We start from the raw sequence: 40,486 nt of genomic DNA, 5'->3' as shown, positions 1-40,486 counted from the left end.
GCGATCATGGACAAAAAAACAGGGTCCGGCAAGTGCCGGACCCTGTTTGGGTGTTTTTAGGCCCGAAGATCGGACAGGCAGACCTTATTTCAGGGCAGCGCAAGCACGTTTGATACGTGCGCAAGCTTCGGTCAAAGCAGAATCCGAGGTCGCATAGGAAATGCGGAAATACGGTGCCAGACCAAATGCCGAACCCTGAACTGCCGCAACGCCTTCTGCTTCGAGAAGGTAGGTCACGAAGTCGGTATCGGTTTCGATTTTCTTGCCATCCGGGGTGGTTTTGCCAATCGCGCCCGCGCAGGACGGATAGACATAAAACGCACCTTCCGGGGTTTTGCACGACAGGCCTTCGCAGTCGTTCAGCGCTGCGACGACAAGGTCACGCCGCTTTTTGAAGACTTCGGCACGCTCTGCCAGGAAGTCCTGCGGACCGCTAAGTGCTTCGATTGATGCGGCCTGACTGATCGAGGAGGTATGGGTGCTGCTTTGCGACTGAACCTTGTTGATCGCCTTGATCAGGTCTTTCGGTCCTGCGGCATAACCCAGACGCCAGCCGGTCATCGCATAGGATTTCGACACACCGTTACAGGTGAGCGTACGGTCTTTGAGCTTCGGCTCGACCTGGGCGATGGTGGTGAATTCGAAACCGTCATAGACAAGGTGCTCATACATGTCGTCAGACATGACATAGACGTTTTCGTGTTTCAGAAGCACGTCAGCAATCGCGCGGAGTTCTTCACGCGAATAGGCCGAACCGGTCGGGTTGGACGGGGAGTTCAGAACAACCCATTTGGTTTTCGGCGTGATCGCGGCTTCAAGTTCAGCGGCCGTGATCTTGAAGTCGTTTGCTTCCTGACACTCGACAATGACCGGGGTGCCTTCGGCCATCAGGGTCATGTCCGGATAGGAAACCCAGTACGGTGCCGGGATGATGACTTCGTCGCCCGGGTTAAGCGTTGCGAAGAACGCATTGAACAGGGTCTGTTTGCCACCGCAACCGACAGTGATTTCGTCGATGGTGTATTCCAGTTCGTTTTCACGCTTGAACTTTTCGACAATCGCCTTGCGCAGCTCGGGCGTGCCAGCGACCGGAGTGTATTTGGTCTTGCCAGCATCGAGCGCAGCTTTTGCGGCTTCTTTGATGTTGTCGGGGGTATCGAAATCCGGCTCACCTGCGCCAAGCCCGATCACATCAACGCCAGCAGCCTTAAGCTCGGCAGCCTTGGTGGTGACAGCAATGGTGGGGGAGGGTTTGATACGGCTCAAACGGTCGGCAATGAACGCCATTGGTCTGTTTCCCTGGAATTTATGAGAATTGAAAAGAATCGTGTTCTTTCGGTTCGGACCCTACGCCTGCGCTTGTTCCAATTCAAGGCTGTTTAGGGCCTTTTGCGGGTTCTTTGGGATGATTTTATCCAATTTTGTCGCCTTTAAGAAGTGCGGTTCGAAGTCCGAGCGGAAAGAACTGATGAGCAAACGTATCAAGTCACCCGATGTTCCCGGTGTTTCTTCCTGACGTCTCCTGACATTCCCTGACAGGAACTGTCAGGGGCAGGGCTTGCGGTTGGGTTTATGTGGCCTATAACTAGAGGCAAGATGAAAACAGGATTTGCCCGATGAATGCGCTACCGGAATTTTTGACCAAACGTCGCCCGCCTGTTGAAGGATCACGGGAATTCAAACTGGTGACGGAATATGAGCCTGCCGGCGACCAGCCGCAGGCGATTGCCGAACTTATGGCGGGCATCAATGATGATGAGCGCGATCAGGTTCTGCTGGGCGTGACCGGGTCGGGCAAGACGTTCACCATGGCAAACATCATTGCCAAAACGCAGCGCCCGGCATTGGTTCTGGCGCCGAACAAGACGCTGGCCGCCCAGCTTTATGCCGAGATGAAGCATTTCTTTCCGGATAATGCGGTCGAGTATTTCGTTTCCTATTACGACTATTACCAGCCGGAAGCCTATATCCCGCGGTCCGACACCTATATCGAAAAAGACAGCTCGATCAATGAGCAGATCGACCGGATGCGCCATGCTGCCACGCGTGCGATCCTTGAGCGCAACGACTGCATCATCGTGGCATCGGTATCGTGCATTTACGGTATCGGGGCGGTGGAAACCTATCTTGAGATGACCCAGCGCATTTCGGTCGGCGACGAGGTTGATCGTAACGACATCATGAAGCGTCTGGTGGAGTTGCAGTATACCCGTAATGACGCGGCCTTTTCGCGCGGCACTTTCCGGGTGCGTGGCGACGTTCTGGAAATCTTCCCGGCCCACGCCGAAGACCGGGCATGGCGCGTGTCGATGTTTGGTGACGAGGTCGAGGAACTGGCAGAATTTGACCCGCTGACCGGGCACAAGTTTGCCAGCATGGACTCGGTCACGGTCTATGCAAATTCCCACCATGTCACCCCGCGCCCGACACTGGTACAGGCGATGTCCGGCATCAAGCAGGAGCTTAAAGACCGTCTGGCGCAGTTCCAGGCCGAGGGCAAGTTGCTGGCGGCCGAGCGGATCGAGCAGCGCACGACCTTTGATCTGGAAATGATGGAAACCGTCGGGCACTGCAAGGGGATTGAAAACTATTCCCGCTGGCTTTCGGGCCGTAATCCGGGGGAGCCGCCGCCGACCCTGTTTGAATATTTGCCCGAAAACGCATTGCTGTTTGTCGATGAAAGCCACGTTGCCGTGCCGCAGATCGGCGGCATGTATCGCGGGGACTATAATCGCAAATTTACGCTCGCCGAGCACGGCTTCCGCCTGCCAAGTTGCGTTGATAACCGACCGCTGAAGTTCGAGGAATGGGAAGCAATGCGCCCGCAAAGCGTGTTTGTTTCCGCGACCCCCGGGAATTGGGAGATGGAGCGCACGGGCGGTGTGTTTACCGAACAGGTTATTCGCCCCACGGGCCTGATTGACCCGGTCTGTATCGTGCGTCCGGTCGAAACCCAGGTCGATGACTTGCTGGGCGAGGCCAAGGAATGTGCCGCCAAAGGCCAGCGTGTTCTGGTCACGACCCTGACCAAGCGCATGGCAGAAGATTTGACCGAATACCTGCATGAGCACGGTATTCGGGTACGCTATCTGCATTCCGATATTGATACGCTGGAACGCATCGAGATCATCCGTGATCTGCGGCTTGGTGTGTTTGACGTTTTGGTCGGGATTAACCTTCTGCGAGAAGGCCTTGATATCCCGGAATGTGCGCTGGTTGCGATCCTTGATGCCGATAAGGAAGGCTTCCTGCGTTCCAAGACGTCACTGGTTCAGACGATTGGCCGCGCGGCGCGCAACGTTGACGGGCGCGTGTTGCTTTATGCCGACAAGATGACCGACAGCCTCGAATATGCGATTGGCGAAACCAATCGCCGGCGTGAAAAGCAGATGGCCTATAACGAGGAACATGGCATCACGCCGGAAACCGTGCGCTCGCGGATCAATGATGTTCTCGAAAGTGTCGCCGAACAGGATTACGTCACCGTTGATACCGGGGTATCTGGTGACATGATGGTTGGTCACAACCTGCGCGCCCATATCGAGGATCTTGAAAAACGCATGCGTGACGCGGCCGGGAACCTTGAGTTCGAGGAAGCCGCAAGGCTGCGTGACGAGATCAAGCGTCTTGAGGATCAGGAACTTGGTCTGGCAGAAGCCGGGCCAATGGCGCGGACGATTGGAACCGCCGGGCCGGGATCAAAATCGGCCAACAAACCGAAATACAAAGGTCGGCGTCGCAAGGGGCCATAAGACAGCTAGCCAAACGAAAAGCCGGTGTTTGATGACACCGGCTTTTGTTTTTTGACGATGGAGTAAGGGTTACATAAACAGCCGTTCGTTTTCCATGCCCTTGTAGATGTCGGCAACATATTCGCCGTAACCGTTATAGATCCGGGTCGGCACGCTTTCGCCGTTATTGAGCAGCCTCTCATGCGCCTGCGACCAGCGCGGGTGGGGAACTTCCGGGTTAACATTGGCCCAGAAACCATATTCGTCGCTGTTGATTTCTTCCCAAAAGCTTTTCGGGCGCTTGTCGGTAAAGGTAAAGCGGACGATAGATTTGATGTTTTTAAAACCGTATTTCCAAGGCGTCACCAGACGCAGCGGTGCACCGTTCTGCTTGGGTATTTCTTCGCCATAAATGCCCGTAGCAATCATGGTCAGTTCATTGGTGGCCTCGGCCATGGTAAGGCCTTCGATATAGGGCCACGGATACCAGAACTGACGCAGGCCCGGCATGGTGTCCTTTTGGCTGGCGGTTTCCATTTCGACATATTTCGCGCCTGACAGCGGCTTGGCGAAATCAACCAGTGCCTTCATCGGGAAACCGGACCAGGGCACGGTCATCGCCCAGGCTTCGACACAGCGGAAGCGATAGACGCGCTCTTCAAGCGGCATCTTGCGCACAAGGTCTTCGAAGTCGATTTCAATCGGCTTTTCAACCAGCCCGTCGATCACCACGGTCCATGGGCGGATGCGCATGGCCTGGGCTGCCTGCGAGATCGATTTGTGCGATCCGAATTCATAGAAGTTGTTATAGGTCAGCGCCTTGGACTTCTCGGTCATTTCGCGTTCGACCGTATAGGCCGGGTTGCGATCCACCGGATACAGATCCGCGGTCGAACCCGATCCCTGTGCCATTGCAGAGCCCAGCGGGAAGCTTGATGCTGTTGCGCCGATCGATCCAGCGGCGATTCCCTTAAGGAATTGGCGGCGGTTTTTGTATATCGACTCTGGCGTGGCGTCTTTCTCGGGGATTTCCCACCCCTTTTTGCGGCGTATCAGCATGGTGTCCTCCGTTGATCCTTAGCATACTGTCCTTGGAAAACCTGCTTCGGGCAAGTCACGCCTCGGTGAGCGGGCGGTGAAAGGACTTGGAATCACGTATGTTCATTTGTCTATACGGGATAAAACGGCGATCCGATCCTTGATCGCAGTGATGGGTAAGCCTATGACAGTGGAAAGCTTTTGAGCGGAATCAACGCGATATTCCGCCTCAAGATATCAGGACAATGTAATTAGGGTGCAAAAATGGGTGCAATAATCGACAGGGCCAAGGCCGCAATTGATCGGGTCAACGCGCTTGGTGATCTGAAGGGCAAAATATTCACCGAGTTTGACGAAGATCGTATTTTGCGCGCTGCCAAGACGGCAGAAGACCTTGTTGCTGCCAACCCAGATTTGCCGCTTGCCGGGAAGCTGGTGTCGATTAAGGATCTTTACGATGAGGCTGGCATCCGGACGACGGCCGCATCAGAACTTCTTAAGACCGCAGCCCCCGCACGAGAGGACAGCGAGGTTGTGCGCCTGATCAAAGAAGCCGGGGCTGTGCCATTTGGCCGCACCAGCATGAGCGAATTTGCCTATTCCGGCGTCGGGTTGAACCCGCATTACGGCACGCCCGGCAATGTCTTTGATCCGGAAGGTATTCCCGGTGGATCGTCATCCGGTGCCGGGGTAAGTGCAGGCCTTGGTCTGGTGGATATTGCGATGGGGACGGATACGGGGGGCTCGATCCGAATTCCATCCGCGATCAATGGCCTTTACGGTTATAAGCCAAGTCGCCTTTCTGTGCCCAGAGCAGGTGTTTTGCCGCTGGCCGATGGCTTTGATACTCCCGGGCCTTTGGCGCGCGATCTTGAAACCGCAATTTCGGTGTTTGAGGTCATGAGTGGCCAAAGCGTTCCCCAGGCCGAGGATAAAAAACTTCGGATCGGAGTTCCGGTCAACGCCTTTACCAATGACATTTCTGAACGTGTGAAGGCCGACTTTGAGATGATTTGCGATACACTTCGCAATGCAGGCCATGAGCTGGTCGAGATTGACATGGGCTTTGTTGCCGAAAATGCGCTGGTCACCCGTGATCTGGTGTCGAGCGAAGCAAACGCCATCTATGCAAAGGACTTTGCAGCCCTTGAGACCTGCGGAGACCCCTATGTCCTTTCAAGACTGAAATTTGCCGATAGCCTGACAAAGGACGACGTCATCGCAGCCTATGCCAAACGCACAGATGTGATTTCCCGTTTCGGGGCTGCGGTTGCGGAGGTGGATGTCATGATTGCGCCGACCCTGGCAAGAATGGCCCCCAAGATTGCCGAGGTCGAGGCGGATATCGAAACGCTGAACCCGCTCATGCTGCGTAATACGGGCATGCTTAATCTGCTTGATGCCTGTGCGATTTCGATCCCGGTTGGTGTTGCCGGTGAAACGGCACCCGCGGCACTTATGATTGCTGCCACGCACGGACGCGACAAAGCCGTTTTGAACGCTGCACGCCTGATTGATCCGCTATTTGACTGATCGTCCCAATCGGACGGGAAAACGGCCCGGACACGATCCGGGCCATTTTTGTTTAGAGATCCAGCGTTAGGCGACCGTTGCTTTGCATGCGGGAGACGCAAATACACATCTGATCATTCTGGGCTTTCTGGCTGTCGCTGAGATAGGCGTCGCGATGCGACAGATCGCCATCATGTTCAAGGACGACCGATGTGCAAATTCCGCAATTGCCCTTTTTGCAGTCGTAAAGCGGGTCAATGCCTTCATCGATCAGGACATCCAGCACCGATTTGCCAACCGGGACTTCGAAGGTCTGGCCGCTTTGCGCCAGGTGAACCTCGAAACTGGTGTCGTCAAGCTGGGCGGCAGGGGTGGTAAAGCGTTCATAATGAACATTTTCCGACGCCCAGCGATTGCGACGTACGGTATCAAGTACAGCATCAATCAGACCGCCCGGACCGCAGACATAGACGTGCTTGCCGGCCTCAGCCGTGCCAAGGATGGTGGCAAGCGGCATGCTGCGTTTTGCATCGCCGCCATCAAAGTAAAGCGCGCAACGCCCGTTGGCGGCATCAAGCGCCTCTGTCATCAGGGCCATGTCTGTGTGGTTGCGGCTGGCATAATGCAGGACAAAATCCTTGCCTGCCTGTTGTAATGCGGTTGCCATGGCAAGGATTGGCGTGATGCCAATGCCGCCGGCAATCAGGATGGTTTTGGCCGCACTTTCAACAAGCGGGAAGTCATTTTGCGGCAGATCGATTTCGATGACATCGCCGGTTTTGACCTTTTGATGCATATACATGGACCCGCCTTCGCCGCCTTCCTCACGTAGCACGGCAATCCGGTAAAGGTTGGCCTGCCCCGGGTTGATGATGGAGTAGGACCGTTTGACTGGCTGGCCGGATTTATCGGTGACGGTGAGTTTGATATGCGCACCCGGTTCGGCGGGCGGCAGGCTTGTGCCGTCGGTGGCAACAAGATCAAAACCGCGTATGCGGTCGGTCAGGTCGTGGACCTGTTGAACGGTAACTTCAGGCATGGCGATTTTCCTTCCCGGGTCCTCAGATTCGCTCTGAGTGTGTTTGTCTGTGGGTTTGACTGGATCCAGATTAGACCAATTGGATCCAATTTTGTCAAACCCGATGGGATTGGAAAATGCGGGTCGGTGTGGATTATGCGGTATCTTCGCGTTCGATGACGGTGAAGTTGTCAGGCATATCCTGTGTCGGGCCAAGGATTTGCGTATAGCGCAGTGCCGCATTTGCATGTTCGCGCATCAGGGCTTCGGCGCGCGCGCCCTGGCCATTGTCGATGGCATCGAAAATGATGTGATGCTGCATGTGGCTGAAATTGAATCGGCGGAATTCGCCGGTCATGTCGTCGCGGTTAAAGGCGATGGATGATACAGACGCAAATGGCAGGTGGTCGTTGCGCGACAGGGCATCTTCGATGGCGACATTGCGGCTCGACTCGATGATGGTGTTATGAAAGCGCATGTTGAAATCGTGATAGGTTTCCATGTCCTCGTCGGTGAGGAATCCCTTGGAAAACAGGGCATCACCCGTGGCCAGGCATTCGATCAGGTGGCTGCGGGCCGGAAGGGAAATGCCGCGTTCACTGGCAAGGCGGGCGGCAAGTCCTTCGAGGACGCCACGCACTTCGATGGCATCGGCAATTTCGGTCGGGGTGATGGCGCGCACGGTATATCCGCGACGATCCCCTTTGCGCAGCAGACCTTCTTGTTCAAGTGTGCGAAAGGCAATCCGGACCGGTGTGCGTGATACGCCAAGTCGTTCAGCAATCGGGATTTCTGCCACCCGCTCGCCGGGTGGAAGTTCCCCGTTGGCGATCATTTTTCGCAACGTAATCAGGACGCGCTGGCCGTGTTTGCTCATGCCGGTTTCCGTTCTTGTGACTGTCGGGGGATCATAGTTTAGTTCGGATTATGAAAAAAGCATCTTGCCAAATTGGATCCAATTTGATTACGGTTAGAACCATAACAAAAACTTGGGTGGATTGAATTCCACTTGAACGTAAGCGTTTTAAATGACGCCAAGGGAGAGAACGATGTTCCTGCGTAACTTCTGGTACGTCGCAGGCTGGGACGGCGAAATTGGCCGCACCCCCGTCGCGCGTACGATCTGTAATGAAAATATTGTTTTGTATCGCCGTGCCGACCGGTCATTGGTCGCGCTTGAAGACAGCTGCCCGCATCGTCTGTTGCCGCTAAGTCAGGGCTATGTCGAAGGCGACCGTCTTGTGTGTGGCTATCACGGACTGGAATTTGATGGTGATGGTGCCTGTGTTCACATGCCCAACCAGCAAAGCATCCATCCCGAGGCCTGTGTCCAGGCCTATCCGGTGGTCGAGAAAGACCGGTTTGTCTGGGTCTGGATCGGCGACAAGGAAAAGGCTGACGAGGCGCTTGTGCCGGAAATTCCGCATGCGTCCGAAGAAGGCTGGGTCTTTGATGGCGGTACCTATGATGTGAAGTGCGGGTACGAGCTTCTGGTCGATAACCTGATGGATCTGAGCCACGAGACTTATGTGCATCCATCCAGCATCGGTCAGCTTGAGATCACCGAAAGTCTGCCCCAGACGCGATCCGATGACGAAAGCGTCACGGTCGAACGGTGGATGGAAAACATCGTGCCGCCGCCGTTCTGGGCCAATAACCTGAAATCCAAGGAAGTCTGCGACCGCTGGCAGATCTGTACCTTTACCCTGCCATCCAACGTGATGATTGATGTTGGTGTTGCACTGGCCGGGACCGGTGCGCAGCAGGGGGACCGGTCGAAAGGTGTGACCGGCATTGTCGTGAACTGCATGACCCCGGAAACAGAAACCACGTGTCGCTATTACTGGGGCATGGTGCGCAACTTTGACATCGATGATAACGGGCTGACCCAGAATATCAAAGATGCGCAGGCCAAGGTGTTCTATGAGGATCTTGAAGTTGTCGAAGGTCAGCAGGCCAACATGCTGCGCCATCCGGAACGCAAGCTTTTGAACTTCAATATTGATGCGGGCGGTGTGCGTGCACGGCGTCTGATTGATCGGGCACTTGCTTCTGCTGCGGAATAATCAACGCAAACCAAAGCCGGATCCGAACCGGTTGAAGAACGCTACTAAATGAGAGAGACGCTCAGCGCTGTGAAATACCGCACCAAAACCGTGCCAAGCGGGCGGGGGTGCTGAGCGCATTTTCAGGGAAAACGTCTGAGGTTGAAAATGTTAAAACGCCTGTTTGTATCGGCAGCAGTTGCTGCTGGCTGTTTGGCAAGTGCGCTTTCCGCGCAGGCCGAACCGGAATTCACTTTTGTGCTTGAACATGTTCTGGGGCCTAAGGCAACAGCACAAGCCAAGTTCCTTGAGCCCTGGGCCAAGCGGATCGAGGAACAATCTGACGGTCGCATCAAGATCGAGATTTATCCGGCGATGGCGCTGGGCGGCAAGCCGACCGAACTTTACAGCCATATCCGTGATGGCGCGGTGGATCTGGGGTGGAGCGCACTTGGCTATACGCCCGGTGTCTATCCGCGCAGCGAAGTATTTGAACTGCCGTTCGTTCATACCGGCAGTGCGGCCATCACCAACATGGCCATTCAGGATATCTATGAAGAGCACCTGTCGCAGGACTTTGACGATATCAAGCCGTTGCTGATCCATGTCCATACGGGACAGGCAATTTTCACCACCGAGAAAAAGATCGAAAGCCTTGCTGATGTCGAAGGCATGAAGCTGCGTGCACCGTCTCGTACCGGGGCATGGATGCTCGAAAGCTGGGGTGCACAGCCGGTCAGCATGCCGGTTCCCGATTTGCCGCAGGCCTTGTCGCTTGGTGTTGTTGACGGTGCGCTGATCCCGCACGAGGTCGCCATTCCGTTCAAGATCCCGGATATGACCCAGTATGCCATCGAAGGTGATCAGGGTGTTCGGTTCGGAACGCTGGTCTTTATGTTCGCCATGAACAAGGATCGTTACGATGCCCTGCCGGATGATCTGAAAAAGGTCATCGATGATAATTCCGGTCAGAGTATCGCGCGCGAAATCGGCGAGGAATGGGATGCGATTGAACCGCGCGGTGAGGAGATCTTTGCCAAATCCGGTGAGTTGGTCACGCTTTCAGCCGATGAAACCGCAAAGTTTGCCGCAAAAGCCGACGAAGTGATTGATCGCTGGATCGCGGAAATGAACGACAAGGGTGTTGATGGTGCCGCCATCGTGGCCGCCGCACGTGCAGCGATTGCCAAACACAGCCAGTGAGATGTTTCAGCCCGGTGACCGGGTTGCTCCTTTCCCGGTCGCAGGCATCGTGCGTCGCAAGGGTGTGGTGTTCTTGTGACGCACATATATAAAAACGGCCCGGAATGTTCCGGGCCGTTTTGCGTTGGGACGCGAAAAGTCGGTGTTTAGCCTTCAAGCAGGGAGCGCAGCATCCAGGCGGTTTTTTCATGGACCTGAATACGGGCCGTCAGAAGGTCTGCGGTGGCGTCATCGTCCGAGCTATCGCAAATCGGATAGAGCGAACGCGCGGTCTTGATCACGGTTTCATGGCCTTCGACCAGTTGCGCAATCATGTCCTTGGCGGCGGGAACACCTTTTTCTTCCTTGATCGCGGTGAGTTCACCATAGGCCGAGAAGCTGGCCGGGGCATAGGCACCCAGCGAACGGATACGTTCGGCGATTTCATCAATCGCGGTGGCCAGTTCGGTATATTGTTCCTCGAACATGGTGTGCAGGGTCTGGAACATCGGACCCGTCACGTTCCAGTGGAAGTTATGGGTTTTCAGATAAAGCGCATAGCTGTCTGCCAGAACACGGCCAAGGCCGTCGGCGATTGCAGTGCGGTTTGACTCGTTGATGCCAATATCAATCTGCATGGTTATCTCCTTTCCGGGGTGGGGAGCCCCTCTTGCTCCTTGGTTCTGAAAACAGTATCGAACACAGGAAAAATTTATGCCAATCAATCGTTTAATTCTTTGTGATAGGACAATTCTATTACCAAAAATGTGGTTATTTGGCTAACCGGCACGCACGTCTATTTTGCGGTTTTCCGAGACCGGGCGATAACTGCGTCGGCCTGTTTGCCACCAAGTTCTTGCATGTGGGAATACTGTCGGGTGAAGAAGCCGGTTCCTTGTGACAGGGATCGCAGTTCTGTCACCATATCGATGGTTTCAGAGGTGGGTATGCGCACCTCGATCTCATCCCAGCCCTGCCAGCCTTCCTTGGCGATAAAGCCCAAGATCTGCCCGCGTCTGGAACTGACCAGCCGCTGTGCTTTTGAAGTGAAATCAGATGGGATCGACACCGTGCAGGTATCAATCGGTTCCAGCAATGTCGGGCCGGCAGATTTAAGCGCCTCGCTGATCGCGATCCGTCCAGCCATCTGGAAGGCTTGATCGGAGCTGTCCACAGCATGAAAAGAGCCGTCGGTGAGCGTAACAGCGATATCCACCACAGGAAAGCCGAACGGACCCGAGCGCAAACCATCACGAACGCCCTTTTCAACGGCCGGGATATATTGGCGGGGAATGGCACCGCCGACGATTTGTTCGCTGAATTCGAAACCTTCGCCACGGCCAAGCGGGCGAATGTCGATTGCTACATCTCCAAACTGGCCGTGACCGCCGGTCTGCTTTTTATAGCGTCCACGTGCGCTGGCCGGTTTGCGTATGGTTTCCTGATAGCCTGTCTGGACGGGTGCTGTTGAGATATCCAGATGGTAGGTCTCGGCAAGGTGTGCCAGCGCGCATTGCAAATGAATGTCGCCCTGACCCGATAACAGAAGTTGTCCGGTTGCCTGATGATGGCCAAAACCAAGCGCGCGATCCTGTTCGCAAAGATGACGCAGGGCTTCGTTCAGTTTCACATCGTCGCCGGGGTTTGCAACCTTAAGCCCTGTTTCATAAAGCGGGGGCAGGGGATCGGGCCAGAGATTTTCCATTTCACCATCCGGGCCGATCAGCATGCCGGTGCGCAAGCGTTCCACCCTTGGCAGACCGACAATCGCGCCAGTCAAAGCCTGATCAATCTTTTCATGTTTGTCGCCCAAGACGGTGCAGATTCCAGACAGCTTGTGGCCACCCAAAGTATCACCGTTTGACAAGCTGCCCGACAGAATGCGGGCAAAACAAAACCGTCCGGCATGGGAAAGGTGAACGGTTTTGAAAACTTGCAGGATCGTCTGGTTTTGGTCGGGTTCGACGCCAAGACGGTGGGCGCAGACATCTGAGCAAGGCGCTTCATGACGCAGTGCTTTTAGCAGTCGGATGATCCCGCGGTCATGTTCGGCAGACCCGAAAAACACCGGTACGATCAGGTCCTGTGCCAAATCGCGTTCAAGATTGTCATAGATGGTGGCCGTGACGGGTGTCTGGTCTTCAAGAACCTGTTCAAGCAATGCGTCATCAAAGTCCGCCAATGCTTCGAGCAATCCTTCGCGGGCCTCGTGTTCGCGATCCTTGATGTCTGATGGAAGCGCGGTGAGTTGTGATGGCTGTCCTTCGAGATAGGCATAGGCGCGTTCCGATACGATATCGACAAAGCCGGTAATGTGTTCGTCACTGGCATCAGCATCACGAATGGGGATTTCGCGCATGACAAGCGGCCGCTCTGAAATGGCCTGTAGCGCATCAAGACAACTGCGCAGGCGCACACCGGCATGGTCGGTCTTGTTGATGAAAATCAGGTGCGGAATACGGTTTCGGTCCAGAAACTTAAGGATCGGGGCCACTGTCATCACCCGGGCAGGATCCGGGTCGACGACCACGATGGCGACATCACAGATCATTGCGGCTTCACGGGCATCCTGGGCGAAATCGACAGAACCCGGACAATCAATGAAGTGCCATTCTTCGCCAAGGTAGGTGGCGTGTGCGGAGGTAAGTTCGGTGCTCATGCCGCGGGCGCGGGCTTCGCGTCCGGCGTCACCAACGGTGTTGTGATCGCGCACAGACCCCTTGCGATGCAGGGTGCCGGTCGCAAGAAGCAGGCTTTCAAGCAGGGATGTCTTGCCGCTGGAATTGGGGCCGATCAGGGCGGCAACCCGCGGGGCATGCGGCTTGGTCGATGAAGCGCTTTCAGGTGTGCTTGCAGGCATTGGCATCTCCTTGACGAGGAAGACCGATCCCCCAGCCATCGGTCAGCACAAAAAGGCCCCAACCATCATGATCCGCAACCATGACCTGTTCTGGCAGCATTATCGGGGCCAGCATCCTATGGTGTGCTTCAGCCTGTCATGTTTGATGCGTTCGCGCGACCGCGACAAAGAAAAAAATGTCTTCCTGGCCGAGACACCCCTGATTAGATCATGATCCATGCCAATGAAATCAAGGGGTTGGTTCCGGCTTGCCTTTATTGGAACACAATTCGCCCCGAAATGGCCCAATGTGACCTGTTTTCCCGCCTTGATTTCAGGGCATATTCACAACTGTCAGTCGAGGACGCGGTCAGCAGTCTCTGTCCCCCCTCACGTTGCTGGCCAGATTGATTTCAGGTTGTTCCCCCACCTGAAATACCCCGGCTGACCTGGTCTCCCCAAGACCATAATGACCCCGAATAGATTGGGGCGGGTTTTATCCCGCCCCACTTTTTTGTCCAGGTCCGGGGCGTTTGATGCATTGAACAGAAACCTTGCCCCAATTGCCCCAATTTGCCCCCAAAAGGTCACCAAACACCGATTTTTGAGCCGCATTTCAAAGGCATATTCCCAACTGTCGGATACGAAAACATCGATGCCGTGCACTCCCTCACGTGCATCGAGGCCCGGATCGGCGCCTGTCCTCCCCCAAGGCGTCGTGCACCCCGCGGGCAAGGCAGCGTATCCGACCGGTCTCCCCAAGACCATCTGTCCCCAAAGCCCGGGCGAGCATCCAGCTCCCCGGGCTTTTAATTTGTCCGCAAGCCGGGAAGAATTGGGTTTGATCAATCGCGTGACGTGATCGGGCTGTCGGATTTTTGTTGAAGTACTCTTGGCGCAGATTTCAGAGGTGGAAGGGAAAAGATTTTTGTCGATTTCTCACGGCCGCGCACGGTGACGTCGCCGCGTTCTTCCCATTTCGGGATGTCGTCGTGATTGCCGCAGGCACGCATGGTGTCCTCGGTTGCAAGGATATAGGTGCCAAACTCCTTGTTGAGCGATTCGAGCCGGGAGGCAATATTGACGTTGTCGCCATGGACCGTGAATGTCAAGCGACTTTCCGACCCGATGGCGCCAATGACGATTTCACCGGAATTAATCCCGCAGCGAGTCTTGAGCGGACTGCCATGGCTGTAAATGCGGCGTTCCGAGAGGTCCTGAATGGCAAGGGCGGTGCGCACGGCGTTGAGCGCGTGATCGGTGTCTGGCGTGACGGCGTTGAAGGTGATCAGCATGGCGTCGCCTTCGAACTGCGTGATGACACCGCCAAAACGCGAAATCAATGCGCTGGTTTCGGTGAAATACTCGTTGAGCATTGTCGCCAGTTCTTTTGGCGAAAGTTTCTCGGAAATCGATGAAAAGCCTTCGATGTCGGTAAACATCACTGTCGCGTTGACCGCATCACCGTCGCCCGGCCGGATCTGTTGTTCGGCATGGGTAATTCGATTGGCAATTTCGGGCGAGACAAACCGCGACAGGTCACGGGCGGCGATTTCATCAGTAACAGCCCGGATAAACGATCTTTTGGCGCGCATCACGGCAATCGCCAGAACGGCCGTAACCAGGACAATGGCAATGATCTTGTCGACTTCGGCCCCGATCAGAATCGAGTTTGAGGTCAGATAGGTCACATAATCACGTGTGATCATGCTTTTGCCACCCTCCGACCAGATGACATAGCCGGTCAGAATAACCCAGCCAGCCGCCGCTGTGCCTCCGGCAATCAGGATATAGCGCGGATCAAAGCGCAGGCTGCGCAGGGCAATGAATATGAAGACATACAGAACGGTCGGCGCCTTGAGATAGAAGCTGGCGGGTTGCATGTACTGGATATGGAAGCTCCAGATCAGGACCATCAGGAGCCCGATATCGGCGATCACCGAAGTAGTCAGGAACCAGGTCGAGAGCTTGTTGCGATAGGTCAGGGCAAGGCGTTTGAGGGTAAACAGGTAATACAACCCCAATGCCCATGGCACCGGATGGATGCCATCGGACATCACGGTTTTGGGGGAGATAGCATAGAGGCTTGCGAAGATCGTGACCAACAACAGCTGAATCCAGCCGATAAGCTTTTCGCTTTGTTGTTGCTGCTTGTCGATAGCTGTCTGTACGCGTTCAGGAAGACGATTGTCTGCCTGTTTGCCAAACAGAAATGCACCAAGTGTGCTTCTCATGAAATATATGGTTCCTGTTGCAGTGGCTGGAGCGTGATTAAACAGTAGCACAATCTTGTCTTCAGTTTTGTTTGCGCTGATTCTCCCTCTTTGACGCCAACGCGTGTAATCAAGTTTTGGTCCGGGAATACATGGTTTTCGCATAGGAGTTAACCGAATTTGCGTGGACCTTAAGATGACGCAGCATAGAGCGGCTTGATGTCTCGTTCTGTGGAAACTAACCCTCTCGAGTTGTTGAAAGCCAAAGATCCAAAAAGGTGATCATTTTAGATAATTTTTTTAACCAGTGGTTTAATTACAAATTTGTGTTCTAATTTAAAATGAGAATTTTTCGCGTTCTGCGGTCTACTACGCTGAGTGCCAGTTTCAAAGGGGGGGAAGGAAACCTTATAATGAGATTTTTACGTAGATCCGCGGTTGCGGCATTATTTATGAGTTGTGTCTCAGTCACGCAAACGGCTCATGCCGATGTTGTGGCGGAAGTTTGCGGGCCGGGATTGAAAATACTCGATGACGGTAGTCCAATAACGGATGTGTATTCATTCCTCGGTAACCTTGATGAATTTTTGAAAAGTTACATCAACGCATTGGATCTGGGGACAGAGATGCAAGACATTGCTGCGCGCGTCGACGAAACAGCACAGGACATTGATAAATACTCCGGTGAAGCCAGCGAGGTTACGGAACCGGTTAAGAATATTTCCAGTGTATTCAAGGCGACGAAGAAGGCCGCGCATGCAGCAAGGGAAGCAATGTTCAAACCTCTCCATATAACGCTGAGCAAGATTATGGAGGATATCGAGGCCGTTGAGCAGGAAAAGAGATTGCGTCCCATCCAAAAGAAAGTGGATCGGCTTAAGAGGAAAATAGGCCGTATTGCCAAGCCTTGGGGATATGTAACCTCAGGTGTACAGGTGCTTTGTGACGCGACCGAACTGGCGTTGAAAAAAGCGTCAAATGATGTTTTTCCGTTTGATGCCGGATACTTAAGAATACCGGCCGGGCTAAAGGGTGGAGCCGTGCGCGTCGACTTGGGCTTTAACAGCAGTAATCTGCTTGTTCCGGTTGCTACTCAGCCAACCTTGAAGCAGGGAGTAGAACCACAGTGTGAAAAGGATATTGAAGTTTTGCTCGGCGATGTTGGGAAAACGATGTTGCCGTTTGATAAAGAACTGAAAGAACTGTCACTCGTGTTGACGGATATCAACAACGCCCTCGAACATGACCTTCTTCCGATGTTTAAACCAATCGAAGCTATCGAAAAGCCGGTCAAATCTATTCATACGGCAGCTGAGAGAATTCATCATGAACTCGGCAAGTTCAAACGAATTTTGAAACATCGTTTCAAGATCAAGATTCATGGGTTGGTTGTTATCAATACCTCAGTAGACCATGCGCTGAAAGAATGGAACAAAACTGTAAAGAAGATTGAGAAAGAGCTGCACATCAATTACATCAAGCATTTGATGGACGAAGAGATGGACAAGACTATGCGACCCGTCATTCATGGGATTTCCCACGAAATCCACCACTTGGAAAAAAGTGTGAGGGTCGATGGCTTCAGTATTGATGATGCCAAGAAGGTTTATGCTTCAGTAATTGGCGAACTGGACAAAATTCCAACTTTTGATTCAGCTGAAAAAGAAATCGAAGGTTTTGCAAAAACAGTCGATGAGCTGAAAAAACGCTGTATCGTGGAATAATTTGACGCACTTGGAAACAAAGCCCGCTGAGATTTATCTCTCCCAGCGGGCTTTGTTCATCAACCAATGATTAGGCGAAAATGGCTCAGACTAAGAGCAAAACGCTTTAGTAGTACAAGAATTGCAGGGTACTCATAAGAATACGTTCTAGCCTATCAGGATCGGACCAAGATTCTACGGTGACGTCACCCTGACGGAATTCCTTGAAGAAAGCCCCATTTTGCAGGTGTTGGAAGACGGCATCGATGTTGGGTTCTGGGCGAAACAGCCCGTTGCGCGCTTCCAATTCTTTTAAATTGGGCTGAGCGACCTTTTGATCTAAACCGGGTTCGATTTTTTCTGTACCATCAGCATATGTGAACCTTGGCTCTCGCGGGGTCAAAAGAATGATGATCGACTTCGTGTAGTCGAGGGTGTCTTCATGCGAAAACAGATACTGAATAACGGGTAGGTCCTGAAGAAATGGGACGCCGTCGTTCAAGCGTTCAGTTTCTTTCTCGGATAGCCCGGACAAAACGAGCGTATCGTTGAATTTCAAAGTAACATTTGCGACGATTTCGGTTCTTGAGGTCTGCGCGAAATTGGTGAAATTGGCGTTTGCGGAACGGCCCTCGATAAATTCGCGTGACGCCGAGATATTGAGTCCAACCCGATCATCGGTCCGAAAAGTTGGCGTAACTTCGAGCTTAATGCCGACAGGGACGTCGGTTACGGTCCCTTCGCTGCCTGATGTACCATCAAGTTCCACATGCCAAACAGCACCGGAGAAGAAGCCGGATCGCTTTCCGTCTTCAGCGACCAGAGTTGGTCGGGCAAGGACTTCGTTTCGGTCATAATTGTCGTTGAAAATGTTCAGTGCATATGCAGATGAAGCGATTGATAATGTTGGTGCCCATACGAGGCTGGAGGTTGATGGACCTGCACCACGAAGATAGTTGGTCTGGTTATAGGCTAATGTGGTGCCGCCCAACGTGGCAGTAAGCCCGGAAAGCAGGTTTACGCCTTTATCAGTGCTATGGCGTTCCTCAGAGCGAACAATGACAACATCTACCAGTACCATTTTCGCAGTCGCTTTCGCAGAGGCAACATCATCGGACGAATCTGAAACGGGACCAATTTCATCATTGGATTCTGAGTTGTTCGTAATGTCATCAAGCGTATCCAGGCCATCATTTGCATCAGAATCAGAAGAATCCGTGCTAAATTGTGTTTGGAGAAAATAGCCTCGCTGATCGTGGAGGCGCTGCCAATCGCCGATGCGCTTATCCAACAATGCTACTTTGAATTCGGTTCGTTTATGATCATCGTCTCGGTAGGCAGCCAACGCTTCTTCGGCATCGAAAAACCGACCTGAAGCAGCATTAATAATAACCTGATTGAAGACGACGTCGTGATCATCTGGCGATAACTCTGCGACGCGCGTTATTGCACTGAGTGCTACTTCTAAATCCTGCGCAAAGTAAGAAGCTGTAGCCAGTGCTTTCAGGACAGCAACATTGTCGGGAGCATGCAAAAGCGCGTACGCAAAAGCGTCCTGGCTGCGTCGGAATTTCTGCTCACGCAGCATGATATGGCCTTGCAGATAGGCCGCCCAATAGTTCCCCGGGTCATACTGAAGTGCAAGATCGTAACCTGCTTTGGCAAAGTCATACTGACTTGTGTCGCCTGTTTCGGCACGCAGGTGATAGGTCAGGCCATTCAAGAAGTGCAAATTTGCATTCGTTGGATCGAATTTTAGCGCGCGGTTGAAGTCTTTTGTTGCGCTGATGTAATTTCCTGAACGAAGGTTTTTTACTCCGGAATGGACGAACTGGTCATTGATCCTTTCAAATGGGAGTTCCTCCATCAGTTCCGTCAGTTCATTCCAGCCGTGAGTCGATCTTTTCGGCTGTACCAAATCATCAGTACTGCAAGCACCCAGCAACATGGCAACCAGGACAGGTGCCAGCAATTTTTGGATTAACACAGATTTTCTCCCCCCCAGAGATATTAACTGCCGATTATATAAGGCATATGTATAAGTCACAAATTGCAAACATAAGGTTACTTATCTCCAATGGTTTATCGTCTTTAGGTCGAATCTGGGATCCATGAAGATGCGTTTGGAGGGGCTCGGGAGACTTTTTTGCGTTCGGATGGTTGTGCCTGATTTCCTTTGGGGAAATGGGTGTTCGAGCCTTGGGCAAAGTCGAAGGAGAGACGAACAAACAAAAAAAAGCCGGGCAACAAATGTGCCCGGCAAGTTTATCAGGGAGGCTTCACGTCTGGGAGACGTAGGACCCTTCTCAGGGCCCTGGGTAAGCCGGACAGGGCGTCCGGCTAAGACCGACATAATCGGTCAGGGAGAAAACTCTGTACCGCGGTGCGGTGTTTGCCGCTGCGGTTCGAGAGGAAAGATAGCGTTTTTGACGATAATGACCACTGCCAAATTGCTTTTTCAGCCATGCATTTTCTGCATAAATGTTCGAATGCGCAAATTACGGGGTTAAGTTATTGAATTGTAAAAATAATATTTGGAATTGATTGTCGTGTTTGCCTCTGGATCACTTTTCAGGGGCTGGGATCATTGTGCGGTCGCGCAAAAAAAAAGCCGGTAGCGGGGGAGCTACCGGCGAGATCAACAGGGAGGCTTACGTCTGGGAGACGTAGGGAATCCGGGGGAGATTCCCGTGCCGGATATCGCTCCAGCGGGCGGATCGTCCAAAGATCAGGGAAGTTGGTGCGATCTCGCTTTTTGCGGATGCTCACAACTTATGATGAGAATATAGACGAGCTCTGAATGGATTTAAAATTGAATAACCACAAATCAACCATGCATCTGATGCATGACAACAAAATGTCAGCAATTTTAAGACATTATGGCGTTATTGGCGTTTGTATGCGCTGTGATGGATATGGTGCGCACCCAAAATCGCCTTCTGGTGGGTGAAAGATTTGATCCTGATCTTGGATGTTTTTCTGTGCCGGTGGCCGATGTATGTATGATCGCCATAAACGACAACAGCCCGGCATCGCCGGGCTGTTGTCGTTTTTATCGTCAGGATGGATGTCGTCCTGATTGTCTATTTCTCGGCAGCAGCGTTTGCAGCAGCGGCGGCCTTTGCCTTGACCTTTGATATTTCCTCGATCAGGAAGTCGCGGAATACAGCGATGCGTTTTGAATGACGCAGTTCTTCGGGGTAAACAAAATAGGCATCGAAGCTTGGTCCTTCGAGTTCCGGCAGAATACGCACCAGATTGCTGTTGGATGGCAGCAGATAGTCGGGCAGGGCCGAAATCCCCAATCCGGACTCGGTTGCACGGAAGATGCCATAGATATTGTTCAGCTTCAGGATCGGGCGCATGTCCGGTTTGAACTGCTGAGCTGTCGCCATCATCCAGTTGACGTTGGAAACCGGCGGGCGGGCATCCGCACCATAAATAATAAGGCGGTGATCCTTGAGCTCTTCCGGGGTTTTGGGCATGCCGTACTGTTTGATATATTCCGGCGATGCAAACACATGATAGCGCAGGGTCATCAACTGGCGCTGAACAAGATCGGCCTGACGCGGCGGCTGCATGCGGATGGCGACATCGGCCTCACGCATGGCAAGGTCGAGTTCCTCGTCATTGAGCACCAGCGACAATTCGATTTCCGGATAGCGTTCAAGGAATTCGTTGATTCGCGGCGTTAACCAGGTCGACCCAAAGGCAACAGTTGTCGTGACCTTGAGCGGGCCGCTGGGCCGTTCCTTTGATTCGCGAATGCGGGCCTCGGCCATGGATAGTTTGGCAAAGACATCATGGGCGGTACGATAAAGCAGCTCGCCCTGCTCGGTCAGGATCAGGCCACGCGCATGGCGATGGAAAAGCGGGACCTTCACGCTTTCTTCGAGTGCGCTGATCTGCCGGCTGACGGCAGACTGGCTCAGATTAAGGTTTTCCCCTGCGTGGGTGAAGCTCCCGGCTTCGGCAACAGCGTGAAAGACACGCAGCTTGTCCCAGTCCATAGACCTGCTCCTAGATTCACCAGCGCACGGTCGATGCGCCAGACCCCTGATAATGGTTCTCTTCTTTTATGGTCAATTTGGTTTCAACACTGTTAAGTGCCTCACAGGCTTTGACCAAGTACATGATTATTCAATCAATATGAGGCCTGTAGCATTTTCTGCAAGAAGACATTTTCATGGTCTTATCACGGTGCGTCACGATTTACGGCGCAATGTGAGGGATCCGGCGGGGTCGCGGAAGGCTGGAACCATTAAAAAAGGGGGCGCCAGAAGCGTCCCCTTTTGGTGTTTGCATCACCTTGTGCCAAAAGATCAGGCTTCGTGCTCGGCGATGAATTTTTCAGCTTCAAGGGCCGCCATGCAGCCCATGCCCGCTGCTGTCACGGCCTGACGGTAAACCTTGTCGGTGACGTCGCCTGCGGCGTAAACGCCTTCGACGTTGGTCACTGTGGTGCCCGGTTTGACGAGGATATAGTTTTCATCATCCATTTGGACCTGGCCCTTGAACACGGCAGTTGCCGGGTCATGACCGATGGCAACAAAGAAACCGTCTGCCGGGATATCAAGTACTGCATCGGTTTTGACATTGCGCACACGAACCGCTTCAACGCCATCCATCGGGCCGTCACCGCCCAGAATGTCGTCGACAACGCTGTCCCAGACGACCTCGATCTTTTCGTGCTTCAGCAGGCGTTCCTGCAGCATCTTCTCTGCCCGAAGCTCGTCGCGGCGGTGGATCAGGGTCACCTTGGAGCAGATGCCCGCCAGATAAAGTGCTTCTTCAACGGCGGTGTTGCCGCCACCAACAACCGTGACCGGTTTGTTGCGATAGAAGAAGCCATCACAGGTCGCGCAGGCTGAAACGCCGCGGCCATTGAATTTCTCTTCGCCGGGCAGACCCAGCCAGCGGGCCTGTGCACCGGTCGAGATAATGACGGTCTCGGCAATATAAGTATCGCCGGAGTCGCCCTTGCAGACGAATGGACGCTTGGAAAAATCGACCTCGGTGATCAGGTCATGCACCATTTTGGTGCCGACATGTTCGGCCTGCGCCTTCATCTGATCCATCAGCCATGGGCCCTGGATGACATCGGCAAAGCCCGGATAGTTTTCGACATCGGTGGTGATCGTCAACTGGCCGCCCGGCTGAAGGCCCATAACCATCATGGGTTCGAGGTTGGCACGTGCTGCATAGATCGCGGCGGTGTAACCGGCAGGGCCGGAGCCAATGATAAGGACTTTGGTCTGATGTTCCTGGGCCATGGTGTCTGTATATGTCCGAGATGAGTAAAAACTGATGTCGAACATATGAGGAGACCGCGAAAGACGCAACCGCCAGAGGAAAAGTTTGCAGACCGAGGCAGAGCGCCTGATGCGGGATAAAATTTCACGTCTGAAACCAGTAAAACCCGGAAGGCAACAGGGGACGTTGTTTAAATGGCGTTACCCCGGCAACAGGGTGCCCGGAAACCGGATTCTGCAGCATTTTCAGCTACGGTATCCAAGCACAAGATTGCATTATGACGTGGATTATATTATTGCCAGCAACCTGCCTCGCTGTAATATTGTTTCAATCGGGGTAACTTTCGCGCACAGAATCGAGGAATAAATGCAACGGGTCAAACTCGACAAGATCGACCGCAGAATCTTGCGCGATCTGCAGGAAGATGGCCGCATGACCAATGTGGAACTTGCACGTCGTGCAGGTATTTCAGCACCTCCCTGCCTGCGTCGTGTGCGTGCTCTTGAAGAAACCGGCTTCATTCAGGGCTATCACGCCGAAGTGGATGCACAGGCGCTTGGCTATAATGTGACTGTGTTCGCGATGGTGGGGCTGGCAAGCCAGGCGGAGCACGACCTGCGCGCGTTCGAGGCCCGTGCTGCGGAATGGCCGGAAGTCCGCGAATGCCACATGGTGGCTGGTGAAATGGACTTTCTGCTTAAGATTGTCTCACACAGCTGGGATGAATATCAGAAATTCCTGACCACCGAACTGACCGTTGCCGAGAACGTCAATCACGTCAAATCGGCCCTTTCGATTCGCACGGCTAAAAACATGCCGGGCGTGCCGATTGATATTGATGTCGAGGACTGATAACCGAACACGACATACGCGGTATGTTATCTAGTGACTGGAACAGGGGAGGTTTTTGACCTCCCCTGTTTTGCATTAGGACGGGCTTTGCCAGTTAACAGAAGGAGCCCCCACCTTTTCAGCGGTTTCGGAATTTGAGTTTGTTTCTGATGGTGTGTCAGGGGATGTTATCGGCTTTGCTGCTTCCTCGCACAGGGCGGAAACATAAGCGCTGATGTTCAAGTCCTGACACTGTTTCAAACTTTCGATGGTTCCGGACTTGCGGCCAGCACGGGCCAAAAGCGAGATCCGTTCAGGAAAGTAAATAGCGGCGGTGATTTGTTCTGGAAATTTGAGCAAAGCATCATGCCACGTTTGAAGGGCATCATCCCACCGGCCCCGCTCGGCATATTCATCACGCAACAGTTTAAAGATCTCCATTCCAGCCTGGGGATCTTGGTGGGCCAGTTCCAGATTAAGCAATGCCTTGGCTTTTTGACCTTGTTCCTTGCGGGCAAGATAGGCGATGCGTCGGGCAACCGGGTCAGTATCTGTCGGACCATCAAGCGATTTCAGAGCGAGATCTAGCGCTTCTTCAAGGTCGCCGCGCTCTGCGAGAATGCGAGCACGCTCGCCATAGACCGACTTCTTGATGGCAGAGAAACCCGGACCTTCCCAAACAACCTTTTGCAAGGAAGCGGTATCTGCCTCGGGCGGGAAGTCGCCGTCCATATACTCACGTTGGATATAGAGTTTGGTTTCGAGAAGACGTTCAGAAGCAGGTGCGTGATCGTCGCTTAGTCCGTCAAACATTCCAGAGAGGTCTTTACCGACATTAGTCAAGCCGACATTCAGAACGTCAGACAGATTGGTGTATTCGCCGAGCTGTTTCTTACTATTTTCGATTTCCTGTTCGCGGGCAATTTTTTCGGCCTGAACGCGCTTTTGTTCGCTGTCGAGGCGTTCGAGTACGGTTGTCATCCTCTCCCAGTCATAGCCTGCGCGAAACAGCAAATCCACGGCGAGAAGATCTGCTTCGTCTTCCTGATGGCGTTTCCACCCAGGGTACAGAATGCTGTTGTTAATGCGATACATGCCAAAACCGGAAATCATCAGGGCTTTGGCTGCATTTTGGGTTGCAGCATTGTCAGAATTCCCAGCCAGCCAGCCGGCTGCAAATTGTGAGGCAACAATGATCGATTTGTCTTCGATTGCCTGTTGGTCGTCAGCATTGTGATGCTGAAGCAGAGCATGCGCGAGTTCATGTGCGATGATGGCAGCCACTTCATCTTCGTCATCGGCATTAAGCAAGACGGACGTGTTCAGTCTTAGAATGCCGTTTGCGCTCATGGACGCGCTGTAATTGTCACTTCGGATGATTGCGACGGAAATCTCGGGTCTTTCATGGGGCCACTGTTCAATCAGTCGGGAAACGATTGAATAAACGTAGGATGTAAGTGCCTTGGCGCCTTCGCCGCTTAGTTCCTGAATACTGTTAAACTGGAGTTCGCGAAGTTCAAGATCACGCGCAGACAGCTCTTTCAATGCTTCTGCACGCTCTGTTTCCATACGGTTTCTGACGTTAAAGCCAATTTGCTGACCATCTTGCTCGACGTTGAACTGATCGAGCAATGTCGTAAATGGCGTCACTTCGACGGGGTCAGCGATACGGTCCTCGGCGCTTTCGATAAGTTTCCCGTCAAATGTATTATAGGTTCCACCAGAGACGTGTGTCTGAAGGGTCTTCATCGTCTGACAACCAGAAAGAACGGTAGTCGCAATCATTGCGGCAACGATGAACGCAGATCGGTTCGAAGCCATTGATCCCGGAACAAGGCGTTTGAGGCTGACGGGAAATTGCATCATTTAATCCCCCGTCCAGAATGGCTTTTCTCATCCGAGGGTCTGCCGGTTTTCGCTTCGAGAATAGAAATGTTGGTCGGGGCCAGATCGGCCGGTTGATTAACCTGTACTGACATGGATCGGACCCAGAAATTGTCCTTTATTTTATAGAGTTTTCCACCCCTTGCTGTTCCAAGCACATTGACCGGAAGCGGCAGTGTATCAATCTTTTTTTGTCCCACAGCTTTGGCTTTGTCATCATAGACTGTGATCTTTCCATCAGCTGAAATGTAGTTGATAATCTGCAGTCTGGGCTGGTCTTCTGCGTTGGCGGGCAGAATCGAAGGAATCATGATTGCCAGACAAAAGATGCACATCATTGCCCAAACGAACTTCCGAGACATTGTGGAGCCCTCCAAACTGCTCTTGTTTCTGTGTGTGAAGAAGTTGCTATTCATGAATATTTCCCTTCGCGGTGGGGCGCTGCACAGTTGTACTGTAGCAAAACGCAATATATGCCCAGCCGAGCCCTATAAGGCCGATCCAGTTGATTGGTGACCATCGTAGGATGAAAAAGGTCGCGGCGATCAAGGCGAAGAAGAAGACGACACACGCCAGCGCCAGCAACGAAAACCTGATAAAGCCTTTTGGGAGGGCTGGTTTCGAGTGAGCATGGCCATTGCTGGCCAATCGCCAGCGAAGCAAAGTCAGGACAAGCAGCCCGGCAATTTCAATGGCATCAGTCCCGTCGGCCTCCCACAAAAGATCCGGGGCAGCGCGTTGCAAATCCGACCCCAGTGCAAGTGCATTATCAAGGGCCATAGCATGCGCCATAACACCTGGAACTGTTCCTTGAACGGGTGAAATGACGGTGTCTCGTACGCCCGCAACATCCAGACCAATCAGGACGACCTTGTTGTTTAGGAAGTCTTCCAGAATTTCGCGGGAAGCCTGAACCTGCTTTGCGTTGTCGACCGTTGCCAAGTGACTTGCCTGTTTTGCGCGCACGACCAGGTCGAAGGCGGATATATGCGGATGGTAGATACAGTTCGCTGAGATATCTGGGCGCAGTCGCTCCGAGAACGCGCCAATAAAATAGCTGGCACTTCGCATCAGTTTTTCAATTAATCCATCAGAAGGTTTGGCACAGTCATTGCCTTCACCATCGAAACTTGCCGGATAAAGCCGTTGATTTATCGGTGCTGTGGCTTCCCCCCATCTGACAGAGATTGCTTGTGGAATTGATTCGGTTAGATGCTGTTCATCGCCAAGCTTTGTGTCCGGGCATACTCCGGCTTCGTCGTTATCATTCGTTCCTGTGCTGCAGACTGCTTTGAGAAGCTCTGCTGCAGGCGAAAGCAAGGTTTTCCCGTCGCACTTTGTGTACATCGGGTAGTCGTTTCCGTAACCGGAGAACCTGAAAAATGGCAGATCGGTTACGGCATCGTCTATTTTCTGGAGAACACTGATGCTGTCGGAAAAGCAGTTTTCGGTTTGAGCATGAACTGATGCGGCACCCATGGCAAAGACGGGTGTATCATTGACGTCACGAATCGCGCGGATGCTATCTGCGAAGAAATCTAGGTCCTCTTCCTGCCCGCGTGGATCAAGAAAAAGAAGATCAAAGAAAATTGCTTTAGGCCCATAAGTTCCAACGGACGATAACAAGGTGTCATATTGGTCAAATGACGGGGGCCAATCGAAAAACTCGCTCTCGACTGACGCATCATCAATCAGAACGACCGCGATGTCGTCACGCGCATGGCCAGGGTAGAATGGTGAGGTGACCTGATAGAAAACATTTTTGGACCGTTCGTCAGTTGTATTTGAAAAGCCGAACGGATCCACAAACATGATCGCGACCAGGATCAGTAGGTCTGGCACTGATCGAAACAGAGCGTAAAAAGGACGTAGCGGCTCCGAAAGGCGCCGTTTCAATGCAGCAATTATAAACACATATAGGCCCCGAATTCGTTCACCCCGCGCGAACAGTCTTCCCGTTTCTCTTCTTGGATAAGTTTGTTTCGGAAAGGCGTATCTTAGGGCTACATTAATTAGGTCAATGTGCAATTTAAAGAGAAATTAGGTGGTTGATCTTCAATTTTTATGTGTATTTTTTCTGGGATAGTCACCATTGATGGTCGCCAACTTCGAGTCATTCTCGGTGTTGATGTGTCGGAATTTTGCTCGCCACACTGATGTTGCCGAAGTTCAATCATGTTAATTTCGCTTACCAGGATGGTGCGGGAAAAACCTTTTGTTGCTCTTGTTGATATCTTCGTTGAGGACTGATCAAGGGCCTCTCATACCTGCTCTTAAACCTATGATGTTGACAGTAAAACCGGCGCCAATTTGCGCCGGTTTATTTGTTGCCTGACCCTTGTAAGGATAGGGGCAAGGTATCATCTCCAATAAACCTATACGTGTTGCATCCGGTCTATACGATATCGGCAATGGAGCCATGCGCGTGCGTGAAAGTGATCCGGACGCGAATTTGATCGTAGGAAGAAAGTCCCGCAAAACAGATATTTAGCAAGGGGCTATCTATAGATGTCTTGCATCTTTCTTCCTAAACGTCCGGATGAAAATCCTTGTCAGGAACACTAGATAGCAATAAGTATAGTACCTATACATAAGGTTTACTGTTTATATCTTAGGATGGTAATTGGAAGCATTTCAAAAAGCCCCGGAAACCAGCACGAACTATGCCGTTGAAGAGGACGGTTGGCGCGGGATCGTGCCGACGATCCTTTTTGCGATTGTCGGGGTGACGCTTCTGGCTGTCCTTTCTTATCGGCCATCTGATGCCATGCAGGGTGTCGGGATGGTTTTTCCGTTCACGATGACCGAGCAGGAAATTCTCGAACAAGTCGGCGAGGCTGGTGGTCGTGTTGCGAGATTCGGGGGCTTTGGGCGCATGGCTGTCGTCGTTCGTGACGATGGCGCGGTGCCGGAAGCCGAGGATTTCGGTGCTTTGTTTGCAATGTCGCCGTTGATTACGTCAGCCTGTTTCGATGCTGGCGCAGCGAAGAACGCCTTTTGAGAGTTGGGTGAAAACCTATGGAAAAGTTACAAGAAATTCGCGCCAATGCGATTAAAGCCCTGTTTGTCATCATGGCTGTGCATATACCGCTGAGCGCGATTGCCGGGCATTTTGCAAGCGGTGACGCTGTTTCGCCGCTGATCGCGAGCGCGATATTTGCAGTCATTGCATTTGTTGTTTGTCGTGCAGCTGGCCCGCAGGCGCAGATTTCGCGCTTTATTGTTGCCTCTGCGTTGATTTTGCAGGTCGCGGTGCTGGTATATGCCTTCCGCGGGCATGAATGGCAGATCGACATCCACATGTATTTCTTTGCCGCCCTGGCTGTGCTTGGCGCGCTGGTGTGCTGGAAAACGATTGTGGTGGTGTCCGGGGTGATTGCCCTGCACCATCTGGTTTTGAATTTTGCGGTACCGTACTGGGTATTTCCCGAGGGTGCGGATTTCTTCCGTGTCGTGCTGCACGCCGTTGTTGTGATTGTTGAAGCCGGCGTTTTGATTTGGTCAAGCAAAAGCCTGTACCAGACGCTGGCCAATGCCGAAACGGCACGTAGCGAGGCCGAAGAAGCGGCAAGTTCGGCGCAGACACTGCTTGCCCAGAACGAGCAGCTGCGCAAACAGCGCAATGTTGAACGCGATAACTTCAAACGTGAACTGGCAGAGCAGATTACCGCAATGATTGGTAAATCTGCGAGCGCGGTTGACGCAGAATCGGTCCAGCTTCAACAGCGCGCCCAACATCTTAATGAACGTGCGCGTCGGGGGCGTGACGCCTCTGTTGGTGCTGTACACGCGTCCGAGGAAACATCGCAAAACGTCCAGTCAGCGGCATCGGCTGTTGAGGAGATCAACGCATCGGCAGACGAGATTTCGCGCCAGATCGTCCGGGCGCGCGAGATTACCGACAATGCGGTTTCGCGTTCCTCAACTGCGAGCGAGCGGATCGAATGGCTGTCAAACGCGGCTGACAAAATCGGCGAGGTCGTTAACCTGATTACCGATATCGCGTCCCAAACCAACTTGCTGGCGTTGAATGCGACAATCGAGGCCGCCCGTGCCGGTGAGGCGGGCAAAGGCTTTGCTGTTGTGGCCAACGAGGTCAAGAACCTTGCCAACCAGACAGCCCGTGCGACCGATGAAATCGCCCAACAGATTGCGGACATTCAGTCAGCGACAGGTGATTCAGTGGCTGCGGTGAATGGTGTTTCGGAAACCATCGGAGATCTGGTGGAAGTTGCGGCAACCATTTCGTCGACGATGGATGAACAACAGAACGCAACCCGTGAGATCGCGCAAAGCCTGAATGTTACTGTTGATGCGACACGTGATCTTTCTGACCTGATCCATCAGCTTTCCGAAATTTCTGATCAGACTGGCGAAACCGCAACTGATCTTTTGGGAAGTGCGGATCATCTTGGGTCCGAAGCAACCGATCTTAACCGCAATGTCGAGGCGGTTCTCGATCAGTTGGCGAAATCCGGATAAGTTCCAGCCTGCGTCCCAACCAGCAAAAAAGCCGGGCATCTGCCCGGCTTTTTTTGTCTGTGTCTCGATGAAATTCTGAAATGAAAAAAGCCCGGGAATTTCCCGGGCCCTGATCTTGATCAGCTGTTTCCCGGTCAGGAAAAATCGACCTTCAGAATTTCATAGCTTTTGGTGCCGCCCGGTACGGTGACTTCGACAGAATCACCAACCGACTTGCCAATCAGCGCACGACCGATCGGAGACGTGGTCGAAATACGACCTGCGTTGATGTCGGCTTCAATCGGGCCGACCACCTGATAGGTGGTTTCCTCTTCGGTGTCTTCGTCGACAAGTTCTACCTTGGCGCCGAATTTAACGACATTGCCAGCCAAAGATGGCACGTCGATCACTTCGGAGCGGCTCAGAACGTCTTCGAGCTCGGCAATACGACCTTCGCAGAAACTTTGGCGTTCGCGTGCGGCATGGTATTCGGCGTTTTCCGAAAGATCGCCATGCTCACGGGCGTCCGCGATGGCCTTGATGATTTCAAGGCGTTCAACGGACTTGCGATGCTTCAGTTCTTCTTCGAGACGCTGATGCCCCTGGGGGGTCATTGGTACTTTTTCCATCGCGCTCACAGCCTATTCTTATTAGCGGTCGATACTACAAAATCAACCGCCCGGCATCCCGCCGGGCGGTCTGAATTCTTCCGTCAGGTTCGAACGAGAACCTTAGTACTTGTCCCCAAGATATTCCTGAACGGGTCGGACTGCAAGTGCGCCGCGTTTCAGGTTGTCGATTGCACGCAAAGTAGCACGGGCACCGGCAACTGTGGTGTAGTACGGGATGTCATCGGTAAGAGCGGTCCGGCGGATCGAGAAACTGTCGACCACGGCCTGTTTGCTCTCTGTGGTGTTGAACACCAGTTTGATATCGCCGTTCTTCATCATGTCCACAATGTGGGGACGTCCTTCCTGTACCTTATTGACCGGGGTGACGTCCAGCCCTTCTTTTTCAAGAACTTCCGCCGTTCCGTGGGTTGCAACCACACCAAAACCAAGGGCAATGGCGTCGCGCGCCAGTTGAACAGCGGCAGGCTTGTCATAGTTTTTGACCGAGATGAACACCTTGCCTTCAAGCGGCAGGGTGTGGCCTGCTGCCATCTGTGCCTTGGCAAAGGCGCGACCGAAATCGGTATCAAGACCCATGACCTCACCGGTCGAGCGCATTTCCGGGCCAAGCAGGGTGTCGACACCCGGGAAGCGGTTGAAGGGAAGGACCGCTTCCTTGACGGCAATATGCTTGAACGGACCGTGATCAATGTCAAAGTCAGCAAGCTTTTCGCCAGCCATGATGCGGGCGCCGATTTTGGCAATCGGGTTGCCAGTGGCCTTGGCGACGAACGGCACCGTACGCGAGGCACGCGGGTTGACCTCGATCAGATAGATCTCGTCATCCTTGATCGCGAACTGAACGTTCATCAGGCCGACGACATCAAGCGCCTTGGCAAGTTCAACCGTCTGCGCCTTGAGGCGTTCGATCATCGCATCATCAAGCGAATAGGGCGGCAGCGAACACGCCGAGTCACCGGAATGAATGCCGGCTTCCTCGATGTGCTGCATGATGCCTGCGACAAAAACGTTCTCGCCGTCTGACACCGCATCGGCATCAATTTCAATCGCATCAAGCAGGAAGCTGTCGATCAGGACCGGGCTTTTGCCAGAGACCTGAACGGCTTCGTGCATGTAGCGCAGAAGGTCTTCGGTGGTGTGGACGATTTCCATCGCACGACCACCCAGAACATAGCTTGGGCGGATGACGATCGGATAACCGATGCCCTCAGCGATCTGGACAGCTTCGTCGACTGAACGGGCAATGCCGTTGGCCGGCTGCTTCATGCCAAGCTTGTTGATCAGTTCCTGGAACCGGTCGCGGTCTTCGGCAAGGTCAATGCTGTCCGGGCTGGTGCCGAGGATCGGGATGCCGGCATTTTCAAGTGCGGCGGAAAGTTTCAGCGGGGTCTGACCGCCATACTGAACAATAACGCCAAGCAGCTCGCCCTTGGACTGTTCAAGCTGGCAAAGTTCGATCACGTCCTCGGCCGTCAGCGGCTCGAAATACAGGCGGTCGGAGGTGTCATAGTCCGTTGAAACCGTTTCCGGGTTACAGTTGACCATGATGGCTTCAACGCCTGCTTCGCGCAGCGCATAGGCCGCGTGCACACAGCAGTAGTCAAACTCGATCCCCTGACCGATACGGTTCGGCCCACCACCAAGGATGATGACTTTCTTGCGGTCGGTGACTTCGGCTTCGTTTTCCGGCTCGAAGAAGCCATCACCTTCATACATGGAATACATGTACGAGGTGCGTGACGGGAATTCGGCAGCGCAGGTATCGATACGTTTGTAAACCGGGCGCAGGCCAAGCGCCTGACGGTCCGCACGGACAGCGTCTTCTTCCTTGCCGGCCAACTCGGCAAGTCGCGCATCCGAGAAGCCAAGCTTCTTGAGGCGCAACAGTTCCTGCTTGTCGGCCGGGATGCCATTGGCGCGGACTTTTTCTTCTTCGCCAACCAGCATTTCAAGCTGTTTGAGATACCAGGGATCAAACTTCGTTGCCGTCTGGATTTCTTCAAGCGTCAGGCCATGACGGAAAGCCTGGGCGGCGTAAAGAATACGGAACGGGATCGGCTGGGTCAGCTTCGCACGGATAGCGGCCTTGTCCGGGGCACCTTCGATTTTGACTTCATTCAGGCCGGTAAGCCCGGTCTCCATCGAACGCAGGCCTTTTTGCAGGCTTTCGGCAAAGCAGCCGCCGATTGACATGGCTTCACCAACCGACTTCATCGCAGTACCCAAAAGCGGCTTGGCACCCGGGAACTTTTCAAAGGTGAAGCGCGGGATCTTGGTGACGACATAGTCGATGGTCGGCTCGAACGAGGCCGGGGTCACGCCGGTGATGTCGTTATCAAGTTCATCAAGGGTGTAACCAACTGCCAGCTTTGCGGCGATCTTGGCAATCGGGAAGCCGGTCGCCTTGGATGCCAGCGCGGAGGAGCGCGATACGCGCGGGTTCATTTCAATGACGATCAGACGACCGTCATCCGGGTTCACCGCGAACTGAACGTTCGAGCCACCGGTATCCACACCGATCTCGCGCAGGACGGCAAGCGATGCGTCGCGCATGATCTGGTATTCTTTGTCGGTCAGGGTCAGGGCCGGGGCCACCGTGATCGAGTCACCCGTGTGAATGCCCATCGGGTCGACGTTTTCGATCGAGCAAATGATGATGCAGTTATCCGCATTGTCGCGGACGACTTCCATTTCATATTCTTTCCAGCCCAGAATGGACTCTTCGATCAGGACCGTGTGGGTCGGGGAAATTGCCAGACCGTTGCGCACGATCTGTTCGAATTCTTCACGGTTATAGGCAATGCCGCCACCTTCACCACCCAGGGTGAAGCTTGGGCGGATGATCGCCGGAAGGCCTGTGACCTCAAGCGCCTTGACCGCGTCCTCGAAGGTGCTGACCATCGCAGAGCGGGCACTTTCAAGGCCGATCTTGTCCATGGCCTCGCGGAACAGCTGACGGTCTTCGGCCTTTTCGATGACGTGCTTCTTCGCACCGATCATCTCGACGCCGTATTTTTCAAGCGTGCCATCATCATGCAGGGCAAGGGCCGTGTTAAGAGCCGTCTGACCGCCCATGGTCGGCAGGATCGCGTCCGGGCGTTCCTTTTCGATGATCTTGGCAACCATGGCCGGTTTGATCGGCTCGATATAGGTTGCATCGGCCAGGTTCGGGTCCGTCATGATGGTCGCCGGGTTCGAGTTGACCAGAATGACCCGGTAACCCTCTTCCTTGAGCGCCTTACAGGCCTGAGCACCGGAATAGTCAAACTCGCAAGCCTGACCAATAACAATCGGGCCGGCGCCGATGATGAGGATTGATTTGATATCTGTACGTTTCGGCATGTCGTTTTCCGCTTTTCGCAAGGGCAGGCGCGATGGCAGCACCGCCTCGTTTAAGTCCGTTAATCGCGTAGTCTTGGGCGTGTCCTGATTATCGGGTCAGGCTTTGGCGTCCTCGATCAGACCAACGAAACGTTTGAACAGGTAGTGGCTGTCATGTGGCCCCGGCGATGCTTCGGGGTGGTACTGAACCGCAAAGACCGGCTTGTCCTTAAGGCGCAATCCCGCAAGCGAACCATCAAACAGCGAGAAGTGCGTTGCTTCGACGTTGTCAGGCAGGCTGTCCTTGTCGACGACAAAGCCATGGTTCTGGGATGTGATTTCAACAACGCCGGTGGTCGTGTCCTTGACCGGGTGGTTCGCACCACGATGGCCGACATCCATTTTCATGGTTTTCGCACCAAGTGCCAGCGCCATCATCTGATGACCAAGGCAGATGCCAAAGACCGGCTTGCCGCTGTCGATCAGGGTTTTGATGGTCGGGACCGCATATTCGCCAGTGGCTGCCGGATCGCCCGGGCCGTTGGACAGGAAGATACCATCCGGGTTCATCGCAAGAATTTCATCGGCCGGGGTGGTGGCCGGAACAACCGAGACCTTGCAATCAAGGCTGGCCAAGTTGCGCAGGATGTTGCGCTTAACACCGTAATCGATGGCAACGACATGGTGCTTGGCATTGCCGACCTTGCCATATCCGCCTTCGCGGCTCCAAAGCGCTTCGTCCCAGTCGTAACCGGTGGTGCAGCTGTTGTCCTTGGCAAGGTCCATGCCTTCAAGGCCCGGCCAGTCATTGGCCTTGGCGATGAGTGCCGGGATATCAAAGGTGCCGTCCGGGCTGTGGCAGATCACACCGTTTGGTGCGCCTTCGGTCCGGATGCGTTTGGTCAGGTGGCGGGTATCAACGCCTGCAATCCCGATCCGGCCATGTTCTGCCAGCCACTCGTTGAAATGCTTCTGGGCGCGGTAGCTCGAAGGATCGGTAATGTCCTGGCGCAGGATGCAGCCAAGGGCGACCGGTTTGGCGTTTTCGATGTCTTCGTCGTTGGTGCCGACATTGCCGATATGGGGGAAGGTAAAGGTGATCATCTGACCGGCGTAAGACGGGTCCGTCATGATTTCCTGATAGCCCGTGATCGAGGTGTTGAAGCAGACTTCACCAACGACCTCTCCTCGGGCCCCGACGCCGCGTCCCCAAAAAACTGAACCGTCTGCGAGAACCAGAACGGCAGAAGCACCAGGTGGCGGGGTGTGCGTGGGCGCTGACATTGGCAAATGTCCTTTCGATCTTTCCACGGTGAAACACGGAGTCTTTTTATATATAATATTTCTACGCAAGCCGATAAAAACGGCTGCAATTAACCTGCATACCGGCCATGCAGACGTGCCAAGCGGTTTCCAGCAAGATGAACTGACGATGGTTAAAGCGGCAGTGTTGCATGCTGAAAGCGGGGCAAAGCGTGATCCCGGCAGGCAAATTGGCGGATGTCTACGGGAGTCGGCATGGCATGTCAAGAACGCATCTAAACTTTTATTTATTCAATAAAATCAATGACTTAGATATTAATGTTTTCTTTGCTTCAATTGCCGATTTGCGGTATGTTCGCTCCTTTCTTCCACAGAATCAGAGATGAGCCATGCTGCGATCGCAGCTTAATGACGCTTTGAAAAAGGCTGTCCTCGAAAAGGATGCCTGCTCCGTAACCACCGTGCGCCTTATTCTGGCTGCACTGAAAGAACGCGATATTGCCGCGCGGAGCGATGGCAACACGGACGGCATTTCAGATGACGAGATCATCAATCTGCTTCAGGCGATGGTAAAGCAACGCCGTGAAAGCATCGAAATGTACACCAAGGGCAACCGCCCGGAACTGGCAGAACAGGAAGCGCAAGAAATTGCGGTGATCGAAAAGTTCCTGCCAGCCCAGTTGTCTGATGACGAAATCGAAGAAGCCGTGCGCGGTACGGTTTCGGAAATCGGTGCAACCTGCCTTAAGGATATGGGCCGCACCATGGCCGCACTTCGCGAGAAGTACAGCGGTACGATGGATTTCGGCAAAGCTGGCGGTGTTGCCAAAAAACTGTTGGGTTAATCCTAACAGCACACTGTAATTTGGAAGCCGGGCGTGTAAAATCGTCCGGCTTTCGTCGTCCCGGGACCGGGCAATAATCACATCAAATCAGGTCAACCGGGGCAGGGACCAATCAACTTCGTCGCAGCATGTCGCTGTGGCATTACGGGAACGGGGCACACATGAGCTTTCCCCAGTCGTTTCTTGACGACCTGCGGGCACGGGTGGGGCTGGCGGACGTCGTCGGTACATCGGTGAAGCTGATCAAACGCGGCCGGGAATATTCCGGGCTGTGCCCGTTCCATTCTGAAAAATCCCCGTCGTTTACCGTCAACGAGCAAAAGGGTTTCTATCACTGCTTTGGCTGCGGGGCGCATGGCGATGTCATCAGCTTTGTGATGAATACCCGCGGCCTGACCTTTGTCGAGGCGGTCGAAGTACTGGCCAACCAGGTCGGTATGGAGGTTCCCAAACAATCGCGCGAAGCGCAGGAACGCGAAAAAAAGGCCAAAACCCTTTACGAGGTCATGGAAGCAGCCTGTGCGTTCTTTGAGCGGATGTTGCGCATGCCCGAAGGCAAGGAAGGGCTTGATTACTTCCATCAGCGCGGGCTGGATGACAAAACCATCTCTGACTTCCGGCTGGGGTATGCCCCGGATAATCGCGGGGCCCTTAAGGCCGCCCTTAAACGCGAAGATATCGACGAAAAGCTGATGGTCGAAGCCGGACTTCTGATTGAGCCCGAAGATAGCGGTCGTCAAAGCTATGACCGGTTCCGTGGCCGCGTCATGTTCCCGATCCTGGATCGGCGCGGACGGGTGGTCGCGTTTGGTGGCCGTGTGATGGGCGACGGCAAGCCGAAATACCTTAACAGTCCGGACACCCCGCTGTTTCACAAGGGGCGATTGCTGTATGGCCTGCCGCAGGCGCGCGAAGCATCACAACAGGATGCGCCGATCATCGTGACCGAAGGCTATATGGATGTGATTGCCCTGCATCGCGCGGGCTTTCGCGGGGCGGTGGCCCCACTGGGCACGGCAGTGACCGAAGAACAGATTGGTGAACTTTGGAAAATGACCAACGAGCCGATCCTGTGTCTGGATGGGGATGCCGCCGGAAAGCGGGCCGCTGTGCGTGCGGCCGAACGTGCCCTGCCGATCCTGCGCCCCGGCAAATCATTGCTGTTTTCCATCCTGCCCGAGGGCGAGGACCCCGATAGTTTGATGGCAGCCCCGGACGGCTTTAACAGTTTCCGTAAAATTATTGATCATGCCGTGCCGTTGGCAGAGCTTGTCTGGCGCATGGATGCAGGGACGCACAAGATTGATACGCCCGAACGGCGTGCCGCCCTTGAAGCCACGATCAATCAGCGCATCTCCGTGATCGCCGACGAAGCTGTGCGGTCACAATACAATTCGTTTTTCCGCGACCGCATCTGGAAACTGTTCAAGGGTGATCGCGGCGGAAAGGCTGCAAACCGCTCCGGGTATTCCGGTGGGTTTCAAAATAAAAAAAGCGGCTGGGGTGGCAAACGCGGAAAAAATGACCATTTCTGGGGTCCGGCCGGTAAAGCGGTACCGGGCATGTCGCGACCGCCCATGCAAAAGAAGCGCGACCTGCAGGACTCCATTCTTTTGCTGACGCTGATCAATCATCCTGCCTTGCATGACGAGATCGGTGAACAGCTTGGAATCTATAGTTGTGCAGACTCCGCGCTTGACAATCTTCGTCGGGCCGTCTTAAAGCTGCTTGACGATGATCCTGGACTTGATTGCGAAACGATCAAGGCCCATTTGGAGCGCGACGGGCTGTCAGAGACAGTTTTGCGGGTGGTTGGTGCGGATGTAATTGCGCACGCTGCTTTCGCCAAGCCCGAAACGCCGCTTGAACGGGCCCTGACGGGTTGGAAGCAGGTTTTTTCCATGGCTGTAAGCTCCCTGGAGGACGAAGAGGCAAAATACGCCGTCCGACAGTTGGCAGCAGATACCAGCGAGGAGGAATGGGAGAGGTTTTCTCATCGACGAGACGATCTCGCCCGGCGCCGGGAGAAAGTGTTTAAGCTCGACGACTGATCTTGGATCAATGTGTGGTCTGGATCAGCGATCGGGCTATTTGTGATTTGCGCTAAGAGATACGGCGCTTGGGACAACAACGGTACGAACGTACCCAGCGGGAAACGGGGAATAGATGTCGTCTAAGACTTCGAACGCTGAAGAGAAAAAGAACTCTTCTGAAAACACAGACGGACCTCTTCTCGATACATACAAGGCGGCCATTAAAAAGCTCATTGCCAAGGGCAAGGAGAAAGGCCACATCTCGGTCGATGAGTTGAACGCGGCCCTGCCATCCGAGCATTTCTCCTCGGAGCAGATCGAAGACGTGATGAGCAATCTCAACGAGATGGGCATCAATGTCATCGATGCTGACGAAGCCGACGACAATGACGACAGCGACGATGCCGAAGCCGATCCGCGTGGCAACATCTCGGAAGAAGATGTTGGCCGGACCGATGACCCGGTACGTATGTATCTGCGCGAAATGGGCAGTGTTGAGCTGCTTTCGCGCGAAGGCGAAATCGCCATTGCCAAACGTATTGAAGCCGGTCGTGACATGATGATTGGCGGGATCTGCGAATCCCCGCTGACCATTCGTGCGATCGTGAATTGGCATGACCAGCTTCAGGCTGGCGAGCTTCTGCTGCGTGACGTTATTGACCTTGAAACCACCTATGGCGGTGGTCCGGAGGCGGAAATTGCCGCAGCCGAGGGTGAGGACGAAGAAGATACCGACGTCGATGCGGAAGCCGATGTCGAAAGCTTTGAATCTGCCAATGACGATGATGACGAGGCAGAAACCGAAACCCCCGCAGGCATTACCGACGAGGCCGAGGAAGAAGAGGACGACGAAGAAGAGTCCGAAAAATCCGAAGGCGAAGAAGGTGAGGGTGACGGCGACGACGACGACGATGACGAGAACGAGCAGGTCAACGTTTCGCTTTCCAAAATGGAAGAGGAACTGACCGAGCAGGTTCTTGAGAAGTTCGAACTGATCGCCAAGACCTATGAGAAATTGCACAAGGCGCAGGAACAGCGTCTTGTGGCGCTGAACAAGGGTGAAGCCGTTCCGGCCGCAACCGAGAAGCGCTATAACAAGCTCAAGAACGAGATGGTCGATCTGATGGAAGATGTTCACCTGAACAACTTCCGTATCGAAGAGCTTCTGGATCACATGACCGGTTTGAACAACCGTCTGCTGGGTCTTGAAGGCAAGCTTCTGCGCTTTGCGGATCGTTGCAAGATCAAACGTCCGGACTTCATCAAACAGTATCAGGGCCATGAACTTGACCCGAACTGGATGGAGCGCGTTGGCGGCTTGCCGGGCAAGGGGTGGAAAACCTTTGTCGAACGCTATTCCGATGAAATTGCCAATCTGCGCGAAGGCGTTGGTGGTGTTTCCGCCGAGGTCGGGCTGCCGATTGGCGAATTCCGTCGCGTTTATGGCGTGGTCAACAAGGGCGAACGTGAAGCCGGCCGGGCGAAAAAGGAAATGATCGAGGCCAACCTGCGTCTCGTGATCTCGATCGCCAAGAAATACACCAACCGTGGTCTTCAGTTCCTTGACCTGATTCAGGAAGGCAACATTGGCCTGATGAAGGCGGTGGACAAATTCGAATATCGCCGCGGGTACAAATTCTCGACCTATGCGACCTGGTGGATCCGTCAGGCCATTACGCGTTCGATCGCCGATCAGGCGCGCACGATCCGTATTCCGGTTCACATGATAGAGACCATCAACAAGCTGGTGCGTACATCGCGCCAGATGCTGCATGAAATCGGCCGTGAACCGACCCCGGAAGAGCTGGCTGAAAAACTGCAGATGCCGCTTGAGAAGGTCCGCAAGGTTCTGAAAATCGCCAAAGAGCCGATCTCGCTCGAAACCCCCATCGGGGACGAGGAAGACAGCCATCTTGGCGATTTCATCGAAGACAAGAACGCCGTTCAGCCGCTCGATGCTGCGATCCAGGCCAACCTGCGTGAAACCACCACGCGCGTTCTGGCGTCGCTCACCCCGCGTGAAGAACGTGTTCTGCGTATGCGTTTCGGGATCGGCATGAACACCGACCACACCCTCGAAGAGGTTGGTCAGCAGTTCTCTGTGACCCGCGAACGTATCCGTCAGATCGAAGCAAAAGCGCTGCGCAAGCTCAAGCATCCGTCGCGCTCGCGTAAATTGCGTTCGTTCCTCGATTATTAAGAAATTACGCGACGTTCGGGCTTGACCTTGGCCGGAAAATCGCTAGTTTTCGGGACCGCACCGGACCACCGGTGCGGTCTTTTCTTTACCCGGACTTTTGTCTTGGGGACCCGTAGCTCAATTGGTTAGAGCCGACCGCTCATAACGGTCTGGTTGGGGGTTCAAGTCCCTCCGGGTCTACCGTGCAGCAATTGTCATGTCACGTGCCACAAAAGTTGTCATTCGTGCCATAAAAGCTGTCATTCGTGCCAAGAAGTTGACAACGATTTCGCACTACAGCGGCAGCTCCTTCTCATCTGTGTCTAGAGCATCAACGAAACAGCAATTAGCTGGTTTGTTGTTCATGCCGACCAGAAATTCGCGCCTGGAGTTTGACCTGATCGGCCATGCGTTGCCCCAGCCCGAGCATAAATTAAGAAAACAGCCCCGAGTCTTATAAGTTATTCAATTGGCATCAGGTCTTTTCCAGGCTGGCTTAGCCT

Annotated in this window: 29 protein-coding genes and 1 tRNA gene; 14 read left to right on the top strand and 16 right to left on the bottom strand. The window is 53.7% G+C overall.

The genetic code is table 11. From position 1 onward, the window contains the following. Window positions 1–84: 84 nt before the first annotated feature. The gene (locus B2R48_RS03525) at window positions 85–1,287 is read right to left on the bottom strand and encodes an aspartate transaminase (protein WP_296997857.1); all 1,203 of its coding nucleotides are present in this window, start codon (window positions 1,285–1,287) and stop codon (window positions 85–87) included. 329 nt (window positions 1,288–1,616) lie between these two features. On the opposite strand from B2R48_RS03525, the gene uvrB reads away from it, so the two are divergent. Continuing rightward, complete coding sequence (gene uvrB, locus B2R48_RS03520) at window positions 1,617–3,752, top strand: excinuclease ABC subunit UvrB (protein WP_213473746.1); 2,136 nt, start codon at window positions 1,617–1,619, stop codon at window positions 3,750–3,752. Between the two features lie 69 nt (window positions 3,753–3,821). Here uvrB and msrP read toward each other — a convergent pair whose 3' ends face one another. Continuing rightward, complete coding sequence (msrP, locus tag B2R48_RS03515) at window positions 3,822–4,790, bottom strand: protein-methionine-sulfoxide reductase catalytic subunit MsrP (RefSeq protein ID WP_213473747.1); 969 nt, start codon at window positions 4,788–4,790, stop codon at window positions 3,822–3,824. Window positions 4,791–5,033: 243 nt separating this feature from the next. On the opposite strand from msrP, the gene B2R48_RS03510 reads away from it, so the two are divergent. After that, window positions 5,034–6,302: an amidase gene (locus B2R48_RS03510; protein ID WP_296997853.1), complete on the top strand. Its 1,269-nt coding sequence runs from the start codon at window positions 5,034–5,036 to the stop codon at window positions 6,300–6,302. 52 nt (window positions 6,303–6,354) lie between these two features. On the opposite strand, the gene B2R48_RS03505 is transcribed toward B2R48_RS03510, so the two are convergent. Together B2R48_RS03505 and B2R48_RS03500 are read right to left on the bottom strand one after the other, a co-directional pair. After that, entirely contained in the window at window positions 6,355–7,320 is a 966-nt protein-coding gene (locus B2R48_RS03505; RefSeq protein ID WP_296997851.1) for a PDR/VanB family oxidoreductase, read from the bottom strand. A gap of 133 nt (window positions 7,321–7,453) precedes the next feature. Next, the gene (locus B2R48_RS03500; RefSeq protein ID WP_213473750.1) at window positions 7,454–8,176 is read right to left on the bottom strand and encodes a GntR family transcriptional regulator; all 723 of its coding nucleotides are present in this window, start codon (window positions 8,174–8,176) and stop codon (window positions 7,454–7,456) included. Window positions 8,177–8,348: 172 nt separating this feature from the next. On the opposite strand from B2R48_RS03500, the gene B2R48_RS03495 reads away from it, so the two are divergent. Together B2R48_RS03495 and B2R48_RS03490 are read left to right on the top strand one after the other, a co-directional pair. Beyond that, window positions 8,349–9,365: an aromatic ring-hydroxylating oxygenase subunit alpha gene (locus tag B2R48_RS03495; RefSeq protein WP_296997847.1), complete on the top strand. Its 1,017-nt coding sequence runs from the start codon at window positions 8,349–8,351 to the stop codon at window positions 9,363–9,365. 147 nt (window positions 9,366–9,512) lie between these two features. Continuing rightward, window positions 9,513–10,547: a TRAP transporter substrate-binding protein gene (locus B2R48_RS03490; RefSeq protein ID WP_296997845.1), complete on the top strand. Its 1,035-nt coding sequence runs from the start codon at window positions 9,513–9,515 to the stop codon at window positions 10,545–10,547. 146 nt (window positions 10,548–10,693) lie between these two features. On the opposite strand, the gene B2R48_RS03485 is transcribed toward B2R48_RS03490, so the two are convergent. The 3 genes from B2R48_RS03485 to B2R48_RS03475 all read right to left on the bottom strand — a co-directional run bounded on the left by B2R48_RS03485 (window position 10,694) and on the right by B2R48_RS03475 (window position 15,599). After that, on the bottom strand, window positions 10,694–11,164 hold the full coding sequence (locus B2R48_RS03485; RefSeq protein ID WP_062956389.1) for a Dps family protein: 471 nt from the start codon (window positions 11,162–11,164) through the stop codon (window positions 10,694–10,696). A 158-nt stretch (window positions 11,165–11,322) separates the two neighbouring features. Then, the gene (locus B2R48_RS03480; RefSeq protein ID WP_296997839.1) at window positions 11,323–13,386 is read right to left on the bottom strand and encodes an elongation factor G; all 2,064 of its coding nucleotides are present in this window, start codon (window positions 13,384–13,386) and stop codon (window positions 11,323–11,325) included. Window positions 13,387–14,210: 824 nt separating this feature from the next. Then, complete coding sequence (locus B2R48_RS03475) at window positions 14,211–15,599, bottom strand: adenylate/guanylate cyclase domain-containing protein (protein ID WP_296997836.1); 1,389 nt, start codon at window positions 15,597–15,599, stop codon at window positions 14,211–14,213. Window positions 15,600–15,991: 392 nt separating this feature from the next. Between B2R48_RS03475 and B2R48_RS03470 the strand changes: the two genes are divergently transcribed. After that, a complete protein-coding gene (locus B2R48_RS03470) occupies window positions 15,992–17,302 on the top strand; it encodes a hypothetical protein (RefSeq protein WP_296997834.1) in 1,311 nt (436 codons plus the stop codon). Window positions 17,303–17,408: 106 nt separating this feature from the next. Here the strand turns inward: B2R48_RS03470 and B2R48_RS03465 are convergent, their stop codons facing one another. From B2R48_RS03465 to trxB, 3 genes are all read right to left on the bottom strand, one after another. Continuing rightward, window positions 17,409–19,268 (bottom strand): hypothetical protein, encoded by a 1,860-nt coding sequence (locus B2R48_RS03465; RefSeq protein ID WP_296997831.1) that lies wholly within the window; start codon window positions 19,266–19,268, stop codon window positions 17,409–17,411. A gap of 1,096 nt (window positions 19,269–20,364) precedes the next feature. Further along, complete coding sequence (locus B2R48_RS03460; protein WP_062956387.1) at window positions 20,365–21,291, bottom strand: LysR family transcriptional regulator; 927 nt, start codon at window positions 21,289–21,291, stop codon at window positions 20,365–20,367. A 312-nt stretch (window positions 21,292–21,603) separates the two neighbouring features. Further along, on the bottom strand, window positions 21,604–22,554 hold the full coding sequence (trxB, locus tag B2R48_RS03455) for a thioredoxin-disulfide reductase (protein WP_062956386.1): 951 nt from the start codon (window positions 22,552–22,554) through the stop codon (window positions 21,604–21,606). A gap of 346 nt (window positions 22,555–22,900) precedes the next feature. Between trxB and B2R48_RS03450 the strand changes: the two genes are divergently transcribed. Further along, window positions 22,901–23,386 carry an Lrp/AsnC family transcriptional regulator gene (locus B2R48_RS03450; protein ID WP_062956385.1) on the top strand — a complete coding sequence of 162 codons (486 nt, stop codon included), beginning with the start codon at window positions 22,901–22,903 and terminating at the stop codon, window positions 23,384–23,386. A 75-nt stretch (window positions 23,387–23,461) separates the two neighbouring features. Here the strand turns inward: B2R48_RS03450 and B2R48_RS03445 are convergent, their stop codons facing one another. Genes B2R48_RS03445 through B2R48_RS03435 form a run of 3 tightly spaced genes read right to left on the bottom strand, consistent with a single transcriptional unit; the run spans window position 23,462 to window position 27,061 of the window. Next, on the bottom strand, window positions 23,462–25,231 hold the full coding sequence (locus B2R48_RS03445; RefSeq protein WP_296997823.1) for a M48 family metallopeptidase: 1,770 nt from the start codon (window positions 25,229–25,231) through the stop codon (window positions 23,462–23,464). After that, on the bottom strand, window positions 25,228–25,665 hold the full coding sequence (locus B2R48_RS03440) for a hypothetical protein (protein ID WP_296997820.1): 438 nt from the start codon (window positions 25,663–25,665) through the stop codon (window positions 25,228–25,230). The genes B2R48_RS03445 and B2R48_RS03440 overlap by 4 nt, the downstream gene beginning before the upstream one ends. Then, complete coding sequence (locus tag B2R48_RS03435) at window positions 25,658–27,061, bottom strand: CHASE2 domain-containing protein (protein WP_296997817.1); 1,404 nt, start codon at window positions 27,059–27,061, stop codon at window positions 25,658–25,660. The genes B2R48_RS03440 and B2R48_RS03435 overlap by 8 nt, the downstream gene beginning before the upstream one ends. Window positions 27,062–27,872: 811 nt before the next feature. On the opposite strand from B2R48_RS03435, the gene B2R48_RS03430 reads away from it, so the two are divergent. Next, window positions 27,873–28,250 carry a hypothetical protein gene (locus B2R48_RS03430; RefSeq protein WP_062956384.1) on the top strand — a complete coding sequence of 126 codons (378 nt, stop codon included), beginning with the start codon at window positions 27,873–27,875 and terminating at the stop codon, window positions 28,248–28,250. Window positions 28,251–28,267: 17 nt separating this feature from the next. Continuing rightward, window positions 28,268–29,731, top strand: coding sequence for a methyl-accepting chemotaxis protein (locus B2R48_RS03425; RefSeq protein WP_062956383.1), 1,464 nt, complete (start codon window positions 28,268–28,270; stop codon window positions 29,729–29,731). Between the two features lie 134 nt (window positions 29,732–29,865). On the opposite strand, the gene greA is transcribed toward B2R48_RS03425, so the two are convergent. From greA to carA, 3 genes are all read right to left on the bottom strand, one after another. Further along, the gene (greA, locus tag B2R48_RS03420; protein ID WP_062956382.1) at window positions 29,866–30,339 is read right to left on the bottom strand and encodes a transcription elongation factor GreA; all 474 of its coding nucleotides are present in this window, start codon (window positions 30,337–30,339) and stop codon (window positions 29,866–29,868) included. Between the two features lie 102 nt (window positions 30,340–30,441). Further along, on the bottom strand, window positions 30,442–33,684 hold the full coding sequence (carB, locus tag B2R48_RS03415; protein WP_296997808.1) for a carbamoyl-phosphate synthase large subunit: 3,243 nt from the start codon (window positions 33,682–33,684) through the stop codon (window positions 30,442–30,444). Window positions 33,685–33,780: 96 nt separating this feature from the next. After that, a complete protein-coding gene (carA, locus tag B2R48_RS03410) occupies window positions 33,781–34,947 on the bottom strand; it encodes a glutamine-hydrolyzing carbamoyl-phosphate synthase small subunit (protein ID WP_296997805.1) in 1,167 nt (388 codons plus the stop codon). Between carA and B2R48_RS03405 the strand changes: the two genes are divergently transcribed. The 6 genes from B2R48_RS03405 (at window position 34,934) to B2R48_RS03380 (ending at window position 40,443) form a co-directional block, all read left to right on the top strand. Beyond that, window positions 34,934–35,224 carry a hypothetical protein gene (locus B2R48_RS03405; RefSeq protein WP_296997803.1) on the top strand — a complete coding sequence of 97 codons (291 nt, stop codon included), beginning with the start codon at window positions 34,934–34,936 and terminating at the stop codon, window positions 35,222–35,224. The two genes, carA and B2R48_RS03405, sit on opposite strands and share 14 nt — an antisense overlap. Before the next feature lie 91 nt (window positions 35,225–35,315). Further along, complete coding sequence (locus tag B2R48_RS03400; protein ID WP_062956380.1) at window positions 35,316–35,771, top strand: GatB/YqeY domain-containing protein; 456 nt, start codon at window positions 35,316–35,318, stop codon at window positions 35,769–35,771. Window positions 35,772–35,932: 161 nt separating this feature from the next. Then, complete coding sequence (dnaG, locus tag B2R48_RS03395) at window positions 35,933–37,822, top strand: DNA primase (protein WP_296997800.1); 1,890 nt, start codon at window positions 35,933–35,935, stop codon at window positions 37,820–37,822. A 115-nt stretch (window positions 37,823–37,937) separates the two neighbouring features. Beyond that, a complete protein-coding gene (rpoD, locus tag B2R48_RS03390; RefSeq protein ID WP_296997798.1) occupies window positions 37,938–40,004 on the top strand; it encodes an RNA polymerase sigma factor RpoD in 2,067 nt (688 codons plus the stop codon). A gap of 106 nt (window positions 40,005–40,110) precedes the next feature. Further along, window positions 40,111–40,184: transfer RNA gene (locus B2R48_RS03385), tRNA-Ile, on the top strand. 16 nt (window positions 40,185–40,200) lie between these two features. Next, window positions 40,201–40,443, top strand: coding sequence for a hypothetical protein (locus B2R48_RS03380; RefSeq protein WP_296997796.1), 243 nt, complete (start codon window positions 40,201–40,203; stop codon window positions 40,441–40,443). Window positions 40,444–40,486 lie beyond the last annotated feature (43 nt).

Source organism: Thalassospira sp. UBA848 (assembly GCF_002295455.1).
In the GTDB taxonomy this organism is placed as follows: domain Bacteria; phylum Pseudomonadota; class Alphaproteobacteria; order Rhodospirillales; family Thalassospiraceae; genus Thalassospira.
Note: the sequence above shows the minus strand (reverse complement) of the source record. Positions and strands in the feature narration are given on the sequence as shown.

Excerpts from the sequence above, each read along its gene's own strand:
- B2R48_RS03525 (WP_296997857.1), bottom strand. The coding sequence starts at position 1,287 with ATGGCGTTCATTGCCGACCGTTTGAGCCGTATCAAACCCTCCCCCACC.
- uvrB (WP_213473746.1), top strand. The coding sequence starts at position 1,617 with ATGAATGCGCTACCGGAATTTTTGACCAAACGTCGCCCGCCTGTTGAA.
- msrP (WP_213473747.1), bottom strand. The coding sequence starts at position 4,790 with ATGCTGATACGCCGCAAAAAGGGGTGGGAAATCCCCGAGAAAGACGCC.
- B2R48_RS03510 (WP_296997853.1), top strand. The coding sequence starts at position 5,034 with ATGGGTGCAATAATCGACAGGGCCAAGGCCGCAATTGATCGGGTCAAC.
- B2R48_RS03505 (WP_296997851.1), bottom strand. The coding sequence starts at position 7,320 with ATGCCTGAAGTTACCGTTCAACAGGTCCACGACCTGACCGACCGCATA.
- B2R48_RS03500 (WP_213473750.1), bottom strand. The coding sequence starts at position 8,176 with ATGAGCAAACACGGCCAGCGCGTCCTGATTACGTTGCGAAAAATGATC.
- B2R48_RS03495 (WP_296997847.1), top strand. The coding sequence starts at position 8,349 with ATGTTCCTGCGTAACTTCTGGTACGTCGCAGGCTGGGACGGCGAAATT.
- B2R48_RS03490 (WP_296997845.1), top strand. The coding sequence starts at position 9,513 with ATGTTAAAACGCCTGTTTGTATCGGCAGCAGTTGCTGCTGGCTGTTTG.
- B2R48_RS03485 (WP_062956389.1), bottom strand. The coding sequence starts at position 11,164 with ATGCAGATTGATATTGGCATCAACGAGTCAAACCGCACTGCAATCGCC.
- B2R48_RS03480 (WP_296997839.1), bottom strand. The coding sequence starts at position 13,386 with ATGCCTGCAAGCACACCTGAAAGCGCTTCATCGACCAAGCCGCATGCC.
- B2R48_RS03475 (WP_296997836.1), bottom strand. The coding sequence starts at position 15,599 with ATGAGAAGCACACTTGGTGCATTTCTGTTTGGCAAACAGGCAGACAAT.
- B2R48_RS03470 (WP_296997834.1), top strand. The coding sequence starts at position 15,992 with ATGAGATTTTTACGTAGATCCGCGGTTGCGGCATTATTTATGAGTTGT.
- B2R48_RS03460 (WP_062956387.1), bottom strand. The coding sequence starts at position 21,291 with ATGGACTGGGACAAGCTGCGTGTCTTTCACGCTGTTGCCGAAGCCGGG.
- trxB (WP_062956386.1), bottom strand. The coding sequence starts at position 22,554 with ATGGCCCAGGAACATCAGACCAAAGTCCTTATCATTGGCTCCGGCCCT.
- B2R48_RS03450 (WP_062956385.1), top strand. The coding sequence starts at position 22,901 with ATGCAACGGGTCAAACTCGACAAGATCGACCGCAGAATCTTGCGCGAT.
- B2R48_RS03445 (WP_296997823.1), bottom strand. The coding sequence starts at position 25,231 with ATGATGCAATTTCCCGTCAGCCTCAAACGCCTTGTTCCGGGATCAATG.
- B2R48_RS03440 (WP_296997820.1), bottom strand. The coding sequence starts at position 25,665 with ATGAATAGCAACTTCTTCACACACAGAAACAAGAGCAGTTTGGAGGGC.
- B2R48_RS03435 (WP_296997817.1), bottom strand. The coding sequence starts at position 27,061 with ATGTTTGTGGATCCGTTCGGCTTTTCAAATACAACTGACGAACGGTCC.
- B2R48_RS03425 (WP_062956383.1), top strand. The coding sequence starts at position 28,268 with ATGGAAAAGTTACAAGAAATTCGCGCCAATGCGATTAAAGCCCTGTTT.
- greA (WP_062956382.1), bottom strand. The coding sequence starts at position 30,339 with ATGGAAAAAGTACCAATGACCCCCCAGGGGCATCAGCGTCTCGAAGAA.
- carB (WP_296997808.1), bottom strand. The coding sequence starts at position 33,684 with ATGCCGAAACGTACAGATATCAAATCAATCCTCATCATCGGCGCCGGC.
- carA (WP_296997805.1), bottom strand. The coding sequence starts at position 34,947 with ATGTCAGCGCCCACGCACACCCCGCCACCTGGTGCTTCTGCCGTTCTG.
- B2R48_RS03400 (WP_062956380.1), top strand. The coding sequence starts at position 35,316 with ATGCTGCGATCGCAGCTTAATGACGCTTTGAAAAAGGCTGTCCTCGAA.
- dnaG (WP_296997800.1), top strand. The coding sequence starts at position 35,933 with ATGAGCTTTCCCCAGTCGTTTCTTGACGACCTGCGGGCACGGGTGGGG.
- rpoD (WP_296997798.1), top strand. The coding sequence starts at position 37,938 with ATGTCGTCTAAGACTTCGAACGCTGAAGAGAAAAAGAACTCTTCTGAA.
- B2R48_RS03380 (WP_296997796.1), top strand. The coding sequence starts at position 40,201 with ATGTCACGTGCCACAAAAGTTGTCATTCGTGCCATAAAAGCTGTCATT.